This window comes from Mycobacterium sp. SMC-19 (assembly GCF_045310815.1).
Taxonomy (GTDB): domain Bacteria; phylum Actinomycetota; class Actinomycetes; order Mycobacteriales; family Mycobacteriaceae; genus Mycobacterium.
Map to the genome: position 1 here is coordinate 1 of NZ_JBJIAM010000003.1, position 55,994 is coordinate 55,994.

Genomic DNA, 55,994 nt, shown 5'->3' on the forward strand with positions numbered 1-55,994 from the left:
CAATCACCATCGGCAACACTCCGCGATCGGCAAGATTCCGCCCATCACCAGGTTGACCAACCTGCCTGGGCAGTACAGCTAGGTCAGGCGATGCCCTCACTTACGAGCTGCTCGACCTCATCTACGGACCTAGTCATTAGATGACTGAAAATCGTTGCATTCACTACGGATAATATGGCGCGGTCGCCGTTCGAACGGATTTCATAGCCGCGATCGACGCGGGTGACTTTGATCCCGGGAGCGTAACCCAGGCGATAGAGGTCTGTTCCCAAAGGCCCGGAGGCAAGGCTTGGGCGCGCTGCTGTTCCCCAATCCCAGATCAGGTACTTCTCCGCCAGATCGAGGCTCGAGAATCGAGCGTCGCCGTCCGTTCGCTTACCGCGATCGTCGACTATGTCCGTTACCCACCAGGGACTCTCGTTGCGGAGATGGACCGAATAGCCGTTGGACTTGAATGCGATATGACAGTCGTCGCAAGTAGTCGAAATCGATACGTCTCCGCCGCTGAACATCGGAGCCCAGCGTTGCCAGTGTTGGATCAGACGCGAGAAATCCATGACTACTTTTGCCTCCTGAGGAATCCCGACCGGATCAGCTCTTCGACGCTGCCGGTATCTCCGAACTCATCGATTATTCGAAATTGTGTCCCACCGCCGGGTTGGTGGAACCATGGTGCGGTTTGCGACTGCTCGATATGCCAACCGGGTGGCAGGGCGGTGGGATCGTTGACGACATATCGCAGGTAGGGCATCGTCGCGCTTTCCGGCGGGAGTGACAACTCGGCAAAGGGCGTACCTTCCGGAGCCATGTAACCGCCGTATTCAGATCCGAATCGCCCGAGCTCGGTTCCCGCGGTCAAGTCGGCGTCGGGGATGACGGTGCCCGGTATTGCGTACGGCTTGCTGGCCAGGCTGTCGTCAGGGTAGATCAAGCGGCCGGCGGAGTCGGTGAATTGTGGTCCCGGTTCGATGGGGTGGTAGCCCTCGAACAAGGGTGAATCAGTTGGTAATGGATGTACCTCGGTTGCTGGGGCCGGCACGTGTGGCCCGCTGTGTGGGACGTGTTCGTGCGTAAGCACCGCTGGGCCTTGATCGGCAGTCGTCAGCGGCGGCGGAATGTGGTCGCCACCGGTGGTAACCGGAGCGTGCGCACCCGAGTGGTGGATGGCGAGATCGTCGGCGGCGGCCTGCGCGCGGATTTCGGCCTGGGTGATCGCGCGCGGCAGCACGTTGTCGGCGCTCAGTCCGACAGCGGTACCGCCGCTGGTTTCGAGGGCTTCGCGGGCGAACAGGGACCGCATGCCTTGCCAGCCGGCTTCTACGCCGGCCTTGCCGGCGGTGACCGCGGGCCCGGCGCCCACCGCGGTGAAGATGGCGTTCTGCAGCAGCGCGTCGTCGGGGGTGACGCGGCCCGGGTCGAGGAACCGGGAGCCGGCCAGCTTGCCGTCCTGATAGCTGAAGTAGGCGCCACTGCCGGCGTCGGCGCCTTGGTCGTAGACCTCGCCGGTGCCGTTTTTGAGGGTGCCGGTCACCACCATCTTTTGGCCCTCGAGGGTGTAGGCGAATGACACGGCGCCGCCGGGACCCAGGTGCACCGAGGCGGGATCGATGGTCGAGTAGTCGGGGATCTTGCCCAGGTCATCGAGGGCATCGGCGAGGTTCTTCTTCAATGCCGGCAGCTGCGTCATCGCCTCCTGGGCCGCGTCGCTGCCCGCACCCTGCTGGTACGCCTTGGCCGTGGCGTCGTCGAGGGCTTTTTGGGCGGCCCGGACCCGGGCCATTGCATCGAGCACCGCCTGGTCGTTGGCGCGCAACAGCTCCTCGAACGCGAACTGGTCGCCCGGCGTGCTCGGGGCGGGACTGAGGGGGCCACCCAGCGGTGCGCTGGCGTAGCCGTGGGAGAGCAGCTTGGTTGTCGAAACCTGAAGTATTCCGGCGTAGTCGTCGCGGAGCTTCTCGATCTGATGCAAGATGCCGGCGGTGTCGTCGATCGCGACCTGTTCCAACTCGGCGGTATCGAGGTGCGCCTGCTGGTACATGCCGATGCGGTTGTCGATGTCTTGCAGCTGGATCTCCAGCGCATGGATCTTCCCGGCCGCGGACTTCTGGGCCTCGGCCAGCGCGGCGGCGATCATTTCCAGGTCGGTGCCGATAGCCGTGAGCTGGGTTTGCTGCAGGTGCAAGGTGTCGGTGGCGCGTTGCACTTCCGCCGAGTCGTTGATCGGGTGCTCGCCGTTCTCCCGGTTCCAGGCCGCCTGGAAGCGTTGGCGGGCTTGGGCGAACGCCGCGCTGGACTCGGCGGTACACGCGCCGGCGTTGTGGAAGGCCTGCGCGAGTTCGTCGACAGCGGCCGGGTTACCGCTTCGCAGGGTGTTGTTGACCTGCCACGGGTCGCCGCCCGCGGCATCGATGAGCAGCGGCAGGCTTATGTAGCGGAGTTGCACCACACTGCACGAAGTTCGGCCGCGTTGTGCTGATCCATACCGATAAATGCCCGCCGGGCGTGATGTGCCTTGTCGGCGACATCGGCCAAGACGCGGCGTTGATCGTTGAGGGTTGTGACGTGGTCGCTATGGCGGGTCGAGATCGCCTGGTGGAAGGCGTCGGCGGCGCCGAAACTGCCGAAGATTCCCGCCGCCACCGCAGTCTGGTCCAACGACGCCGCGCCCGCCTGGGCGTGGTCCGCAGCGCTGTGAGAATGGGTTGCCCCGTCCTTCAGCATCGCCGGATCGACGAACATCGTGACTCCTTTACTGCGTCAGCTGGGAATCAACGTTGACAGCCGGTCGTGCGGGCGTCAATTCACCGAGGAGAATGGCCGAAGTTCGTGGATCAGCCCCGGCCGTGCTTGGACGGTTAGCTGCCGATCACCTGCGCGTCGCCGAAGGTCATCTCGACCCGGCCCACGGTCGACGACATCATCGGCCGCTTGGGCAGACCCAGCGCGGCCAGCTCGCGGGCGTAAGGGTGGGTGCCCAGCCGCAGCGTGGTACCGCCGAGCGACCCGCGCACTTTCGAAATTCGCATCTCCCAAGGCACTTGGCGGGTAACGCCGTCGAGGTGGCTGAATGCTTGCAGCACCCGGGGCTTGGACGTGAACAGCCCCGGAACCGGCAGCCCGCGACCGAATTCCATGGTAGCGATGTGCTGGCCGTCAGCGGCGACATCGAAACCCAACTGCCGTCCGTCGCGAACGGCGAAGTCCGCCATGATCTTCGGGAATCCCCAGATGGTGCGCCCGGCCTCGAGGGTGAACTCCTGGTCGACCGGCAGGTGGTGGATGAACGCGCCGGCCGAGCCCAATGCCCGCCAGCCGCTGGCCTCGGTCCCCGGCGGGTTGACCATCACCGCGGTCCCGAACTCCAGGTACTTGCCCAGGTCGCCGTCTATGTAGCGGGCCAGCATCAGATTGACCACGGCGCGTCCCGGCTGCTGCTGGAAGACCTGCAGGCCGCTGTAGTCGATCATCGCCTGCGCGGCGTCCGCAGGGACCGAAAACATTGCGGAATGTACATCCGCGTGACGGATGCGGACCGGCATGGTAAGCACAGTGCCAGCGATGGTGTGCTGTGAAAGAGCCATGGCTCCCACTGTAATCCGGGGAGGACGTCAATGACCGAGGTAATGGCCGATGCGAAGCCGGCCACCAAGCCGGACGTCGATCTGACCGACGGCACGTTTTACGCCGACGGGGGTGCTCGTGGCGCCTACGGTTGGATGCGGATCAACGAGCCGGTGTTCCGGGACCGCAACGGGCTGGCCGCGGCGGCCACCTACCAAGCGGTGATCGACGCCGAACGCACGCCCGAAGTGTTCTCCAACGCCGGCGGCATCCGTCCCGACCAACCGGGCTTCCCATACATGATCGACATGGACGACCCCGCGCACCTGTTGCGCCGCAAGCTGGTCAACGCCGGATTCACCCGCAAACGCGTGCATGCCCAGCTGCCGTCCATCGAGACGTTGTGCGACACCCTCATCGACGCGGTGTGCGAGCGCGGTGAATGCGACTTCGTCCGCGACATCGCCGCCCCGCTTCCGATGGCGGTGATCGGTGACATGCTCGGGGTGCTGCCCGAAGAACGATCGATGCTGCTGCGGTGGTCAGACGACCTGGTGGCCGGGCTGAGCTCACACCTGGATCCGGAATCGGCGACGGCTCAGGCGGTCATGGCGGCGTTCGCCGGCTGGACCGAATTCACCAGGAACACCATCACGAAACGTCGGGCCGAGCCCACCGACGACCTGTTCTCCGTGCTGGTCAACGCCGAGGTGGACGGCGCCGTGATGACCGACGACGAGATCATCTTCGAGACCCTGCTGATCCTGATCGGCGGCGACGAGACCACCCGTCACACGCTATCCGGTGGCACGGCGCAGCTACTGCGCCACCTCGATCAGTGGGAGTTGCTGCAGCGCGAACCCGATCGGTTGCCGGTGGCGATCGAGGAGATGCTGCGGTGGACCTCGCCGGTGAAGAACATGTGCCGCACCCTGACCCGCGACACCGAGTTCCACGGCACGCAGCTGCGCGAGGGCGAGAAGATGCTGCTGCTGTTCGAGTCGGCCAACTTCGACGAGTCGGTGTTCGACGAGCCGGAACGCTTCGATGTCACCCGCGACCCCAACAGCCATGTGGCATTCGGTTTCGGCACGCACTTCTGCCTGGGCAACCAGCTGGCCCGGCTGGAATTGCGGCTGATGACACAGCGGATCCTGCAGCGCCTGCCGGATCTGCGGCTGGCGTCCGGCGACGCGTTGCCGCTGCGCCCGGCGAACTTCGTCAGCGGCCTGGAATCGATGCCGGTGGTGTTCACCCCGAGCAAACCGGTGCTGGCGTAGTCATCTTCGCCGAGCGTGTAATCAGGCCGGATATTTCGCGGAAATCTCGGGCTCAGTACACGTTCGGCGCGCCCAGGCATCGCTGACTCGGCCGATGATCCCGGCTTCGGTGTCTTCGACAGTGATCCGGATATCGATCCAGCCGAGTTGGGTCATGGTTTCGTGGCGCCTGATGCCCTTGTTGAATGCCGCACGCGTGATCCGGTGGTGCTCGCCTTCGTAGTCGACACCGACTTTGATGTCCTCCCAACCCATGTCCGCTACCGCAGCAAGCTGGCCGTACTCGTCGTAGACCGGAATCTGGGTTTGCGGCTGGGGAAATCCGGCGCGGATCAGCAACAGCCGCAACCACGTTTCTCGCGGCGACTCGGCGCCGGCGTCAACGAGTGATAGCGCCATCCGTGCACGGCGGATCCCTCGGCGGCCCCGGTAGCGCTCGGCCAGTACCTCGACCTCGGCCATCGTGAGGCGGGTCGCGCGGGCCAGTGCGTCGATGGCCGCGACTGATTTCCCGACTGGGTAGCGGCAGGCCAGGTCCAACGCGGTGCGTGCGGGGGTGGTGACCGGCATACCGGCGATCAGCTGGACTTCATCGGCTTGGAATCGGTCGGACCAGGTCCTGACGCCCCCGGGCGGGCGCCGGCAGTCGAAGAGCAACTCGGCCGGAGCGCGGTCCTCGACCCACCTGGCACCGTGCAGCGCGGCAGCGGATTGGCCGGCGATCACCCCGCGCCGCCGGGACCACAGCCATGCGGCGCGTGCCCGCGACACGGCGGTGAGCTCCGGCCCGGTCGGGACGTAGACGTCCGGATGGATCGCGGTGAATCGGCTCCGCAAGGCGTACGGCGTCAGCCGCCCGGTCCGCACGGCTTCGCTGCCCAAGAACGGTGTCACCATGGCGGGAGTCTGCCAACGACCACCGACACGAACGCCGAACGTGCACTGGTTGCGAAAATCCGGCCGGATTCTCGCAGTGGTTACACGTTCGGCGAAAAGGGCGGGGAGGCGAGGCTGGCCCGCAGCGACTCGATGATCGCCTCGATCGGCGACCGCCACGCCAGACCCAGATCGGCCAGCGTGGCCGAGTCATCGGTCGGGGTGGCCGAGGTCAGCAGCCAGGCCGCCTCGTAGCTCAGTGACTCGGGCAGCGGCAGCAGCTTGCTGGCCAGGTCGCTGACCCGGCCGATGCCCTTGAAAACGCTGGGGGCCACCCGGATTCGGCGTACCGGCTTGCCCAGACCCTGTTCCACCGCGGCGATCATCTCGTCGAAGCTGACCATGATTCCGCCGCACAGATAGCGATGCGGACCGCGACCGGGCCGCATCAGCGCCTCGTGCACCCGGCCGATGTCGCGGACGTCGACCATCGCCATGCCGCCGCGCACCACCGGCGCCACCCGATACTTGACGATCGGCGCCCAGCCCCGTTCGGTGACGCCGGGCGCGGTGTGAAACGCCGGGCCGACCACGCTGGAGGGATAGGTGACCACGACCGGTGCGCCCTCGTCCTGCAGCCGGCGGGCCACCCGCTCGCCGTAGGCCTTGGTGCGCGCATACGCGCTGCGCCCCGGCACGGTCGGCGAATCCGGGCCGATGATCCCGTTCGGCGGCGGGAACAGCGCGCTGTAGGAACTGACCGACACCACCGGGTCCAGACCTGCGGCCACGGCGCGGGTCAGGATCGCTTCGGTGGCGTAGGCGTTGATGTCCCACATCAACTTTTCCTGGCGGTCGTTGGTGCCGACCACCCCGGCGGCATGCAGCACCGAGTCGCAGCCGTCCAACAGCGCAGCCACCACCGCGGTGTCGCGGATGTCGCCGTCGAGCACTTCGAGTGCGCCGAATTCGCGCAACCGGGGAATGACCGGCTCGTCACCGCAGCCCGGGGCGACCAGCAGCCGAACCGAATGCCCGGCTTCCAGCAGTGTCTTGACCGTGTGGGCGCCGAGGTAGCCGGTGCCGCCGGTGACTGCGACCCGCATCAGCGGTTCTTGAACTCCGGCTTGCGCTTCTCGGCGAACGCCCGCGGCCCTTCCTTGGCGTCCTCGCTCAAGAACACCTTGATGCCGATCTTGGTGTCGATCTGGAATGCGTCGTTCTCGTGCAGGCCCTCGGTCTCGTGGATGGTGCGCAGCATCGCCTGCACCGCCAGCGGACCGTTGTTGTTGATCTGCTCGGCGATCTCCAGCGCCTTGTCCAGCGCGGAACCGTCCGGCACCACGTGGCCGATCAGGCCCATCTCCAGCGCCTCGGCGGCGGTGATGTGCCGACCGGTGAACAGCAGGTCACAGGCCATGGTGTAGGGAATCTGGCGCACCAGCCGCACCGCGGAGCCGCCCATCGGGTACAGGCTCCACTTGGCCTCGGAGATGCCGAACTTGGCGCTTTCGCCGGCGATGCGGATGTCGGTGCCCTGCAGGATCTCGGTGCCCCCGGCGATGGCCGGGCCTTCCACCGCGGCGATCAACGGCTTGGTCAGCCGGCGGCCCTTGAGCAGGCCGTCGATACGCGACGGGTCGTAGCTGCCGTCTTTGAACGAGTCGCCCGGCGCCTTCTTGTTGGCTGCCTTGAGGTCCATTCCCGCGCAGAAATAACCACCGGCGCCGGTCAGGATGCACGAGCGGATCTCGTCGTCGTTGTCGACGCGGTCCCAGGCCTCGACCATGATCGCCAGCATTTCGCCGGAAAGAGCGTTGCGGGCCTCGGGACGGTTCAGCGTGACGATCAGCGTGTGTCCGCGCTGCTCAACGAGGGCGTGGGGCTGTTCTGACGACTCGCTCACCGGCGTCCGCCTTTCCGGGTTGGGACCTCGACTTGAAATCGAAATGTAACACGTTCTAGTTTGTGTGTTGTGGCTCTCAACATCGCCGACTTAGCCGAACACGCCATCGACGCCGTACCGGATCGGGTTGCCCTGATCTGTGGGCCTGACGAGCTGACCTACGGGCAGCTCGAGGAGAAGGCCAACCGGCTGGCCCATTACCTGATCAGTCAGGGCGTCAAGAAGGACGACAAGGTCGGCCTGTACTGCCGCAATCGCAACGAGATCGTCGTCGCGATGCTCGGCATCATCAAGGCCGGCGCCATCTTGGTCAACGTCAACTTCCGCTATGTCGAGGGGGAGCTGCGCTACCTGTTCGACAACTCGGACATGGTCGCGGTGGTGCACGAGCGCCAGTACGCCGACCGGGTGGCCAACGTGCTGCCCGACACCCCGCACGTCAAGACCATCCTGGTGGTCGAGGACGGCAGCGATCTGGACTACCAGCGCTACGGCGGCGTGGAGTTCGAGGCCGCACTGGCGCAGAGTTCGCCGGAGCGGGACTTCGGACCGCGCAGCGCCGACGACATCTACCTGCTCTACACCGGCGGCACCACCGGCTTCCCTAAGGGCGTGATGTGGCGCCACGAGGACATCTACCGGGTGCTGTTCGGCGGAACCGACTTCGCCACCGGCGAACCGATCGCCGACGAGTACGACCTGGCCAAGCTGGCCGTCGCCAACCCGCCGATGGTCCGGCACCCGATCCCGCCGATGATCCACGGCGCCACCCAGTCGGCCACCTGGATGTCGCTGTTCAGCGGCCAAACCGTGGTCCTGGCACCGGAATTCGATGCCGACGCGGTGTGGCGCACCATCCACGACCACAAGGTCAATCTGCTGTTCTTCACCGGGGACGCGATGGCGCGCCCGCTGCTGGATGCGCTGCTGGCCCATCAGGACGCCGGTAACGAGTACGACCTGTCGTCGCTGTTCCTGCTGGCATCCACCGCGGCGCTGTTCAGCCCGAGCATCAAGGAACGGCTGCTGGAGCTGCTGCCCAACCGGATCATCACCGACTCCATCGGGTCCAGCGAGACCGGTTTCGGCGGCACCAGCATCGTCGCCAAGGGCGAAGCGCACACCGGCGGCCCGCGGGTCACGATCGACAAGACCACCGTGGTGCTCGACGACGACGGCAACGAGGTCCAGCCCGGGTCGGGCGTGCGGGGCATCATCGCCAAGCGCGGTCACATCCCGGTCGGCTACTACAAGGACGAGAAGAAGACCGCCGAGACGTTCCGCACCATCAACGGGGTGCGCTACGCGATCCCCGGCGACTTCGCGCAGGTCGAGGCCGACGGCAGCGTGACCATGCTGGGCCGCGGGTCGGTGTCGATCAACTCCGGTGGCGAGAAGATCTACCCCGAAGAGGTCGAGGCGGCCCTCAAGACCCACCCCGACGTCTTCGACGCCCTGGTGGTCGGGGTGCCCGATGCCCGCTACGGCCAGCATGTGGCCGCGGTGGTTCAGGCGCGCGGCGACGCACGGCCTTCGCTGGAGGAGATCAACGCCTGCGCCCGTACCGAGATCGCCGGCTACAAGGTGCCCCGCAGCCTGTGGTTCGTCGACGAGGTCAAGCGCTCCCCGGCCGGCAAGCCCGACTACCGCTGGGCCAAAGAGCAGACCGAAGCCCGTCCCGCCGACGAGGTGCACGCCAAGCACGTGGCGGCAGAGAGCTAACTCACCGAATTTTTGGTGCAGAGCTGCCCTCGACGGAACGCTTTGCGGGCTAGTCTCTGTCGATGCAGCGACTTTCGGGCGTCGACGCGGCGTTCTGGTCTGCCGAAACGGCGGGCTGGCACATGCACATCGGTGGGTTGGCGATCTGCGACACCACCAATGCGCCGAACTACAGCTTTGAGCGGGTTCGCCAGCTGCTGATCGAGCGATTACCGCAACTGCCGCAGCTGCGCTGGCGGGTCAGCCCTTCGCCGATGGGCCTGGACCGGCCGTGGTTCGTCGAAGACGAGCATCTCGACATCGACTTCCACCTGCGGCGTATCGGCGTTCCCGCGCCGGGCGGGCGGCGCGAGGTCGAAGAGCTGGTGGGCCGCCTGATGTCCTACAAGCTGGACCGTTCCCGACCGTTGTGGGAGATGTGGGTCATCGAAGGCGTAAGCGGCGGCCGGGTCGCGACGCTGACCAAGATGCATCACGCGATCGTCGACGGTGTCTCTGGTGCAGGACTGTTCGAGATCATGCTGGACATCACGCCGGAGCCGCGGCCGCCGCTACCGGAGACGATCGGGTCGTCGAACGGATCCGTCATCCCCAGCTACGAGCGCCGGGTCGTCGAGGAATTGGTCAACGTCGCGGTCAAGACGCCGTACCGCATCGGCCGGCTGCTGCAGCAGACCGTCCGCCAGCAGATCGCCACTGTCGGATTGGGACTTCCCCGCAAACCACCGCGCTACTTCGACGCCCCGGTAACTCGTTTCAACGCCAGCGTGTCGCCGCACCGGCGGATCAGCGCCGCCCGGGTCGAGTTGGCCCGGATCAAGGCCGTCAAGGACGCCTACGGGGTCAAGCTCAACGATGTAGTGCTCGCCATGGTCGCCGGCGCAGTTCGGCAGTATCTCGGCGAGCGCGGCGAGCTGCCGGACAAGCCACTCGTCGCCCAGATCCCGGTGTCGACCCGCACCGAAGAGAGCCAGGGCGAGGTCGGCAACAAGGTCAGCTCGATGACGGTGTCGATGGCGACCGACATCGAGGGAGCAGCCCAGCGGCTCAAATCGATTCACGCCAGCACTCAGAGTGCCAAGCAGATGGCGAAGGCGTTGTCGGCGCACCAGATCATGGGCCTGACCGACACCACCCCGCCGGGGCTGCTGCAGCTGGCCGCCCGTGCCTACACCGCGACCGGGCTGTCGAACCGGCTGGCCCCGATCAACCTCGTCGTCTCCAACGTGCCGGGTCCGCCGATTCCGATCTACATGGCCGGAGCGGAACTGGAGTCACTGGTGCCGCTCGGCCCGCCGGTCATGGACGTGGCGCTGAACATCACCTGCTTCTCCTACCGCGACCACCTCGACTTCGGATTCGTGACCACCCCGGAAATCGCCGAGGACATCCACAAGATGGCCGACGGGATCGAGCCGGCGCTGGCCGAGTTGGAGCGCGACATCGACCGGGGGAAGAACCGCACCGGCCGACGCTGACCGCTAACGCCCGGGCAGTGCCTGCACCACGCGGATCATCGGGGTCAGCATCTTTTGCCACAGCGGGCCGGAAATCCCCAGCGGCGGGTCCAGATTCAGGATCCGGGCGGTGGAGACCGTCTGCGATTCGGTGTACTTGAGGATCCCGTCGGCACCGTGGCGGCGGCCAACCCCGGAGGCTTTCATGCCGCCCATCGGCGCGGCGACGCTCCCGAAGGCCAGGGCGTAACCCTCGTCGACATTGACCGTGCCGGACTTGATCCGTGCGGCGATGGCCTCACCCTGGGACTTGCTGGCGGCCCACACGCTGGCGTTCAGCCCGTATTCGGTGTCGTTGGCCTTGGCGATGGCCTCTTCGACGCTGTCGACGGGGTAGATGGAGACGACCGGGCCGAACGTCTCGTTGCGCCCGCACTCCATCTCGTCGGTGACATCGGTCAGCACGGTCGGCTCGTAGAACAGCGGCCCGATGTCGGGACGGGCATTTCCGCCGGCGATGACCTTGGCGCCCTTGGCCTTCGCGTCGTCGACGTGGTTGGAGATGGTCTTGATCTGGTCTTCGGAGATCAAGCTGCCCATGTCGGCGGTGAAGTCGTAGGTGGCCGAGAGCTGCATGGCGCGCACCTGCTCGGCGAACTTCGCGGCGAACTCGTCCGCGACGTCGCGCTCGACGTAGATCCGTTCGATCGAGATGCACAACTGCCCGGCGTTGGAGAAGCAGGCGCGGGTGGCGGCCTTGGCGACCTCCGACAGGTTGGCGCCCTTGGTGACGATCATCGGGTTCTTGCCGCCCAGTTCGGCGGAGAAGCCGATCAGCCGGGAACCGCACTGCTCGGCCAGGGTGCGACCGGTGGCGCTGGAGCCGGTGAACATCAGGTAGTCGCACTGCTGCACGATCGCGGTCCCGACCACCGACCCCGGGCCGGGCACCACCGCGAACAGGTCGCGCGGCAGGCCGGCCTGATACAGCAGTTCGGCGTTGGCCAGCGTGCAGTACGGGGTCTGGCTGTCCGGCTTGACCACCACCGCGTTGCCCGCCAGCAGTGCGGGGATGGCGTCGGAGATCGACAGCGTCATCGGGTAGTTCCACGGCGCGATCACGCCCACCACGCCCTTGGGGTGGTGGTTGACCACGGTCTTGACGACGGCGGGCAGTAGCCCCGGTACCCGCTTGGAGGCCAGCAACTTGGTGGCCTGGCGCGCGTAGTAGCGCGCGTTGAGCATGATGTCCAGGATCTCCTCCTGGGCAGCCGAACGTGCCTTGCCGGTCTCGGCCTGGCAGACGTCCATCAGGAAGTCCCGGTTGGCGATCACCAGATCGCGGTAGCGCTCGATGATCGCGCTGCGCTCCTTGACACCGCGCGCCGCCCAGATGCGCTGGGCCGCGCGGGCCTTGGCGAATGCCGCCGTCACGTCCTCGGCGTTGCCGACCGGGATGGTGGTCAGCGGCTTGCCGGTGAAGACCTCGTCGATGGTCTTCGACTGCCGCGCGTCGATGTCATCGATGGCGGACAGTTGGCGCAGCCGGTCGAAGTCTGCGGCGGATGGGGCGGGCATGGTGAACTCCTACTGGCGGGTAACACGTGGTTAGCGGCCAACCTACCCCGCGCAGCGGCCACCCGGTAGCTCGGCGGCATGGGCGCTGAGCCACTGGGTCATCTGGTTGAGCGCCGCGATCCCGGATCCGAAGCTGCCGTCTTTGGGCTCGGCGGCCAGCGCCACCGCAAGCGACCCGGCCGGCGTGCCGACGACGCCGAACTGGCGCACCAGATACCCGCCGCCCTGGCCGGGACCCCAGCCGCCCTTGGTCGGCGCGCCGATGCTGGCCAGCCCCCAGCGCTGGTCGGGCACGGTGTTACGCATCAAGCTGTAGACGGGCGCAGCGACGGCCATGCACGGCAGGTGGGCGGCGAACACCGCTTGGCGGGCCAGTGGCCACTGGGTCTGGCCGAAGGCGCTGAACTCTGGACGCAGCCGTCGGGATTCGACCGCGGTGCCCGCGTCGCCGCCGGCCCGCAGGACGGCCTGCACCTGCTGGGCGGCCTGGGGCGCCGGACCCAGCGCGGACCACAGCTGCTCGGCGGCGTCGTTGTCGGACGCCGTGACGGCCTTGGCGGCCAGGTCCTGGGCGTTCGGGCGGTTGGCGTGCAGCGCCGCGATCGCCAGCGGGACCTTGATGGTCGACCAGGCGACGCCGTTCTGCAGGGAACCGAGCGTGCCCACCTGGTTCTGGCCGACTGGGGCGTAGGCGATGCCCACGTTGCCCGGAATGGTGTTGGCCAGCTGCGCGAAGCTGGCCTGTAAGGGCTCGGCGGCGGCGGGGGAGGCCAGGGCCAGGGGGAGGGCCATGACGGCGGCCAGGACTGCGACGAGCAAGCGGCGGGCAGCAGGCATTGATTCAGTATTGCGCGCCACGTGGCCGGAACGGGGGCGGCGCGGCGGGCGGCCGCTGAGGTGAATCATCGGACGAAATCGCGTACTTCTTTCCCGCACGCGGCTATCGTCGCGGCATGCGACCTTCCGTCGGCGCCATCGCGGTAGCAACCGCGGCTCTGACCTTCGTGATTATCGGCGGTGCCCCTGCGGCCACCGCCCAGCCGGACATGCACTTCTTCGAGTCCCCCAGCGGAAACATCGCATGCCTGGCGGATTCGGACTCGGTTCGCTGCGACATTCAGGACCGTGATTGGTCGCCGCCGCCGCGACCGTCGGACTGTGCCAGCCAGACCGGATACGGACAGGGCGTCGTGCTCGAGGTCCACGGCAAACCCAAATTCGTCTGCGGCGGCGACACCACCTTCGGCGGTGACGCCCGAGTCCTGCAATACGGCGATCGTGACGCGACGACCGCCTACACCTGTGTCAGCGAGAAGTCCGGTATCCGCTGCGAAAACCGTGATGACCACGGATTCGCGATCAGTCGTGAGTCCTACGAACTGTTCTGATCGCGATGGGTTGCGGCGCTCGATGGCCGGCGCCAAACAGAGGGAGCGAACGATGCATCGGCTGCAGCGGATGGGCGGAGTCGGTCGGGTTTTTGCCGTGGTCGCCGCGGTGCTGTGCGTCGCGGTGGGGATCGCTGGAGTGGCGGCCGCCGACGACACCGTCCGACTGAACAGTCGGCTGGGCGATTTCTGTCTCGACGCTCCCGGAGCGGACTATTTCACCGCGGTGGTGATCAACCCCTGCGAGGACTCTGACTCCCAGCGCTGGTATCGCAACGGCCGGCAGCTGCAGAACGTCGCCTTTCCCGGCGGATGCCTGATCAATCCGGCGGTCAATGTGAATCCGTCGGGCGAAGGTATGTTCGCGCACCTCGGTCCATGTGTCGCAATGGCGCCCCAGAACTGGAACGTCGACCCGAACGGCCAGGTGAAAAACGACACGGGTTGGTACTGCCTCACAGTCCTCGGCGGGCCAGGGCCGGGAACGTGGGTCTCCGCCCGCTACTGCAACGGCGATCCGAACCAAGGCTGGGACGTCATCTCCTGACCCGGCTGGCAGGGGTGTCGGGCTGCCGCTACCGGGGGATCGGGAACACCGGATCGGCGCACTCGGTGCCCTCGGCGGTCAACACCCGCTTGAGCACCTTGAACGTCTCGGTGCGCGGCAATTCCTCGGCCACCCGCACATACGACGGCCACTGCTTGGGGCCCAGGTCGGGCTGCTCGGCCAGGAATGCGCGGAAGTCGCCGGCGTCGAACGAGGCCCCTCGGGCCAGGACCAGCGCGGCCATCACCTGATCACCCACCGCGGGGTCCGGGATGGGATACACCGCGACCTGCGCGACGGCATTGTGGCGCAGCAGGACCCGCTCGATCGGTGCGGTGCCCAAGTTCTCGCCGTCCACCCGCATCCAGTCGCCGAGCCGGCCGGCGAAGTAGGCGTAGCCGGCCTCGTCCCGATAGGCCAGATCGCCGGAGTGGTAGATCCCGCCGGCCATCCGCTGCGCCTCGGCCTCGGGATCGCGGTAGTAGCCGCGGAATTGGCCACGCCCACTGGCATTCACCAACTCGCCGACCACCCCGGGCGGGCACTGCACGCCGGTCTCGACGTCGATGATGGTGTTCCCGTCGATCAGCGGCCCCAGCGCGCCGGCCGGGGTGTCCGGGGTACGCCCGATCGCCACCCCGCCCTCGGTCGAACCGAAGGCGTCGATCACCGTGCACCCGAACCGAGCCGCGAAGCGCTCCAGGTCCCGGGGTGCACCCTCGTTGCCGTACAGCAGCCGCAGCGGGTTGTCGGCGTCGTCGGGCTGTGCCGGAGTGGCCAGCACGTACGACAGCGGTTTGCCCACGTAGTTGGCGTAGGTGGCGCCGAAACGGCGCACGTCGGGAATGAACCCCGAAGCGGAGAACTTGCGGCGCAACGCGATCGACGCGCCAGCGGCCACCGCCACCGACCAGCCCGCCATCACCGCGTTGGAGTGAAACAGCGGCATCGACAGATAGCAGACATCCGAGGTCCCCAGGCTGAACCGCTGCGAGAGCATCAGCCCCGGGAACGCCGCCTTCCACTGGGTGCAGCGCACCGCCTTCGGGTCACCGCTGGTGCCCGAGGTGAAGATCAGCATGAACAGCTCGTCGGGGCCGGCCTCCCGGAAGCTCACCGGTGTGCCGTCATAGCCCGCCAATTCCGATTGCCACGAGGGCGATTCGACATCGATCATGCCGGGAACCATGACGTCGGCGGTGTTGTCGGCCAGCACCAGCTGGCAATCCGCATGGGCTACGTCGCGCTCCAGGGCTGCGCCCCGGCGGGTGGGGTTCAAGCCCACCGGCACGATGCCGGTCAGTGCCGCCGCCACCAGCATCATCGAGAAGAACGGCGTATTGCCCAGCAACACACCGACATGCGGTGGTTTGTCCGGATCGAGCCGGGCCTGCAGCGCGGCACCGAGCCGGGCGCCCGCAGCGATGTGGTCTCGCCAGCTGACGAAGGTGTCCTCGTAGAACACACCGCGATCGTCCACCTCGGCTAGGGCGGCCAGCATCGCTGTGACGGTGGACTGTTCGTCAATTTGGGTGGGTGCTGACATAGTGATCAGATTAGTGTTGCAATAGAGCGGTGACCGACTTCGACGCCATTACAGCCCTGAAAACCATCGCCGACATCGACGCCATCAAGGGAGTCAAGTACCGCTACATGCGGGCATTGGACACCAAGCACTGGGACGACTTCGCGGCCACCCTGGCCGAGGACGTCACCGCCGCCTACGGCCAGTCGATGGGCAAAAAGCAGACCTTCGCCGACCGTGACTCGCTGGTGGAGTTCATGCGGAACTCGCTTCCCGGCAACATCATCACCGAGCACCGGGTGAACCACCCCGAGATCTCCCTCACCGGCTCGGACACCGCCACCGGTATCTGGTACCTGCAGGACCGGGTGATCGTGCCCGACGTCAACCTGATGCTGATCGGGGCAGGTTTCTATCACGACACCTACCGCCGCACCTCCGACGGCTGGAAGCTCAGCCACACCGGCTACCAGCGCACCTACGACGCCACCATCGCCCTGACAGACCTGCCCGGGTTCAACGTGACGTTCGGTGAAGCGCTGAACCGCTAGCCAACCAACTACGCCGGCGTTTCGGCCAGTTCGCGGCCGATCGCCAGCAGCTGTCCGGTGGCGCCGCCAAGTGCGAACTCAGTCTGCTTGGCGGCCAGGAAGTAGCGGTGGATCGGGTGGTCGATGTCGATGCCGACCCCGCCGTGAATGTGGACGATGCTGTGCGCCACCCGGTGACCGGCCTCGGCCGCCCAGAATGCGGCGGTGGCCACCTGGGTGGTGGCCGGCAGCCCCTCACTGATCCGCCACGCCGCCTGGGTCAGCGTCAGGCGCAACCCCTTGACGTCGATGTAGCCGTCGGCCAGCCGCTGCGACACCGCCTGGAAGCTGCCGATCGGCTTGTCGAACTGCTCGCGCTCGCGGGCGTATTCGGCGGTCAGGGCCAGGCCGCGCTCCAGTACGCCCAGCTGGTAGGCGCTGTGGCCCAAGGCCGCCACGCTGATCAGGTGGTCGAGTACGTCGGCGCCGCCGACCAGGCGACCGGCCTCTACCGTGACCCCGGACAGCTCCAGGTGGCCAACGCTGCCCCGTCCGGTGGTGGCCAGCGAGGTCACCGTCACGCCAGGGTCGGAGGCAGCGACCAGGAACACCGCTGCGCCGGAATCGGTTTCGGCTGCCACCAGGAAGGCGTCAGCGATCGAAGCGAAACCGACCTGGGTGCGGGTGCCGGTGAGGCGGTAGCCGCCGTCGGCCGTCGCCGCCCGGACCGGGCCCTCGCCCATGTCTCCGTCGAGGGCGACGGTGAGGACCTTCTCGCCGGCCACGGCCGGGACGCCCCAGGCCTGCTGCAGCTCGGCCGAACCGAACTTGGCCAGCGTCTCGGCGGCCAGCACCACCGACTCCAGGTAGGGCACCGCGGCCAGTTGGCGGCCGAGTGCGGTCAGGATCGCCGTCTGCTCGAGCACGCCGAAACCACCGCCGCCCAGCGACTCGCTCGCCGCACTGGACACGACGTCGGCGTCGATCAGCTTGCGCCACAGCTCGGTGTCGAAACGCTGCTCCAACGCGTCGAGCTCACGCTGGCGCTCCGGCGTGCACACCGCGTCCACGATGGTGCCGACCAGACCCGAGAGGTCGTCAGATGCTTCGGTAGTGGTGAAGTCCATGGGTACTTGCCTCCAAAGTCCTTGGGGTAATAGGTCAGCGGTTACGGGGCAGGCCCAGAGCGACCATGCCGATGATGTCGCGCTGCACCTCGTTGGTGCCGCCGCCGAAGGTCAGGATCAAGCAGGCCCGGTGCATCCGCTCCACCCGGCCGCGCAGCAGTGCGCCGGGGGAGTCCTGGCGCACGGTGGCGGCGGTGCCGAGCACCTCCATCAGCAGGCGGTAGGCCTCGGTGGCCAACTCGGTGCCGAACACCTTCGCCGCCGAGGCGTCCGCCGGGGACGGCGCGGCCTTGTCAGTCGAGGCCAGCTCCCAGTTGATCAGCTTGAGCACTTCGGCCTTGGCCAGCACCCGGGCCAGGTTGAGCTGGACCCACTGCGAGTCGATGATCCGGTTGCCGTGGGCGTCCTTGGTGTTCTGTGCCCATTCGCGGACCTCTTCGAGAGCCAGCAGGATCGGCTGCGCCGAGACCAGGGCAACGCGCTCGTGGTTGAGCTGGTTGGTCACCAGCTTCCAGCCCGCGTGCTCTTCGCCGACCAGGCTGGTCACCGGCACCCGCACGTCCTGGTAGTAGGTAGCGCTGGTGTCCGGGCCGGCCATGGTGTGGACCGGGGTCCAGGAGAAGCCTTCGGCAGTGGTGGGCACGATCAGCATCGAGATGCCGCGGTGCTTCTTGGCTTCCGGGTTGGTCCGGGCCGCCAGCCACACGTAGTCGGCGTAGGCGATCAGCGACGTCCACATCTTCTGGCCGTTGATCACGTAGTCGTCGCCGTCACGGACCGCGGTGGTGCGCAGCGAGGCCAGGTCGGTGCCGGCGCCCGGCTCGGAGTAGCCGATCGCGAAGTGCAGCTCGCCGGCGGCGATCTTGGGCAGGAAGAACTTCTTCTGCTCTTCGGTGCCGAACGCCATGATCGTCGGCGCGACGCTGTTGATGGTCAGGAACGGCACCGGGGCACCGGCGATCGCGGCCTCGTCGGTGAAGATCAGCTGCTCCATCGGCGAACGTGCCTGGCCGCCGTACTCCTTCGGCCAGCTCAGCGTCAGCCAACCGTCGTGCCCCATCTGAGCCACGGTCTCGCGGTAGACGTTGCCGGTGCCGTACTCGCCCTGGGTCGAGCTGAGGGCTTCACGACGCTCCGGCGTCATCAGCGTGGTGAAGTAGGACCTCAGTTCGCTGCGCAGCTCTTCTTGGGCCGGCGTGTAGCTGATCTGCATCGGGGGAGTCCTTCGCTGGTGATCGGTGTCACGATAAGATTCTGGTTCGACAGCCCGTTGTAACACGTTCTAGTCCCGGGGTCCAACGGCCCTAGCGGCTCGTGTGGGAACGCTGTCGGATCGTATGGTGACACTAGTGGATGACGGCGGCCGGAAACGCTCGGTCGGCGCAGGGCTTTTACAGGAGAATGTCATGCGAGTTGAGGTAGATCTGGATCGTTGCGAGGGCAACGCGATTTGCGTCGGAATCGACCCCGACCTGTTCGATCTGAACGATGACGAGCAGGCAGAGGTGAAACTCGCCCCGGTCCCCGCCGACCGCGAAGCCCACGCTGAGCAGGCCATCGCCGAGTGCCCGCGGGCCGCGCTGCGCCGCGTCGACGACTAGCCTCCCCCTAACAACGACTAGAGGTATTCATAACCGCCGGTGACGATGAGTGCGCCGGTGACGCAAAGGAGCGGCGTACATGACTGACAACGCGATCGATCTGACCGGCAAGGTCGCAGTGGTGACCGGCGCAGCCGCCGGCCTGGGCCGAGCTGAGGCGATCGGGTTGGCCCGCTCCGGGGCGACGGTGGTCGTGAACGACATCGCTCCGGCGCTGGAGTCCTCCGACGTCATCGAGGAGATCGCCGCGGCCGGCGGTAAGGGCGTGCCGGTGGCCGGTGACATCAGCCAGCGGTCCACCGCCGACGAGCTCGTCAGCACCGCCGACGGGCTGGGCGGGCTGAACATCGTCGTCAACAACGCCGGGATCACCCGCGACCGGATGTTGTTCAACATGTCCGACGACGACTTCGACGCCGTGATCGCGGTGCACCTTCGTGGACACTTCCTTTTGACCCGCAATGCGGCTGCCTACTGGCGTCAGAAGGCCAAGGATGCCGATGGAAGCGTGTACGGCCGCATCATCAACACCTCGTCAGAGGCCGGCCTGATGGGTCCGGTCGGCCAGGCCAACTATGGCGCGGCCAAGGCGGGGATCACCGCGCTGACGCTCTCGGCCAGCCGGGCGCTGAGCCGCTACGGCGTCTCTGCCAACGCGATCTGCCCGCGGGCCCGCACCGCGATGACGGCCGATGTGTTCGGTGAGGCCCCGGAAGGCGCTGCGGGAGATGTCGATCCTTTGTCGCCCGAGCACGTGGTGACCTTGGTCCGGTTCCTGGCATCCCCGGCCTCGGCCGCGGTCAACGGTCAGGTTTTCGTGGTCTACGGACCTGAGGTAACCCTGATGGCCGCGCCGACCGTGGAACGTAAGTTCAGCGCCGATGGGCAGGCGTGGGACCCGGCCGGACTGTCCGACACGCTGGCCAATTACTTCGCCGGCCGCGATCCGGCGCGGACTTTCTCGGCGTCCGAACTGATGTCCGGCGATTAGAACAAAATTAGAACGCGTTATAGCGAGGCGTGGGTCACAATATGCTGTGACCAGGGCGGATATCTCAGGAATCTCGCTGAAACGTGTCCTTTGACACTGAGAACGTGTTCTAGTTAGTATGATCCGGCTCACGTGAGGCGGCGTCTGAATTGCACGAATGACGCCGATCGCACGAGGTTGCCGGATACAGTTTTGCGACCACCGATGCCCCGGAAGCCCGACCTGAGGGAAGGACGTGTCTTGATCGAACAACTCACGGTTCCGGCTCGGGCCGTGGGCGGGTTCGTCGAGATGTCCCTGGAGACGTTCCGGGCCATGTTTCGCAGGCCTTTCCAGTACCGCGAATTCCTCGACCAGACCTGGATGATCGCCCGGGTGTCGCTGCTGCCGACGGTGCTGGTCGCGATCCCGTTCACCGTGCTGGTGGCGTTCACCCTCAATATTCTGCTGCGCGAGATCGGCGCTGCCGACCTGTCCGGCGCCGGTACCGCGTTCGGCACCATCACCCAGCTGGGCCCGGTGGTGACCGTGCTTGTGGTGGCCGGCGCGGGTGCGACCGCCATCTGCGCGGACCTGGGTGCCCGCACCATCCGCGAAGAGATCGACGCGATGCGGGTGCTCGGTATTGACCCGATACAACGGCTGGTGGTACCCAGGGCCCTCGCGTCGACGTTCGTCGCATTGCTGCTCAACGGGCTGGTGTGTGCGATCGGCCTGGTCGGCGGCTATGTGTTCTCGGTCTTTCTGCAGGGCGTCAACCCCGGCGCCTTCATCAACGGGTTGACCGTGCTCACCGGGCTCGGCGAGCTGGTGATGGCTGAGATCAAGGCGCTGCTGTTCGGCACGGCAGCCGGCCTGATCGGCTGTTACCGCGGACTGACCGCCAAGGGCGGCCCTCAGGGCGTAGGCAACGCGGTCAATGAGACCGTCGTCTATGCCTTTATTTGTCTGTTCGTCATCAACGTCGTCATGACCGCGATCAGCGTCCGGGTGTTGGTGAAATGAGTTACGACGCCACGTTGCGGTTCCGGCGGATGTTTCGCGGCCTGCCCAAGGCCGTCGACAACTTCGGCGAGCAGGCGTTGTTCTACGCCGAATCGATCCGATACGTCCCCAACGCGCTGACCCGGTACCGCAAGGAAACCGTCCGGCTGATCGCCGAGATCACCATGGGAACCGGCGCGCTGGCCATCATCGGCGGCACGGTCGGGGTGGCCACCTTCCTCACCCTGGCCTCCGGTGGCGTGATCGCGGTGCAGGGCTTCTCCTCGCTGGGCAACATCGGCATCGAGGCGTTGACCGGCTTCTTGTCGGCGTTCCTCAACGTGCGGATTGTGGCGCCGGTGGTTGCCGGGATCGCACTGGCCGCCACTATCGGGGCCGGCACCACCGCCCAGCTCGGCGCCATGCGCGTCGCCGAAGAGATCGACGCCGTCGAATCGATGGCGGTACATGCGGTGTCCTATCTGGTGTCCACGCGTTTGGTGGCGGGTCTGATCGCGATCATCCCGCTCTATTCCCTGTCAGTGCTGGCCGCGTTCTTCGCCGCCCGGTCCACCACGGTGTTCATCAACTCGCAGTCACCGGGCCTCTACGACCACTACTTCGACACCTTCTTGATCCCCACAGACCTGCTGTGGTCCTTCCTGCAGGCGATCATCATGTCGATCGCGGTGATGCTGGTACACACCAACTACGGCTTCAACGCGGCCGGCGGCCCCGTCGGCGTGGGCATCGCGGTCGGTCAAGCCGTGCGGACCTCGCTGGTCGTCGTCGTCGTCATTACGCTGTTCGTTTCACTTGCCGTCTACGGCGGCTCCGGCAACTTCAACCTCTCGGGATAGCAGGGACCAAGCGTGGACACGGGATCGAGGCGTACCCAGGTACGGATTGCTGCGGCAGTCCTCGGTGCGATCTTGCTTGCCGCCACCGTGTTCACCTACCTGTCCTACGTGTCGGTCTTCAGCTCCACCGACAAGGTCACCGTCACCTCACCGCGCGCCGGCCTGGTGATGGAGCAGGATGCCAAGGTCAAGTACCGCGGGATCCAGGTCGGCAAGGTCAAGTCGATCAAGTACCAGGGCGACCAGGCCAAGCTCCTGCTGTCCATCGACAGCTCCGCGATGCATCAGATCCCGTCGAATGCAGCGGTTCACATTGCCGGCAATACCATCTTCGGGGCCAAGTCGGTGGAGTTCATTCCGCCGCCGGTGCCTTCGGGTGCGACGCTGCGCAACGGCGCGAACGTTCAGGCCTCCGCTGTCCAGCTGGAGGTCAACACGCTGTTCCAGAAGCTGACCGACGTGCTCGACAAGATCGACCCGGTCCAGCTCAACGGGTCGATCAGCGCGCTGGCCGAGGGCCTGCGGGGCAATGGCGACAACCTGGGCGGGCTGCTGTCCGGGTTGAACAACTATCTCGGAAAGCTCAATCCGAAACTGCCGCAGCTCCAGTCGGGCTTCGCCAAGACCGCCGTTGTCGGCAACATCTACGGAGATGCCGCCCCGGACCTGGTGACGACATTCGACAACGTCCCAACGATCAGCAAGACTCTGGTTGACCAGCGGGAGAACCTGAGCAAGGCGTTGCTGGCGACGACCGGGCTGGCCAACAACGGCTACGACACCTTCGCTCCAGCCGCAGACGACTTCATCGCCGGTGTCCAGCGCTTCCGGGCCATGTCCAGTTTGCTGGCGGAGTACTCGCCGGAGTTCGGCTGCCTGCTCAAGGGGATTCAGCGGGCGCTTGAGCGTTTCGGTCCGTCGCTGGGTGGCACCAAGCCTGCTCTCTACGTGCAGTCCAGCTTCATCCCGGGCGCGCCGGCCTACACCTACCCGGAGAGCCTGCCGGTGGCCAACGCGTCCGGTGGTCCGAACTGCCGCGGCTTGCCGGACATCCCCAGCAAGCAGTACGGGGGCTCCTGGTTCCGGTCGCCGTTCCTGGTGACCGACAGCGCCTACATCCCGTTCCAGCCCAACACCGAGGTGCAGTTCGACGCGCCCTCCACCGCGCAGTTCCTCTTCAACGGTGCGTTCGCGGAACGGGATGAATACTGATGAACTCGCGCAGCACGCTGATCAAGGTCACTATCTTCACCATCGCCATGCTGTTGGTATCTGCCGGCCTGGTGGTGGTGTTCGGCGAATTCCGGTTCGCCTCGAACCACACCTATCACGCTGATTTCTCCAATGCCTCCCGGCTCAAAGGCGGCGAGGACGTCCGGATCTCCGGTATTCCGGTGGGTACGGTGAAACGCGTCGAGTTGACGCCGGACAACAACGTCAGTGTCACGTTCGACGTGGACAAGCGCTACCAGCTCTACGACTCGACCCGCGCCTTGATCCGGTACGAGAATCTGGTCGGCGACCGGTACCTGGAGATCGCCTCGGGCGCAGGCGAATTGCGCAAGCTGCCGCCCGGCGGCACCATCGCGCGAGACCACACTCAGCCGGCCCTGGACTTGGACGCGCTGCTGGGCGGGATGCGTCCGCTGCTGAAGGGCCTGGACGGCGGCAAGATCAACGAGATCAGCAGCGCGCTCATCGAGCTGCTGCAGGGTCAGGGCGGTGCGTTGTCGCAGATGCTGGCCAGCACCACGTCTTTCACCACCACCCTGGCCTCTCGCGACCAGCTCATCGGGGACGTGATCAACAATCTCAACACTGTGCTGACCACCGTCGACGACAAGAGCGAGCAGTTCGACGCCACGGTCGACCGGCTGCAGCAGTTGATCACCGGGTTGGCGCAGGGCAAGGATGCGATCGCCGGGGCGATCGGACCGCTGTCCTCGGTGGAGAACGACCTCGCCGACACCCTGCGCCGCACCCGGCGACCGCTGCAAGGCGTGATCGAGAACGCACGGCCGTTGGCCACCGTGCTGGATAAGCGCAAGCAGGAGCTGAACGACGTCATCGACCCGTTGGAGGAGAACTACCTGCGGCTCAATGCGTTGGGCGCTTACGGCTCGTTCTTCAACATCAACTACTGCACGGTCGCGCTGAAATTCAATGGCCCCGCCGGCAGCGACATCACGCTGCCCATGGGCGGCCAGAATGACACGAGCAAGGGGAGGTGCTCTCCTGTCAAAAACTGACGGCGTAAACCCGGTTCGCACGGGTCTGTTGGGCATCGCGTTGGTGGCGTGCCTGGTGTTGGTGTCGTTCGGTTACACCAGCTTGCCGTTCTGGCCGCAGGGCAAGACGTATCACGGCTATTTCGCCGATGCCGGCGGCATCATCCCGGGCAACGACGTGACGGTGTCCGGGATCCGGGTGGGCAAGGTCAAGTCGGTGTCACTGGCGGGGGCCAGCGCGAAGGTGGACTTCACCGTCGACCGCAAGGTCCGGGTGGGGGATCAGTCGTTGGCCGCCATTCGCACCGACACCGTGCTGGGTGAGAAGGCCCTGTCGATCACTCCCGCCGGCGGCGGTTCGGTCACTTCGATCCCGCTCGAGCGCACGCGTGCCCCGTACACGCTCAATAACGCACTGCAAGACCTCGGCGGCAACGCCCGCGATCTGGACAAGCCACGATTCGAAGAGGCCCTGCAGGTGCTCACCGACTCGATGCGCGAGGCGACCCCGCAACTGCGGGGAGCGCTGGACGGGGTGACTTCCCTGTCGCGCAGCATCAACCGCCGCGACGAAGCGTTGGGTCAGTTGCTGACTCACGCCAAGTCGGTCACCGGTGTGCTCAATCAGCGTGCTGACCAGGTGAACCGGCTGGTGCTCGACGGCAATCAGTTGTTTGCGGCCCTCGATGAGCGTCGGCAGGCCCTTGGCGCGCTGATCAGCGGTATCGACGATGTGTCGCAACAGCTTTCCGGATTCGTGACCGATAATGAGAAAGAGATCGGTCCGACCCTGAACAAGCTCAACCTGGTGTTGGACAACATGATCGAGCGCAAGGACCGGATCGCCGGAGCGCTGGAGCGGCTGCCCGGATACGCCACCACACTCGGCGAGGTGGTGGCCTCGGGGCCGGGCTTCCAGATCAACCTGTACGGCCTACCGCCGCCCACCATGTCAGAGGTGATGGTCGACATGTTCTTCCAGCCCGGCAAGCTCCCCGACAGCCTGGCCGACTACCTGCGCGGGATGATTTCCGAGCGCACGATCATTAAGCCGAAGTCACCATGACGCGCCGAACTTCACGCCTTGTCCTCGCCGGGCTGCTGGCCGTACTGCTGGCGACCGCCGCATATGTCGTGCTGCCTGCGCAGCGCAGCTACCGCATCACCGGCTACTTCGCCTCGGCGGTGGGCCTTTACCCGGGCGACGACGTCCGAGTGGTCGGGGTTCCGGTCGGTCGCATCCAATCCATCGAGCCACGGGCCGAGAACGTCAAGATCACCATGACGGTGAACAAGGACGTGCCGCTGCCCGCCGACGTCCATGCGGTGCTCATGGCACCGAATATCGTCTCCGCCCGCGTCATCCAGCTGGCCCCGGCCTACACCGAAGGTGCGAAGCTGGCCGACGGGGCGGTGCTCGGCGAAGACCGCACTGCCGTGCCGGTCGAATGGGACGAGGTCAAGCAGGAACTGACCCAGCTCAGCGCGCAACTTGGTCCTGAGCAGGGCAAGCTCAACGGCGCACTCAGCGCCTTCGTCAACCAGGCCGCGGACACCTTCGACGGCAAGGGCGATTCGTTCCGCAACGCACTGCGTGAACTGTCGGCGACCTCTGGCCGGCTCGGGGACTCGCGCACCGACCTGTTCGGGACCGTCAAGAATCTGCAAGTGCTGGTCGACGCTCTGTCGGGCAGCAACGAGCAGATCGTGCAGTTCACCGACCACGTTGCGGCGGTGTCGGCGGTGCTGGCCGACAGCTCGGCCGACCTGGACGTCACGCTGGGAACCCTCAACCAGGCGCTGCGCGATGTGCGCGGCTTCCTGCACAACAACAACGACGCGTTGATCGCGCAGGTCAACAAGCTCTCGGAGTTCGCCCAGACGCTGTCGGATCAGAGCGAGAACTTCGAGCAGGTCCTGCACATCACCCCGCACGGCCTGGTCAACTTCTACAACATCTACAACCCCGCGCAGGGCACGCTCGCCGGCTTGCTCTCCCTGCCCGACTTCGCCAACCCGGTCCAGTTCATCTGCGGCGGTGTCTTCGACATCGGCTCGGTGCCGGACAACTTCAAGCGGGCGGAGATCTGCAAGGAGCGCATGGGGCCGGTCATGCGGCGCTGGTCGATGAACTTCCTGCCGTTCTTGTTCCACCCGATCAACTCGATCACCGCCTACAAGGGCCAGATCATCTACGACACGCCCGAGACCGAGGCAAAGGCGCAGACCCCGGTGCCCTACCTGAAGTGGCTGCCCGCACCGGGTGTCACGCCGCCGAGCACCGAAGATGTCGCCGCACTGTTCCTGCCGCCGCCGGCGCCGGGGCAGCTGGGCACGGCGCCCGGCCCGACGGGGCCGGCGCGACCCGGTGCCGGCGCACCACGGGAGGGCGGATGAAGGTGAAGTCGATGGCCGGAGCCGCGCGGCGGGTCGGCCGACGGGGAGCGGTACTGGGGGCCGGTGCCCTGGTGTTGTCGGGCTGCCAGTTCGGCGGGCTGAACTCGCTGAGCATGCCGGGAACCGCGGGCCACGGCCGCGGTTCGTACAGCATCACGGTGCAGCTGCCGGATGTGACCACGCTGCCGCAGAACTCGCCGGTGATGGTCGATGACGTGACGGTCGGCAGCATCTCGGGCATTCGGGCGGTGCAACAGCCGGACGGCAGTTTCTACGCTGCGGTCAAGCTGTCGCTGGACGGCAACGTCGCATTGCCGGCCAACGCCACCGCGAAAGTGGCCCAGACCTCGTTGCTGGGTTCCCAGCACATCGAGCTGTCGGCACCGTACGACCAGCCTGCGGTCGGCAAACTCGCCCCCGGCGATGAGATCCCGCTCAGCCGGACCGGGCGCTACCCCAGCACTGAAGAGGTGTTGTCGTCGCTGGGTGTGGTGGTGAACCAGGGCAATCTTGGTGCGCTGCAGGACATCACCGAGGAGACCTATGCCGCCGTCGCTGGGCGGGCCGGTACCTTTGCCACCCTGGTGCCCCGGCTAGCCGAACTCACCGCATCGCTGGACCGCCAAGCCCGCGAGATCGTCGCGGCCGCCGAGGGTCTGAATCGGGTTGGGGCAACCCTGGCCCGTAGCGCCCCCAGCCTGGCGCGGGCGCTGGACACCATGCCGGGCGCACTGGCGGTGCTCAACGACAACCGCGCCAACATCGTCGATGCGTTCGGGGCCCTGCAGCGATTGGCCGTGGTCGGATCACGGATCATGACCGAGACCAAGGAAGACTTCGCGGCCGACATCAAGGACCTCTACCCGATCGTCAAGGCCTTCGCCGACAACGCCAACGAGTTGGTAGCGGCGTTCCCGTTCATCCCGACGTTCCCGTTCCCGTCGATGTACCTGCGCAACGCGGTGCGCGGCGACTTCCTCAACGTCTATGTCACCTTCGACATGACACTGCGGCGATTCGGCGAAACCGTGTTCACCACGGGTGGTTTCGACCCGAACATGCCGCACATGCATGACGTCCTGAACCCGCCCGACTTCTTGATCGGTCAGATGGCGAACCTGTCCGGACAGGCGGCCGACCCGTTCAAGATTCCGCCAGGCACGGCTGTCCACTATGAGGAATGACCTGCGATGCTGACCCGCCTCGTCCGAATCCAGCTCGGGATCTTCGCCGTGGTCACCGTGCTGGCCGTCGGCGCGATCTCGATTCTGTACCTGCACGCGCCGAGCCGGATCGGCATCGGCACCTACAAGGTGACGGCCGACTTCATCGGCGGCGGTGGCATCTACAAGAGCGCCAACGTGACCTACCGCGGCGTGACGGTGGGCAGGGTCGGCGACATTCACCTCACCGACCATGGCCTCGACGCCGAAATGCGGCTCAACAGCAGCACCAAGATCCCGGGCAATGTCACCGCCACCGTGAAGAGCATGTCTGCGATCGGTGAGCAGTACATCGACCTGGTCCCGCCGGCAGGGGAGACGGCCTCCGGGGTGCTGCGCAACGGCGCGCGTATCGGCCAGGACCGCACCGCGATCGGCCAGGACATCGCCGGACTGCTCGATCAGGCGCAGTCGCTGGTCGACAGCGTCGCCAACAGCCGCCTTCGCGACCTGCTGCACAGTGCATTCGACGGCTTCAACGGCTCCGGGCAGGAACTGGCTCGGATGATCGCCTCGTCACGGCAGTTGGTCGATGAGGCCAATGACAACTTCGACGCGACTTCGAAGCTGATCGACCAGTTCGAACCGTTGCTGGACGCCCAGATCCGCAGCGGCGACGGCATCCGGAAGCTGGCTCAGTCGCTGGCCGTGGTCACCACCGAGGTCCGCAACGCCGACCCGCAGCTCCGCGAGGTGCTGCAGACGTTGCCCAGCGTCACCGACGAGGCCAACACCACCTTCGGCGGAATCCGTGCGTCGTTCCCGTCGCTGGCGGCCAGCATCGCCAACTTCGGGCGGGTCGGGGTCATCTATCGCAACTCCATCGAGCAGGCGCTGGTGGTCTTCCCCGCGCTGGCGGCCGCCCTGATGACCGTCGCCGGCGGCGTGCCGATGGAAGAGGGCGTGAAGCTGGACTTCAAGATCGACATGCATGACCCGCCGCCGTGCACCGTCGGTTTCTTGCCGTTCACCGAGATGCGCACACCGGCCGACGAAACCGTCCGCGAGTTGCCCAAGGATCTGTACTGCAAAGCCGCGCAGAACGACCCGTCTGCGGTCCGCGGTGCCCGCAACTACCCCTGCATGGAGTATCCGGGCAAGCGGGCGCCGACCATCCAGCTCTGCCGCGACCCGCGCGGCTACGTCCCGGTCGGCAGTAACACCTGGCGCGGCCCGCCCGTCCCGTATGACACCCCTATCACCGATCCGCGGATGCTGACTCCGATGAACAAGTTCCCCTACATCCCGCCGTCGTCGGATTACGACCCGGGCCCGCCGGTCGTGGCGTTGCCGCCGGGTGTCCCCGCCGGCCCCGGCCCGGCGCCCAACCCGCCGTACCCGCTGCCGTACCCGCCGAATCAGCTCGGCCCCAACCCGCCGGCGCCGTGGCCCTACTACGCGCCACCGGACCAGAACATGCCGACCAGCCCCGGGGGCAACGGTGGCCTGCCTGCCTACGGGCGTGACCCAGCGCCGGGTCCGGCTCCCGGTCCGGCTCCGGGACCGTTGCCCGCCGAGGCCAGCGGCGTCGCGTACAGCACCTACGACCGGTCCGGCAAGTTCGTGGATCCGGCCGGCAACAGCGGAGTGTTCGTCTCCGGCTCGGACAAGTGGCTGCCCGCGGAGAACTGGGCTGACCTGATGCTCGCGCCGAGGCAGACGTGACCGGACCCGACGACGCGAAGGTCCGGCGCCGGGCCTCGCGGGCTGCGGGTCCAGCGGGTGATGCCGCCGAACCAACGCCGGCCACCGTTCGGATTCCGGCACCCAGCCGAGCCGCGGTGCGGGCGGTTCGGCCGGCCGGACCGCCGCCGCGGCGGCGACCCAACGCCCGCAAGACCGCGCAACTGGCGGGCGCCGCCGGGCTCGCGGCATCCATCCTGCTGGGCGGGATGGTCGGCGCGCTGGCGGTGCAACACCGGCATGCCGACATGGCGCAGCAGCGGGACCAGCGATTCGTCGACGCCGCGATCCAGACCGTGCTGAACATGTACACCTATACGCCCGACACCATCAGCGACCAGGTGGACCTGTTCGTGGCGGGCACCAGCGGGCCGCTGCGCGACACGATGGCCGCGAACGCCGAGAACCTCAAGGCGTTGCTGCGGGAGACCAAGCACAGCTCCGAAGCCGTCATCAACGCCGCGGCTCTCGAAAGCGTCGATAATGTCTCTGCCAACGCGTCGGTGCTGGTGGCGATGCGGGCCACCGCCACCGATGTGGATGGCGTCAACAAGCCGTCGCAGCCCTACGCCTTGCGGGTGGTCGTGCACGAAGACGATGCGGGCAATATGTCCGCCTACGACCTCAAATGGCCGGACGGCAGCCGATGACGCGCCGGTGGATATGGCTCGCGGTCGTGGTCGGATTGATCGGCGCGTTCGTGGGGTTGGGTGCCGCGGCGGGATCACTGTACTGGAGCCGGGTCGAGGCGCGGGGTGAACAATTGGCCCGCACCGAGTTGGTCCAACTGGCGAAGGACGAGATCCCCAAAGTGCTCGGCTACGAGTACAAGACGGTGGAAGGCAGCCTGACCGAGACGTACCCGATGTTCACCGGGGACTACCGACGCGAGTTCGAAGCCCGGGTGGTCAACGACATCATTCCGCAGGCCCGCGCGCAGCAACTGGTGAACCAGGTCGACATCGTCGGCATCGCTGCCATGCCGTCGCATCGGACTTCCGGTTCGGTGCTGGTCTTCGTCAACCGCACTGTGACCGGCAAGTCCAAGGAGAAGTACTACGAGGGCAGTCGCCTGCGGGTCGACTTCCGCAAGATCGACCGCAAGTGGCTGATCAGCAATATCGTGCCGATCTAGCTGAAAGGATGAGCGCCATGGGGAAACTCGTTCGTGGTCTGGTCGCCTTTGTTGCGGCGATGACGGCGGCCACCGGGCTGGCGGGTCAAGCCGGCGCCGACGACGATGCAGCACCGGAAGGCACAGTCGAGGGCGTCTACACCTACAACGACGGTGCGAAGACCGCGACCTGGACGATCTATCCACTGTGCGTCCCGACCGTCGGCGACGGCCGAGTGCCGCTGCACCTGGCCGTGGGCTGCAAGCTACAGGTCGAAAGCAACGGACCGCCCGGACAGGCCGGGGCCTACCGGCTGTCGAACGGCCAGTGGACCTACAAGACACCGCTGCTGGCAGGCACCCGGTGCTCCGATGGCAGCACCGCCGGCAGTGACGAGATGTACCAGTTCGACACGTCGCTGCGCGGCACCTACACCACCGCGCACAATGCGGTGTGTGGGCTGCAGCCCGGGTTGAGCAAGCGCGCGTTCACGCTGACGTTCGTCTCGCCGTTGCCGAACCCGGTCATCCACTACCCGCTGAACTGCCAGGACAACCCGCAGCATCTGTGTAGCTAGCGTCGATCGCAAGCGCGGCGCCAGCCGGGCGTAGCGGGTCGGCGCCGTCGGCTGAGCTACTCCGCGGAGTCGGCCAGCGCGCCGAGGAATGACCGCGCCCAGCGGTCCACGTCGTGGGCCAGCACCTGACGGCGCAGCGCACGCATCCGTCGACGGCCTTCCTCGGGGGTCTGGTTGACCGCCGCCTCGATGACGTCCTTGACGCACTCCAGGTCGTGCGGGTTGACCAGGTAAGCCTGGCGCAATTCCGCTGCCGCACCGGTGAATTCGCTCAGGACCAAGGCGCCGCCCAGGTCGCTGCGGCAGGCCACGTATTCCTTGGCGACCAGATTCATCCCGTCGCGCAGCGGGGTGACCAGCATGACGTCGCTGGCCACGAAGAACGCGATCAGCTCGTCGCGGGGGACCGGCCGATGCAGGTAGTGCACCACCGGATGGCCGACCTCGCTGTACTCACCGTTGATATGGCCGACTTGACGTTCGATGTCGTCGCGCAGGATCTGGTAGCTCTCCACCCGTTCCCGGCTCGGAGTCGCCAGCTGCACCAGTACGGTGTCGTCCCGTTTGGCGCGTCCCTCGGCCAGCAGCTCGTTGAACGCCTTGAGTCGGACGTCGATGCCTTTGGTGTAGTCCAGTCGGTCCACGCCGAGCAGGACCTTGCGCGGATGGCCCAGTTCGGCACGAATCTCCTTGGCGCGCCGACGGATCCCGCGTTCCCGGGCCTTGCGGTCCAGTTCGCCTGAGTCGATGGAGATGGGGAAGGCGCCGACCCGCACGGTGCGATCGGTCAGCCGCACCTCGCCGAACCGGCTGCGCACCCCGACTGAGCCTCGCGACGTGACGGCGCCGGCCAGGTTGCGGGCCAAGAACAGGAAATTCTGGGCGCCGCCGGCCAGGTGAAAGCCGACCAGGTCGGCGCCGAGCAGGCCGTCGACGATCTCGGCGCGCCACGGCAGCTGCATGAACAGCTCCACCGGCGGGAACGGGATGTGCAGGAAGAAGCCGATGGTCAGATCGGGGCGCAGATCCCGCAGCATCTTTGGTACCAGCTGCAGCTGATAGTCCTGGACCCAAACCGTGGCACCCGGCGCGGCGGCCCGCGACGCGGCTTCGGCGAAGCGGCGGTTGACGTCGACGTAGCGGTCCCACCACTGCCGGTGGTAGATCGGTTTGACGATCACGTCGTGATACAGCGGCCACAGGGTGGCGTTGGAGAAACCCTCGTAGTACTCGGCGATATCAGTGGTGTCCAACGGAACCGGATGCAGCCGCAGATCGTCGATGTCGATCGGCCCGTCGGGCGCATCGAGGCTGCCGGGCCAGCCGACCCAGGCGCCGCGGCGCTTACGCAGCAGAGGCTCTAGTGCGGTGACCAATCCGCCGGGGCTGCGCTTCCACGCCGTCGTACCGTCCGGGAGCACCTCGATGTCGATCGGCAGCCGGTTGGCCACTACGACGAAATCGGACTCTCCCGGTTCATGCGGCGGTTCCAGTTTCGGCTCTCCTTCGTCGAGCCTCGCTGAACCGACGGCCTCCGGCATCTACGCCCCGTTCTTGTCGGGTGTCGCGGGCCCGATCCCCAGCATGGACAGGAACACCCGACATTCGTCGGCGTCCTCGGCATACGCGGCGACCACTCGCCGGGCCTGGCGCGCGGTGCTGTCGGCCAGCGGTTCCACGTCCTCGATGTCGGCGTGTTCGGATTTAGCAGGCATGCATTGACTCTAGCGAAGTGCGCGCTGTGTCACACCTGGCTCGGGCAGCTCAGGCCGGCCGCCGTAGCCTGTGATGCGAAGACGACGAGGGCGGAGGCAATGGTCACATCGGACACCGCATCGGAGCAGGCTGGCGATACTTCGGATCGCCTGGTCGACTACGAATTGCTCGACGACGGGCGCATCGCCCGGATCTGGCTGAACCGCCCCGACGTGCACAACGCGCAGAATCGCACCCTGCTGGTGCAGCTCGATGAAGCGTTCGGCCGCGCCGAGGCCGATGACACCGTCCGGGTGGTGATCCTGGCCGCGCGCGGCAAGAACTTCTCTGCCGGCCACGACCTGGGTTCGGAGGCCACGTTGCTCGAGCGGCGCCCCGGTCCGGCGCAGCACCCGACGTTCCAATCGCACGGCGCCACCCGCGAGCCGGTCGTGGAGAAGACGTATCTGCAGGAGTGGCACTTCTTCTTCCAGAACACTTGCCGGTGGCGGGACCTGCGCAAGATCACCATCGCGCAGGTGCAGGGCAACGCCATCTCTGCCGGGCTGATGTTGATCTGGGCCTGCGACCTGATCGTGGCCGCCGAGAATGCTCGGTTCTCCGACGTGGTCGGGGTGCGCCTCGGCATGCCGGGTGTGGAGTACTACGCCCACCCGTGGGAATTCGGCCCCCGCAAGGCCAAGGAGCTGCTGCTGACCGGGGACTCGCTGGACGCCGACGAGGCGCACCGGCTGGGCATGGTGTCGAAGGTGTTCCCCACCGATGAGCTGGCGGACAAGACGCTGGAGTTCGCCCGACGTATCGCGAAGCTGCCCACCATGGCCGCGCTGTTGATCAAGGACTCGGTGAACGGAGCCGCCGACGCGATGGGCTTCACCGAGGCGTTGCGGCACGGCTTCCACATCCATCAGCTGGGTCACGCGCACTGGTCGGCTCACAACGAGAACCGGGCCCCGTTGGGGTTGCCGCCCGATGTCGAGGACTGGCGCACCGCCCGGCCCACCGCCGTGGCCCGCCGCGATCAACCCTGACTGGGAGCCACCCGTCGTTCGTTGCTCTCGCCGAGCGTGAAGTTGGCTTCACACCCGACGCGTGAGCGTGAAGCCAACTTCACGTTCGGCGGGGGCGGCGGCCTGACGCGTGGTTCCATAGGTAGAACCTGTTTCAGTTTCGATGTGAGGGGTCGGTGTGCAGCTTTCCTTTGAAGACCGCAGCTACCTGGTCACCGGCGGTGGCAGCGGCATCGGCAAGGCCGTGGCGGCCGGGCTGGCGGCCGCGGGCGCCGATGTTCTGATCGTTGGGCGAGACGCCGATCGATTGGCGAAGGTGGCTGCCGAGCTGGGCGACACCGTCCGTCACCTGCCGACCGACGTCACCGACGAGGACAGTGTGATCGCCGCCGTCGATGCCGCCGTGGCCGAGACCGGCCGGCTGCAGGGGGTGGTGCACTGCGCCGGTGGATCGCAGACCATCGGGCCGATCACCCAGATCGACTCGGAGCTGTGGCGGCGCACCGTCGACCTCAACGTCAACGGCACCATGTACGTGCTCAAGCACGCCGGCCGGGCGCTGGTGCGCGGCGGCGGGGGTTCGTTCGTCGGGATCTCCTCGATCGCGGCCAGCAACACCCACCGCTGGTTCGGTGCCTACGGCCCGACCAAGTCGGCGCTGGACCACATGATGCAGCTGGCCGCCGACGAGCTGGGTGCCTCCTGGGTGCGGGTCAACAGCATCCGCCCGGGCCTGACCCGCACCGAGCTGGTCGCCCCGATTCTGGACTCGCCCGAGCTCAGTGAGGACTACCGCGTCTCGACCCCGCTGCCGCGGCCCGGCGAGGTCGAAGATGTCGCCAACCTGGCGCTGTTCTTGCTCAGCGACGCGGCCGGCTACATCACCGGTCAGGTCATCAACGTCGACGGCGGGCAGATGCTGCGCCGCGGCCCGGACTTCTCCTCGATGCTGGAGCCGGCGTTCGGGGCCGACGGGCTGCGCGGAGTGGTCGAAGGCTAGCGGTCCTAGAGCCCCGCGTCGCGTTCGGCCAGGGTGGTGATCGCCGACCAGTCCAACTGTCCGCCGCCGTTGGCGAGCAGCGCCAGGAAACGGTCGCGCAGCAGGCTGCCCAGCGGCAGCGGCACGGTCAGTTCCTCGGCGGCCTGCAACGCCAACCGGACGTCCTTGAGGCCGAGGGTGGCGGCGAAACCGGCCGGCTCGAAGCTCTTGCGGGCGATCAGGTCGCCGTAGGTGGCATACGCCGGGGCGTTGAACAGCGTCGAGGTGAGGATGTCGACGTAGTTCACCGGATCCACGCCGGCCTTCGCCACCAACGCGATGGCCTCACCGAGCGACTCGATGACGGTGGCGAGCAGAAAGTTGCCGGACAGCTTCACCAGATTGGCGGTGTACGGCTGCTCGGACACCACAAAGGTCCGCTGACCGATCGCCTCGAAAAGCGGCGTCACCAGATCCAGCACTGCGGGTGCCCCCGCTGCGATCACGAAGAGCTTTGCCGCCGCGGCGGCCTCCGGCCGGCCGAACACCGGTGCGGCCACATAGGACTGCCCCGCGTCGGCGTGCGCGGCGGTGAGCCGTCGGGCGAGCGCCACGCTGATGGTGCTCGACGAGATGTGGGTCCCGCCCGGTGGCAACGACGCCACAACGCCACCCGGGCCGAGCGCGACGTTCTCGACGGCGTCGTCGTCGGCCAGCATGGTCTGCACCACGTCGCCGCGGCAGGCGTCGGCCACCGTGCGCGCCGCCGTGGCGCCCTGCTGGGCCAGGGCATCCACCTTGGCCGGTGACCGGTTGTAGGCGGTGACGGCGTGGCCCGCCTTGAGCAGGTTGGCGGCCATCGCATTGCCCATGTTCCCGAGTCCGATGAATCCGACGTGCATGGTGTCCACCTTGCCCTGTATGTCTGTAGGACGGAACGCAAAGGCCAGAGGAGGACGTCTCGTGGGTGTTTACGCGGTGACCGGGTCGGCATCCGGCATGGGACGCCAGGCGGCGGAGAAACTGCGGGAGGCCGGTCACACCGTGATCGGGGTCGACCTGCGCGACGCCGACGTCGTTGCGGACCTGTCCGGCCCGACCGGACGATCCGCCGCCGCCGAACAGGTGCTGGCCCAGTGCGGCGGCCGCCTCGACGGCGCCGTCATGGCGGCCGGGCTGGGCCCGAAGCCGGGACCGAGCATGCCCCGGACCATCTTCGAGGTGAACTTCCGCGGGGTGGTGGAGCTGCTCGACGCGTGGCGGCCGGCGCTGGCCGCCGCTGCCCGAGCCAAGGTGGTAGTGATCGGCAGCAATTCGTCGACCACCATCCCCGCCGTTCCCCGTCGGGCCGTGCATGCCCTGCTCGCCGGCAAGACGGCACGAGCGGTGCGCACGGTGAAGCTGCTGGGCCCCGCGGCGCCGTCGATGGCCTACGGCGCATCGAAGATCGCGGTGACCCGCTGGGCGCGCCGGCACGCGGTGACTCCGGCGTGGGCCGGCGCCGGGATCCGGCTCAACGTGCTGGCGCCCGGGGCGATCCAGACCCCACTGCTCGACGAGTTGTTGGCGATACCCCAGCAGGCCAAGGCTGTTCAGTCGTTCCCGGTGCCGGTCGGCGGGTACGGCGATCCGGCACAGCTGGCCGACTGGATGATGTTCATGCTCTCGGATGCCGCGGAATTCCTGTGCGGCAGCGTCATCTTCGTCGACGGGGGCACCGACGCCTACTTCCGCGGCGACGATTGGCCGCGCAGTCTCGGATTGTCGGGAGTGCCGCGCTACCTGATGCGGTTGAGGTCGTTCACCAAGACGCGTCAGGTTTAGGTCGGTCGCTGCGCACTCGACCGTCCGCATCGAGTAGCCGACCCTGACGCTTCACCGGGTGCGTGACGGTGGCGCGGTCGCGGACCTGCCAGCCGGGAGCCAGGGCGGCCGCCGCGGACTCGAACTCCGCCAGATTGGCCAGCGACACGAATCGCGCCACCAGCACGAGGTTCGCCGGACCGACGACCGTGGCGCAGCGCAGCACCGGCGGCAGCGAAGCGATCGCCCGCCCGGCACCGTGCGGATCCTCGACCTCGACCTCGAGCAGAACGGCCCGACCCGCGCCCACCGCCGGCGCCACGACGTCACAGCCCAACCGGATCGACTGGGTCCGCAACGCCCGATCGAGTACTCGCCGGGCGGCGACTTCGGAGGTCCCCAAGCGTCCGCCGAGGTCAGCCAGACTCATCCGGGCATCTTCGCCGAGGGCGGCGGTCAGGTCGGCGACAACCTCGGGACGGGGTGGCCGCCCGCGGTCGACCGTGTTCGTGTGGGCTCTCCCGAGGTGGGCCTGCTGGGCCGGGGACAGCACCCGAAGCCGCCATTGGGCATCCTCGCGGTGCACGGCGCTGAGGAAGACCGTGCGCGCCCCGGTCACGTCGGGGTGTTCGGCGGCGAGCCGTTCGACCTCGTCGTGCAGCGGAGCAAGGCCACGGCCGAGCAGGATCGCGGCGACGGCGTCCGTTCCCGCCAGCACGTCGACGGCCAGGACGTCCTCGCGTTCGGCGATCCCGGTCGCCACCGCCGCCGCTGAGCCCGGGCGGCAGGCCAGGCGGACCAGCGTTGCGTCGCGATCGGGGGCCAACTGCTGCGCGCTCGGCCGGACGACGAGCCAGGCGAGCCGGTCGTCGACGAGTCGCTGCCATCGGCGCGCTGCGGTCGCGGGGTCGACGCCGAGGGCCGCCCCGATCGCACGCCAGGGAGCCCGCGGCCATACCTGGAGGGCGTGAATGAGGGCGAGGTCGATCTCGGCCAGGGGTTCGGGGGGCCGCCACGCCGCAGGCAAGGGCCCATTCACGAGCCCGAGAATAGCGAAATCCTGCGTGAGCGGTCAGTCTTATGTCGGAACAGCGCAGAGTTTCATGGGAAAGCGTCGGATCAACTTAAGGTCGCAAGGTGATCCGCACCGGCGAACTCGTAGCCACCATCGCCGACCTCGTCGACCTCGCCCCCCGCGCCACCGGCACCCCGGGCGGCTACGCGGCCGCCGCGTACGTGCGCGACCGGCTGACCGCCGCCGGCCTCGATGAAGTCTGGATCGAGCCGGACGACGCCTTCCGCTGGCAGGCGCCGCGCGTGGGCGTGCGCGTCGGTCACGAGCAGGTGCCCGCCTCACCCGTGCGGCACAGCCAGTTGCCGGCCCACGACGCCGTGGGGGCGTGGTCGACCGGACCCGACGGGCTCACCGCCGAGGTCGTCGACGCACGCTCCGACCGGATCGCACGTCACGACGTGCGGGGACGCCTCGTGCTGTTCGACCTGAGGTTCACGATGAGCCAGGCCAGCCTGCTGCCGCTCGCCGAGTACGTCCACGACCCCGGTCGGCGGATGCTGCGCCGCGAGGTGCTCACGTCGCGCAACCCATACCTGACGACGCTGACCCGGGTCATGACGGAGGCGAAGGCAGCTGGCGCCGTCGGCGTGATCGGCGTGCTGGCCGAGTATCCGGAGTCGTTGGCCTACCACAACGAGTACTACCGGCGCGCACTCATGGAACTGCCGGGTGTCTGGGTCACCCGCGGCGGCGGCGCGCGCCTGCGCACCCTGTTGCGCGAGGAACCGCGCGCGACGCTCACCCTCGATTCGACCCGCGAACGCGTCCGATCGTCGACGGTCGTCGGCGTCCTGCGGGGCCGCTCCGCCGAGACGATCATGGTGCAGTCCCACCACGACTCGGTCGGTCCCGGCGCCGTCGAGGATGCCAGCGGCACCGCCGAGGTCATCGCGATTGCCGAGGAGGAGGTCGCTCGTGCCCGCCTGGCCGGCCCCCGCGAGAAGACCTTGATGTTCGTCACTTTCGACACCCACTTCACCGGCTACCAGGCCCACCAACGCTTCGCCCGCCAGTACGCCCTGGACCCGCAGAGCCCCTTCCCGCTGGCCCTCAACCTCACGGTCGAGCACGTGGGCCTGCGGTCTCGCGTCGGCACCGGCGGCGGGTTCGAGACGCTGCGCGACACCGAGCCACGCGCCTTCTTCGAGAACGTCGGTCCCGCGTTGAAGTGGCAGTTGGTCCGCACGATTCGCCGCCGCGGACTGCACTCCACCTCGGTGCTCAACGCGACGGCCCTGGAGTTCCTCGTCGGCGGCATCCCCACGGACGCCTCGTTCACTCTGGCAGCGGGCGTGCCCACGATCAGCCTCGTCTCGGGCCCCTTGTACCTCTACGACGATGCCGACACCATCGAGCAGGTGGACGTCGACCAGCTCGAGGCCGTGGGCCGGGCCTTCGTCGACCTCATCGACGCCGCCGACAACCGGCCGGCAGGACGGATCGGCTTCGTCCCGCGGCGCCTACGTCGCCTGCTCCCGCGGGGCCGCTGGTGATCGTCGACTCCGTGGCGTTCGGGTCGACGTCGATCGATGGCGAACCGATGACGCAGACCGGACTGGTGTGGTTGCCGGACGGTCCGCCACCGGCATCGGGCTGGCCGGTCGTGACGTACGGCCACATGACGACCGGCGGTTCGGACCGGGCCGCGCCGAGCCTGGCCACGACTGGCCATCCCGAGTCGCGCCGCATCCACCAGGGTGACGCGTTCGTCTCGCGGCTGGCCGCCGCCGGCGCGGTGGTCCTCCAACCGGACTACGAGGGCCTTGGCAGCCCGGGCCCGCACCCGTACCTGCGCGGCGCCTCCCTCGGGCGCAGCGTGCGTGACCTGCTGGCGTGGGCCCGCGAGCAATGGCCGCTCGACGGTCGGTGGATCAGCGCCGGCCACTCCGCGGGGGCTCTCGCGGCGTTGCACGCCGTCGCTGCCGGACCCATCGAGGGGTTCGACCTGCGCGCCGTGGTCGCCTTCACACCCGTGACCCGGATGGGCCAGACGATCGGGGCAGCCCTGCGACTACCGGTCGTGCTGCCCGGATTCCAGGTGGTGACGGCGCTCATCGCCCTGATGATCGACGGCGCGGCGACGACGACGGAGCCGTTGCGGACGCTGTTGGCGGACGGCGGGCTGAGCCGCGAGGCGCTGGCCCTATGGCCGCACTTGGGCGAACGCTGCCTGAGCGAGCTGTGCGGAAGCGACTCCTTCGGCGCGCTCGCGCCCCGCGCCCTGCTGGGGCCGAGGGGGACCGAGGTGCGCCAGCACCTGCTCGACTCGTTTCGGGCCGATGAGGTGGCCGACCTGCGTCTGCCCGCCGGCGTTCCCCTACGCATCGACGCCGGCCGATTCGATGAGGTGGCACCCTGCTGGCTCACCCGCCGCCTGGCCCGGTTGCACCGCGCACGCGGCACCGACGTCGAGCTGCACTGGTGGAACGGTATGCACTCACGCACAGTCGATCTCGCCGCGGCCGCCGCTGCGGATTGGTGTCGGGGGAAGCTCTGGCAGTGACGTTCGAGGGTGGTCCGGTGACCTGGTGCGGTTGAGGTCGTTTACCAAGACACCGAAGTCCTAGTGGTGCACCCGCGACATCCGGCAGATCTCTGTGCAGACGAGACAGCTGGCAGCTGCCCTCCAAGCGGTCTCAGAGACGAACCAGTGCAAACGGGTAGGTAAGAACTCCCCCCGGCGTCCCACCACAGCCGGCCGCAAACGCTGAAGTCAGAGTCCCTTGCAGTGTGGTTGCGTCCCAGGAGTACTCGTCACGCGTTGGGATGACGGGTCCGTAGTAGATGTTGCCACAACGCAGTCCGTCAGGGATATCGAGGGTCAGGGTGTAACGACCGTCAGCAAGGTGGGCTTCGCCGGAGTATTCGAAAGCTTTGGCTACGGGCATCGGGATCGCCTGGATGTGCGCGCATCCAGGCGCCGCCGGCACACAGTGCGATACCGCCCACGTCCAGGTGTGAAAGTCCTGGCGGTCCGGCAGCACGAGTTGGTAGTTCGCGAAGAACGGCTCGGAATAGCTTGACGGGGCGGCGAATACTCCGGCCGCTCCCAACACCGAAAGGGCGCACAGCAGACCCGTGACCTTCATTCTGTCCTCCATCGATCGCAGCTGGCTGGCATCGCTGTCCCTACATGTGGGAGCCGCCATCGATCCGGACCTCGGTTCCGGTGATGAAGTACGCGTCATCGCTGCCCAGCATGGCCACCACGCCCGCCACCGCATCCGGGTTGGCGAAGATGGCTCCGCCGTCGAGTGGCAGCATCGGGGCGACTTTGGTGAACAGGCCGAAATCCACGTCGTCAGGCAGTCCGGGGCCGATGCTTTGCCGCGATGAACCCGACCCATCGGTCATGCCCGAGGCAATCGAGCCGGGTTGAACCGAATTGAACCTGATGCCGGCTCGCGAGAACTCCATGGCCCAGGCGTGGGTCATCGACAGCACGCCGCCCTTGGATGCCGCGTAGGCCGCCATGTACGGGTGGGCGAAGTGGGCGGAGGTCGAGCTGAAGTTCACCACCGACGGCCCCTTGCCTTCGTGCAGTGCCGCGATGGCCTCCCGCGTCACCAGGAAGGTGCCGACGAGGTTGATACGGATCACCTGCTCGAAGTCGGCCAGGGTGGTCTGGGCCAGATGGGAGGAGCGAAGGATTCCGGCGGCGTTGACCAGCGTGTCCAAGCCGCCCAGCAGCTCGAGCGCTTGGGACACGCCCGCGCGGACCGACAGCTCGTCACTGATGTCCATCTGCACCGTCGACAGGCGGCCTGCGAGTTCGCCGGCCTTGGCGACCGTGTCGCGCAAACCGTCGGCGCTGATGTCCGCGGCGACCACCTGGCCCCCCTCGGCGAGAATCCGAAGCACGCAGGCCTGACCGATGCCGGATCCTCCGCCGGTGATCAGTGCTCGCCGGTCGACGTAGCGCGAGAGACCGCGGGAGGGCTCGGTGGGCAGTGACACAGGGGTACTCCTGTCGCTGTGATGGTCGTGATGCGTCCGGACAGCAGGCTACGTTCCCGCCCGCCGCGCTCGGGCGCTGCGACGCCTCCCGATAGGTGGGACACGGTGTGTCGCCGGACACCTTCGGCTGTCACCGTGTCTTTGGCCGCCGAGCCGGCGAGTCGGTGACAGGGTTCGGTCGAACCACCAGCGAAGGGTTTGCGGTACATGGTGAACAGTGCCCACGACCGCTGGTCTTCAGGATTGCGGGCGCTCGGATCCGGCGGAACCGGAACCATGCAGGCGGTCGGCGGCCTGCTCGCGATGTCGGCCGACGCGGTCAAGTTCTTGTTCCGCAGGCCGTTCCAGGGCAGGGAACTGCTGGAGCAGGCCTGGTTCGTGGCCCGGGTGTCGCTGATGCCCACGGTGCTGGTCGCCATCCCGTTCACCGTCCTGGTCAGCTTCACACTGAACATCCTGCTGCGGGAGCTGGGCGCGGCGGATCTCTCCGGTGCCGGAGCGGCGTTCGGGGCGGTAACCCAGGTCGGGCCCATGGTGACGGTGCTGATCGTGGCCGGCGCCGGCGCCACCGCGATGTGCGCTGATCTGGGGTCGCGCACCATCCGTGAAGAGATCGATGCCATGGAGGTGCTCGGCATCAACCCCGTTCAGCGCTTGGTGGCGCCGCGGATGTTGGCATCGGGTGTGGTGGCCCTGCTGCTCAACAGCCTCGTCGTGATCATCGGAATCCTGGGGGGCTACACCTTCTCGATCTTCATCCAGGGCGTCAATCCCGGCGCATTCGCCGCAGGCATCACACTGCTCACCGGGGTTCCCGAAGTGATCATCTCGTGTGTGAAGGCGGCACTGTTCGGCCTGATCGCCGGGCTGGTGGCCTGTTACCGCGGTCTGACGATCAGCGGTGGCGGAGCCAAGGCGGTGGGTAACGCCGTCAACGAGACGGTTGTGTACGCCTTCATGGCGCTGTTCGTGGTCAACGTGGTGGTTACGGCCATCGGCATCCAGATGACATCGGACTAGCCGGGCGCATCGATGGTTGGCATACGTGCGCTTCACCCGCAATTGGCGCGGGAACTGAACAGACCGATCGAGACCATCGGCCGGATCGGCGATCACACCGCGTTTTACGGCCGCGCCCTGGGCGGCGTTCCGCACGCCGCCAGGAGCTATCGTCACGAGGTGATCCGGCTGATTGCCGAAATCAGCATGGGGGCTGGCACATTGGCGATGATTGGCGGCACTGTCGTCATCGTCGGATTCCTCACCCTGGCTGCGGGCGGCACATTGGCGGTACAGGGTTACAGCTCGCTCGGCGACATCGGCATTGAGGCCCTGACCGGGTTTCTGGCCGCCTTCATCAACGTGCGGATATCGGCGCCGGTGGTGGCCGGGATCGGCTTGGCGGCCACGTTCGGCGCGGGTGTCACTGCGCAGTTGGGCGCCATGCGGATCAACGAAGAGATCGACGCTTTGGAGACCATGGGTATCCGCGCCGTCGAATATCTGGTGAGCACCCGCATCGTGGCCGGAATGGTTGCGATCACGCCGCTGTACTCGATCGCGGTCATCCTGTCTTTTGCCGCCAGCAAGCTGACGACCGTGGTGATGTTTGGGCAGTCCGCCGGCCTGTACAACCACTACTTCAGCACGTTCCTCAATCCAATAGACCTGATGTGGTCGTTTCTGCAGGCGATCCTGATGGCTATCGCGGTCCTGCTCGTGCACACCTATTTCGGCTTCTTCGCCGCCGGCGGCCCTTCGGGTGTAGGCGTGGCCGTGGGGACGGCCGTTCGGACGTCATTGGTCGTCGTGATCTCGGTGACGCTGTTGGTATCGCTGGCCGTATATGGGGCCAACGGCAACTTCAACCTGTCGGGCTAGGCGGGCGTAGCACTGATGGCGATGACTACGAAGACACCACGCACGCTGCTGGGACTGGCCACCGTGTCGGTGGCCGTGGCCATTGTTGTGCTGGCCCTGGGATTCTTCCGGGGCAGCTTCACCGCTACCGTGCCCGTCACGGTGCTGTCACAGCGCGCCGGTCTGGTCATGGATGCCGGCGCAAAGGTGAAACTACATGGGGCGCAAGTTGGTTCGGTGAAGTCAATCGAGCAGCTTCCCGATGGACGCGCTGCTTTGCACCTCGCCATGAATCCGTCGTATATGGAAGTCATTCCGGCAAACGTCCATGTCGGCATCGCTTCATCGACAGTGTTCGGGTCGAAGTTCGTCGACTTGGTTCCGCCGGCCGATCCGTCGGCGCGCTCCTTGCAGACCGGTCAGGTGCTCGACACCGACCACGTCACGGTCGAGATCAACTCGGTCTTCGAGCGGCTGTCCACGGTGTTGCAGAAGATCGAACCCACCAAGCTCAACGAGACGCTGGGGGCGCTGGCCACCGCCTTGGACGGCCGGGGTGACCGGATCGGTCAGATGATGACCGACCTCGATCAGTTCCTGGCGCGCATCGATCCGAGCCTGCCCGCGATGGAGCGCGAGCTTTCCGTCGCGCCGGCCGTGGTCAATGCCTACGCCGACGCGGCACCAGAGTTGACCAACGCGGCGGCGGCCGCGACCCGGATCAGCGAGACGGTCGTCAGCGAACAGAACAATCTCGACACGCTGCTGATCAGCGTGATCGGCCTGTCCGGCACCGGCAATGACGTCGTGGGCACCAACCGTCAGGCGATCACCGACGTCATGCATCTGCTCGCTCCGACCACAGACCTGACCAACCAGTACCACGAGGCACTGACCTGCGGTTTGGGCGGAGCCGTCGAACTGGCCAAAGCGCCGGGCACACCGGTGCCCGGCGGGCTGCTCCTGCAGACGGTGGTGCTGGGGCAGGAGCGCTACCGGTACCCGCAGAACCTGCCCAAGGTCGCAGCTACCGGCGGGCCGCAGTGCACCGACCTGCCTAAGGTCGGATTCCAGAAACGGCCACCGTTTGTGATCACCGATGTCAACGCCAACCCGGCGCAGTACGGCAATGAGGGGATCCTGCTGAACTCCGACGGACTCAAGCAGGCGCTGTACGGGCCGATCGACGGTCCGCCCCGCAACAGTGCACAGATCGGCCAGCCAGGATGACCGGGCTCGGGAAGACAGTGGTCAAGCTCGGTGCGTTCGGTCTGACCATGGTGATGCTGACCGCGGTGCTGTTCGCGATCTTCAGCCAATACCGGACGGGCTCCACCAACACCTATTCGGCGGTGTTCCAGGACGCCTCCAGCCTCAAGGCCGGTAACTCGGTGCGCGTCGCGGGAATTCGCATCGGCACTGTCCGTAAGGTCGCATTGCAGCCCGACAACACCGTGCTGGTCGCCTTCGATGCCGACAACGGTGTCCGGCTGACCGAGAGCACCAAGGTCGCCGTGCGGTACCTCAACCTGGTCGGCGACCGCTACCTGGAGCTCATCGACAACCCGGGGTCCACCAGAATCCAGCCGCCGGGAACCCGCTTCGGAGTCGAACAGACCGAGCCGGCCCTGAATCTCGACCTGCTGCTCGGGGGTCTCAAGCCGGTCATCTCCGGCCTCAACCCGGATGACGTCAACGCGTTGACCAACTCCTTGATCCAGGTCTTTCAGGGGCAGGGCGGCGATCTGGAGTCGTTGTTCGCCAGAACGTCGTCGTTCACCAATGCGTTGGCCGACAACGGGTCCACCGTGGAGCAGCTGATCGAGAACCTCAACGACACGCTCGCAGTACTGAGCAGGGACGGAAAGAAGTTCTCTGGCGCGGTGGACGGCCTCGAGCGGCTGGTGAGCGGACTGGCCGAGGAACGCGATCCGATCGGCAGGGCGATCACCGCGCTCGACAACGGGACGGCCTCGTTGGCGGGCCTGTTGACCCAGGCACGCCCGCCGCTGTCGGGAACGGTGGATCAGCTGACCCGACTGGCGCCCCTGCTGGCGAACGAAACCGATATGGCCAGACTCGATTTGACGCTGCAGAAGACACCCCAGAACTACCGCAAGCTGGTGCGGCTCGGCTCCTACGGCAGCTGGCTGAACCTCTACATCTGCGGTGTCACAATCCGGGTGACCGATCTGCAGGGCCGCACTGCTCACTTCCCGTGGGTTATCCAGAACACCGGAAGGTGCGGCGAACCCTGATGCTGAAATACCGTGAATCGTCGCTTTTCCGTTTGGGATTCCTTGGTCTGGTGCTGATGGCGCTGATCATCATGGTCGGGCTGCAACCCAAGCAGCTTTTGGCAATGGCGACGTCGATCAGGTACCAGGCGTTGTTCGCCGAGGCGGGCGGGCTGTCCGCCGGGAACAATGTGAAAGTGTCGGGCGTCAATGTGGGCACGGTCTCCGGCGTTGCGCTCGATCACGGTAAAGCGTTGGTGACCTTCGCCGTCGAAAGCAAGGTACGCCTCGGCAGAGACACCACGGCGCACATCGGCATCGGGACCCTGCTCGGTGAGCGGGTTCTGGTCATCGAGCCGCGCGGCGCCGGCAGCATTGGGTCCCGCGGCCTCATCCCGGTGACCCGGACCACTTCGCCGTACTCGCTCACCGATGCGCTCGGTGAGTTCACGTCGAACACCGCTGCGACCGATACCGCCACCATCAATCAATCGCTGGACACCTTGTCGGCGACCATCGAACGGCTCGCACCCCAACTGGCGCCCACCTTCGACGGGATCAGCCGGCTGTCCAGGTCGCTGAATAACCGCAACGAATCGTTGAGCGGCCTGCTTGCGTCCGCCGCTGACGTCACCGGGATCCTTTCGGAACGCAGTCAACAGGTGAATCGGCTGATCCTCAATGCCAACGACCTGCTCGCAGTGTTGCAGGACCGCCGGCACGCGATCGTGGATCTGCTCGCCAACTCTTCGGCAGTGGCACAACAGTTGTCCGGACTTGTCGACGACAACGAGCAGGAATTGGCTCCCACGCTCACCCAGCTCAACACGGTCACGCAGGTGCTGCAACGCAACCGGGAGAATCTGGAGAAGTCCCTCACGGGCCTGGCCAAGTACCAGCTGACCCAGGGCGAGGCTGTCAACAACGGCTTCTACTACTACGGGTTTGCTTCCAACCTGCTGCCCGGCCCGGCGATTCAGCCATTCCTCGATTACGCACTCGGATTCCGGCGCGGTGTCAATGCCGGACAACCGCCCGACAACGCCGGGCCGCGCGCCGAGTTCCCCTTCCCCTACAACGGCATTCCCGGAGGATCGCGATGAGCCTCGGCATGCGCCTCGATCGCCGGGCGAAGAACCTCCTAGCCCTCGGCGTGGTGCTGTTGGTAGCCGGAGCCCTGGCGTTCGTCGGCTATCAGAAGTTCGTGGGCCCCAGGACGATCATCGCCTACTTCACATCGGCGACGGCCATCTATCCCGGCGACGAGGTCCGCGTGGTCGGCGTGCGCGTCGGCACCATCAAATCCATCGAGCCCTTGGGAACTCGCGCCCGGGTCATCCTGGCCGTGGATCGCGCCGTGCCCATTCCCGCAGATGCCAAGGCCATCATCGTGGCGCCCAGCCTGGTCTCCGCCCGGTACGTGCAGCTGACGCCCGCCTACGAGTCCAGCCCACAGGCCAGCGGCGCCACCATGCGTGACGGTGCTGAGATCAGCGAAGACCGAACGGCCGTGCCGGTCGAATGGGACGAGATCAAGGAACAGCTCACCCGCCTTGCCACCGACCTGGGTCCCTCCAGCGGAGTGTCGAACACCTCGCTGGGGCGCTTCATCGACACCACCGCCGACGCCATGTCGGGCAACGGCGAGAAGCTGCGCGAGACCATCACACAGTTGGCGGACGTCGGCAGGGTCCTCGGAAAGGGCAGCGGCGACATCGCCGGAGTCATCACGAATCTCCAGACATTCGTCGCCGCACTGCGCGACAGCAACACCCAGATCGTCCAATTTCAGGATCGCCTCGCCGACGTCACGAGCGTGATCGACGGCAGCCGATCCGACCTCGACTCCGCCATCAACGAACTCTCGGGTGTCGTCGGCAAGATCCAGCGGTTCATCGCCGGCTCCCGTGCACAGACCGCCGAACAGCTCGAACGACTGGCCGATGTGACGCAGGTGCTGGCCGACAACAGCATGGTCGTCAAGAACGTTCTACACGCCGCGCCCAATGCTCTGGTCAACGGCTACAACATCTACAACCCGGACACCGGCGGTCCCCGCGGATCCTTTGCCATGAACAATTTCGCGAACCCGGTCGCGACCATCTGCTCAGCCATCGCAGCGGTCGAGAACGTCACCGCCGAGGCGTCGGGCAAGGCATGCGCCCAGTATTTGGGACCTGCGCTGCGGCTGATGAACTTCAACTATCTCCCGCTGCCCTTCAACGCCTATCTGGGGCCCGCCCCCAAGAACGTGATCTACTCCGATCCCGCTCTGGCACCCGGAGGAGGGGGGACCACGCCGGCTCCGCAGGAGATCCCGCCGGCGGTGTCGGCCTATACCGGGGTCGGCGATGTGCCGCCGCCGCCCGGATGGACCGATCCATCACATCCGCCTGGGGCGTACTCGCCCGACGGCTTGCCCGCACATCGCCACCCGGCCCTGTACCCGGGCGCGCCCGTCCCTCCGGGAGTGGGGGTGCCACCGCCTCCGGCGCCGTCGGCGTCGGACGTCACCGAGCTGTTGCTGCCCGGCGGAGCCGGCCTGTCGAGCCCGGGAGGTACGCCGTGATGAGAACCAGGTCCATCCGGAGGCTGGCCGCACTCGCGTGCACCACGGTCCTGCTCACCTCGGGATGCACGTTCGAGGGACTCAACTCGCTGCCGTTGCCCGGCACGGTGGGAACCGGTTCCGGCGCCGTGACCTACCAGGTGCAGATCGCGAATGTCGGTACCTTGGAATCGAATTCACCGGTCATGGTCAACGATGTGGTGGTCGGTGCGATTCGCCGGATGACCGTCGACAACTGGCACGCGAACGTCGAGATCTCGGTTCGGCCCGACGTGGTGATTCCCGCCAACGCGGTAGCCGCCGTGGGGCAGACCAGCCTGCTGGGCTCGATGCATCTGGCCCTGGATCCTCCGCTGGGCGAAGCGCCCACCGGACGACTGCAGCCCGGCACCACCATTGCACTGTCGAAGTCCTCGACCTACCCCTCCACCGAGCAGACCCTGTCGTCGCTGTCGGTGGTCGTCAACGGCGGTGGTCTGACCCGCATCGGCGACATCGTCCACAACTTCAACGCCGCCCTTGACGGGCGCCAGGTTCAGATCCGCGATCTGCTGACCCGGATGAACACCGTGGTGACCATGCTGGACAACCAGCACGACAACATCATTGCCACGGTCTCGTCACTGAACCGGATGGCACAGACGTTCGCTGGGCAGCGAGAGGTCCTCACGGCCGCCCTGAACCGCATCCCCGGCGCCCTTGAAGTGCTGAACAGGCAGCGGCCACGACTGGTCACCGCGCTGGACAGACTGGGTGGGTTCAGTGCGACCGCGAACCAACTCCTCAACGACTCGCAGGCCGACATCGTCCGAAACCTCGAGAATCTCGAGCCGACCGTGCGGGCGTTGGCCGATGTGGGGCCGGATCTGATGACCGCGCTGTCTTACCTGCCCACCTACCCGTACACGCAGGATTTCATCGACCGCGGCATCCGCGGCGACTACATGAACCAGTTCATCGTGTTCGACTTCACGATTCCCCGCCTGAAGAGCGGAATACTGCTCGGAACCCGGTGGGGTGAGCCCGGTGCATCGTTCGTACCGGCGCCGGGGGATCCCTGGTACAACACCTACACTCGGGATCCGCTGAAGGCGCCGCTGGGCCCGCCTCCCACCGAGTTGGCGCCGCTGCCCCCGCTCTCCACTGCTGAGACGGACGGCGGCCAGGCCTCCCCACCACCGGCGCAAGGCGGCAACTGATGCTGACCCGTTTCGTTCGTAGCCAATTGATCATCTTTGCGATCGCTTCGGTGATCGGCGTCAGCACAATGGTCTTCGTCTACATGCAGGCTCCGGTGCTGCTCGGCATCGGGCGAATCGCGGTGAAGCTTGAGATGCCTTCGACCGGAGGCCTGTACAAGTTCTCCAACGTGACCTACCGGGGCGTGGAGGTGGGCAAGGTCACCGACATCCGGCCCACCCGAAGCGGCGCCGAAGTGTCGATGTCGTTGACGTCCTCGCCGAAGATCCCCGCCGACCTGCAGGCCAACGTGCGCAGCGTTTCCGCGGTCGGCGAACAGTACGTCGATCTGGTACCGCGTACCGATGCGGGTCCTTATCTCAAGAACGGCTCCACCATCGCCGCCGAGAACGTGTCGCTGCCGAAACCGGTCGGGCCGATGCTCGATCAGATGAGCGAGCTGGTGAGCAGCATCCCCACCGGCAAGCTGGGTCGCGTTCTCGACGAATCCTTCAAGGCGCTCAACGGAACCGGCAACGATCTGAGTGCCTTGTTCGAGAATTCCAGCGAGCTGGCCGCCCGGCTCAACACCGTCGCCGACAGCACGCGTAGCTTGATCGACGACAGTCGGCCGTTGTTGGACGGTCAAGCCGAGAGCGTGGATGCGATCCGGACGTGGGCCCGCAGCCTGGCGGGAATCACCGAACAGGTGGCTGCTCGTGATTCGGAGGTTCGAACCATACTCCGCACCGGCCCGGGCGCGGCCGACGAAGCGAGGCGCCTGCTCGACCAGGTCAAGCCGACACTGCCGGTGCTGCTGGCCAATCTGACCACGGTCGGCCAGATCGGCCTTGTCTACCATCGATCGATCGAGCAGCTGCTGGTGTTGTTGCCGCCCTATCTGGCCGCCACCCAGTCCTACGGGTCTTCGCTGAACAACCCTACGGGCATGGCACTTTCGGAGTTCAGCCTGACGCTCGGCGACCCGCCGGCCTGTTCGGTCGGCTTCCTGCCGCCGTCGTCGTGGCGTTCGCCGGCGGACCTGAGCGACGTGGACACGCCCGACGGCCTGTATTGCAAACTCCCACAGGACTCTGCGATCGGGGTGCGCGGTGCGCGGAACTTCCCGTGCATGGCCCAGCCCGGCAAGCGCGCGCCGACGGTGGAGATCTGCGAGAGCGACAAGCCCTTCGAGCCGCTGGCGATGCGCCAGCATGCCACCGGCCCGTACCCGATCGATCCTGCTTTGATCGCCCAGGGCGTACCTCCGGACGACCGGATCACCTTCGGGGATCAGATCTTCGGGCCCGCTGAGGCTCCGCAGGCGGCCGCCCCGAGCGCACCGGAGGTCAATCCGGTGCCGCCGCCGGCCGAGAGGCCCGGGCCACCGGCTGGGGGGCCGATCGAGGGTGCCGTGCCCGCCGCACCGAGTGCTTACGCCTCAAACGCCGCCGGACCCTCGGTGGGATTTGCCACGTACAACCCGGGTACCGGCCAGTACGCGGCGCCGGACGGCAAGGTGTACACCCAGGCCGATCTGGTGCGCCCGGGCGCCCTGCAATGGCAAGACATGCTGCCGAAGTAAGGCAGTCGGGTTACCTCAGCAGCTCAGGGGATCGGCCGGTTCAGCCGATCTTGACGAGCTTGAAGGGCATGTTGATGTAGACCGCTTTGCTCGCCCCACAGGCACCGCTGGGGCCGATGGTGGTGTCTTCGCCGACCAGGGTCGTCGAGGACGGGTCGGCGTTCGCGCCGTCCGGCGTCATCGCTTTGAATCGAAAGGTCTGTAGTCCCGGCGCGGTGCTGCCATCCGGGCAGGGGACCCAGTTGTCGATGGGGTGCTTGACGTACCAGATCCAACTCCTCGAATAGATCGGCGCCGTCCAGTTCTCGTCGCTGCTCACGGTCCCGGTGCACTCGCCCGGGTAACTGCACATGGTGTTGACCGTCCACGTGCTGCGCCGGCTGGCCTGTTCGTAGAAGAAGTCGTTCTTTCGCGCCCATTCGCCGTTGGAGGTGGCGGTGTAGGTGCCGTTGATGCCCCAGTCGGGATGATCGGCCTGGGCGGTCGCGCCGGAGGCGGCATCGGCCAGGGCCGCCGCAGCGACGACAGCCGCGGCTGCGGACCAACGTGGCATGACATGCTCCTCGGACTGGTCTTGGGCACGGAGACTGCGGCGTCCGAAGTAAACACCGGCCGGGACCGGCAGTAAGCCAATATGTCCGCTGAGTGGACCATCGGCAGCGTAGAACGCCGGCCGCCTGCCAGAGTCCCCAAGTATGCGGCGAAGAGCGTTACTGGCTGCGGTGCTATCGGCCGCGGCGTTGACGGCGGCGGTGCCCGCCGCGGCGGAGCCGGCGTCGTGCGACGACCCGTCCTGTGTCCCCGGCCTGACCACCGGCGTCGTCCTGGGGCAACCATGTCAAGACACCGCCTACTACGTCTTCGGGACTGCTGTCGCCGGGCCGTCCATCCAGCCGGACAGGCTGGTGTTCTGCGGATCGCCGCGGCGCTACGAGCCGCGATACTTCCGGTCGCCGTCGATGGCAGGAATCAAGGAACTGGGTTCAAGCTGTGCAGGTTACGAGAACTGGGTGGCGCAGGCCCCCGACGGGCTGTTCCTGAGCTGCCAGTCGAAGAACGGGGCCCCGCGCTGGAGTCGTGGTGATGGGTAGGGTGGTGCTCGCGGCGGCGGTCGCCGCTTATTGCCTGCTGGGCGTACCGGCGCACGCGGACAACCCCGGTCCGCACGAGATCGTGTACACCGTGACCACCGAATCCCCGGTGTCCGCTGACATCTACTACCGGGACACCGATCCGCCGACGTGGGCCGACTACAGCCACAACCCCTACGAGTTCAGCCCCAAGGTGCGGGTGGACGTGGGGCCCGGCAACCCGTGGGTGTTTCACGCCACGCTGGTCGATCCGCAGCGGTGGGCGATGGTGACGGCCACCAGTGGCCGTTCGCCGGGGGAGCCGAGGTTTCGGTGTGAGTTGAAGGTGGACGGAGCGGTGGTGGCCACCGCCGACGGGCCCAAGGGAGCCCTGTGCGCGTTGCGCCACTGGTGAGCGAACGCCACGGCTGACCGGACATTGTGCGCTACGGCCCACTGGGTGGGAAGCCGACGTCACAGCAACAACGGCCGGCCTTAGTGTGCCGAGGTCGGCCGCTATCGGCCCGGCGAAGGGAAACCGGTGGGATCTATGTCGAAAACCGAGGAAATCGTCGACCAGGTGAAGCCTTCCGCGCAGCACACGGCGGTCGAATCGCCTGAGTCGGCAGCCGAGGATGCCGGCACACTGGCCGAGCGAGCCGAAGCCGAGGCTGCCGAGGCCGAAGCGATGGCGGCCCAGGCCCGCGCTCGAGCCATCCGGCTCAAGCAGCAGGTTCAGGGCGCCGACGCCGACTTGGACGCCGACGTGACACCGAACGCTGTCGAGCTCGGCGGCGTCTCCGCGGTGGAGTCCGACACGTCCTGGCGCACGCGGGCCCGAAATCGGCTGTCCGGATTCCGGTGGCGGCACCTGGCCGCGATGGCCGTCGTGCTGTGCAGCATCGCCCTGCTGATGGCGAGTGGGCTGATGCTGAGACAGCAGCACAAGGTGCGGGCAGTCGAACGGGACCGCGCTGAGTTCGTGGCTGCCGCACGTCAGGCCGTGGTCACGTTGATGTCGATCGACTTCCACGACCCGCAGGGCAGTGTGCAGCGAATCGTCGACAACTCGACAGGTCCCTTCCGCGAAGAATTCCTCGGAGCTGCGGACGACTTCAGCAGGGTCGCCAAGGATGCGAAGGTGACCACCAAAGCGACAGCGAACGTCGCTGCCGTCCAGTCGATGACGGCGGACTCCGCCGTGGTCCTGGTGTCGGCGTCGTCCACCGTGACCAACGCGGCAGGGGCCGAAGAAGCCCCTCGAAGGTGGCGCCTGACCGTCGATCTGCAGCGTGAAGGAGACCAGATCAAAATGTCGAAAGTGGAGTTCGTACCGTGACGGTCGACGATGTTGCCGTTCCAGAAACCGTTGAGGACGAAGGCATTCGGGTCCAGACAGCCGACTCTCCCGGTGCGGACATCCGCGTCGCCGACACCGCGCCCGGGCCCGGTCTGGGCGACCGCATCAAGGCGGTGCTCACCGCACGTCGGAGGCCGCTGTTTCTCGGCGTGGTACTGACGGTGTCGGCCGTGTTGGCGACGGTGCTGTACCTGACCGCCTACCGTCCGTCCCGGCAGTCCGATACCGCAGCCGCCGACGAGGCGGTGCGTGCCGCGTCATCGGCGACGGTGGCCTTGCTGTCGTACGCGCCGGAGACCCTGGACCACGACATGGAACGGGCCCGGACGCTGATGGCCGGCGACTTCTTGACCTACTACAGCAAGTTCACCGACGAAGTCGTCGCGCCGGCCGTACGGACCAAGGGAATTCAGGCGGCTGCGCAGGTGGTGAACGCGGGGCTGATGGAGATCCGGCCGAACGACGCGAAGGTGCTGTTGTTCCTCAACCAGGAAACCGTGAGCCGGGAACGCCCAGAACCGGCGCTGACCGCCAGCAGCGTGGTGGTGAGTCTGGCCAAGGTGGACGCCCGTTGGCTGATCTCTGCGCTCGACCCGGTGTGAAGTCCCACCGGGTGGTCACGCGTGCCGCTTGGGCCTGATGAAGATTCCCTCGGCCTGGACGGTGATGCGTCCCTGCGCATCGAGGAGATGACCGGCGGCGAAGGTCTTTCCGCCGTCGTCGCGCTCCACCCAGGATTCCGCCCGCAACCTGCCCAGGGGAGTGGGTGCCACGTAGCGCACGGTCAGTGTCCCGGTGAAGGCCGGTTCATTGGGCCGGTGGGCGGTGGCGCCGAGCAGGTGGTCGAGGACCAGTGCGCACACGCCGCCGTGCACCTGCCCCGGCGGCCCCTCGTAGGCCGCGCCCAGCACCAGATCGACACTCGCTCGTCCGTCCGCCCCGTCGCGCACGACCTGCAGCGGAGGGGCTATCGCGTTGCGCATTCCGATCGCCACGTTTCCCCAGGCCAGTGCCTGCCCCTCGGTCGTAAAGCGCACACCGAACGGGTCGGGGTCCAGTCGGGACCCCAGAAGTTCGCACGCCTCTTCGATCAAAGCGTGCGCTTTGCGGGCGACGGTCTCGCTTACCCGGCTGCGAATCGTGGCATCGATGAGTTCGCGCAGCGATCGGGTCAACGGTTCGTAAACGGCCTCCCAGCGTTGCACGTCTACTGGTGTGATCTCACCGTTCAGCACCTGTCCTCCCGGGCAGCCATGTCCAGCGCGGCGAAATGGCTGAACAGCATGGAGGCGCCGATCGGGTTGCCCCCGCCGGGGTAGGTGGTCCCGCTGACCGCCGCCATCGTGTTTCCGGCCGCGTAGAGTCCGGGCAGGCGGGAACCGTCGGCGGTCAGCACCCTGGCGCGCGTGTCGGTGCGCAACCCGCCTTTGGTGCCCAGATCGGAAACACCGAACGCGGCCGCGTGGAACGGCGGCTTCTCGATGGGGACCAGCGGTGAGGCCCCTTCGGTGAAGACGCGATCATAGGCCTCATCGCCGCGCCCGAAATCCTTGTCCACCCCGACCGATGCCTGCTTGTTGAAACGCTCGATCGTTGCGGTCAGGTTCGCCGGCGGAACGCCGATGGCCGCGGCGAGTTCGTCGAGGGTCTCCGCGGTGTGCCATAGAGCCGCGTTGTGGTACTCGGCGGGGTCGACCATCGATACATTGGTGGCGCCGACTGGGGGAATGCCGTCGGTGCGGTCGTCGTAGACCATCCAGAACGGCACGGTGGTCTCGCCGAAATGTATCTGCGCCAACACGTCTCGGCCGAGCCGGTCGTAGGGGGCCGACTCGTTGACGAATCGGCGGCCGTCTTGGTTGACGAAGATGCCACCGGTGAACCAGAGTGCGAACGCGGCCCGTCCGTCCGGATGAATCATTCCCGGCGACCACCACGCCTGGTCCATCAGATCGACGTCCGCGCCGATCGCCATGGCGGCGCGGTGCGAGGCGCCCAGATTGCCCGGCGCGCCCATCGTGTCCTTTGCGTCGCCGGGAACGTGGTAGTGCGCCCGCATGGCCGCGTTCTGTTCGAAACCTCCTGAAGCGAGCAGGACTCCGCGCCTGGCCTGGACCCGAACGGGCTCGCCGTCGTGTTCGATCACCGCTCCGACCACCGTGCCGCCATCGACGATCAACTCGGACAGCGGGGCGTTGCGCCAGCAGCTGGCATTAGGCAACTTGTCGAGCGCGGCCAGGAATCGACCGACCAGCGCGCGACCGCCCATCAGCAGTTCGGGAGCGGGCGCTCCGAGGCGCTCGGCGTCAAGCGGTCCGCGCACCGAGCCGCGATACCTGCCGAGTTCCTGATCGGGGAGCGGCACCGGAACGGCGTGTCGGTAGCCGTCGTTGCGGGCCCCCGGCGCAGCACCGTAATAGTCCGGCCAGGGAAAGGCC

At 66.8% G+C, this 55,994-nt stretch carries 57 protein-coding genes (1 of these 57 running past the window's edge); 36 read left to right on the forward strand and 21 right to left on the reverse strand.

Features of this window, described 5'->3' with window-relative positions:
• Positions 1-83: 83 nt before the first annotated feature.
• The 4 genes from ACJH5R_RS07495 to ACJH5R_RS07510 all read right to left on the reverse strand — a co-directional run bounded on the left by ACJH5R_RS07495 (position 84) and on the right by ACJH5R_RS07510 (position 3,581).
• Positions 84-557 (reverse strand): hypothetical protein, encoded by a 474-nt coding sequence (locus tag ACJH5R_RS07495; protein ID WP_406759666.1) that lies wholly within the window; start codon positions 555-557, stop codon positions 84-86.
• A gap of 2 nt (positions 558-559) precedes the next feature.
• Complete coding sequence (locus ACJH5R_RS07500; protein ID WP_406781636.1) at positions 560-2,443, reverse strand: glycohydrolase toxin TNT-related protein; 1,884 nt, start codon at positions 2,441-2,443, stop codon at positions 560-562.
• A complete protein-coding gene (locus ACJH5R_RS07505; RefSeq protein WP_406759665.1) occupies positions 2,425-2,739 on the reverse strand; it encodes a DUF2563 family protein in 315 nt (104 codons plus the stop codon). The genes ACJH5R_RS07500 and ACJH5R_RS07505 overlap by 19 nt, the downstream gene beginning before the upstream one ends.
• Positions 2,740-2,855: 116 nt before the next feature.
• The gene (locus ACJH5R_RS07510) at positions 2,856-3,581 is read right to left on the reverse strand and encodes an acetoacetate decarboxylase family protein (RefSeq protein ID WP_406759664.1); all 726 of its coding nucleotides are present in this window, start codon (positions 3,579-3,581) and stop codon (positions 2,856-2,858) included.
• 42 nt (positions 3,582-3,623) lie between these two features.
• Here ACJH5R_RS07510 and ACJH5R_RS07515 point away from each other — a divergent pair, with 42 nt between their 5' ends.
• Positions 3,624-4,841: a cytochrome P450 gene (locus ACJH5R_RS07515; protein WP_406759674.1), complete on the forward strand. Its 1,218-nt coding sequence runs from the start codon at positions 3,624-3,626 to the stop codon at positions 4,839-4,841.
• A 21-nt stretch (positions 4,842-4,862) separates the two neighbouring features.
• Here the strand turns inward: ACJH5R_RS07515 and ACJH5R_RS07520 are convergent, their stop codons facing one another.
• The 3 genes from ACJH5R_RS07520 to ACJH5R_RS07530 form a co-directional block, all read right to left on the reverse strand.
• Positions 4,863-5,738, reverse strand: a complete 876-nt coding sequence (locus ACJH5R_RS07520; RefSeq protein WP_406759663.1) for a hypothetical protein — start codon at positions 5,736-5,738, stop codon at positions 4,863-4,865.
• Between the two features lie 80 nt (positions 5,739-5,818).
• Positions 5,819-6,823, reverse strand: a complete 1,005-nt coding sequence (locus ACJH5R_RS07525) for an NAD-dependent epimerase/dehydratase family protein (RefSeq protein WP_406781637.1) — start codon at positions 6,821-6,823, stop codon at positions 5,819-5,821.
• The gene (locus tag ACJH5R_RS07530) at positions 6,823-7,623 is read right to left on the reverse strand and encodes a crotonase/enoyl-CoA hydratase family protein (protein WP_406759661.1); all 801 of its coding nucleotides are present in this window, start codon (positions 7,621-7,623) and stop codon (positions 6,823-6,825) included. The genes ACJH5R_RS07525 and ACJH5R_RS07530 overlap by 1 nt, the downstream gene beginning before the upstream one ends.
• 69 nt (positions 7,624-7,692) lie before the next feature.
• On the opposite strand from ACJH5R_RS07530, the gene ACJH5R_RS07535 reads away from it, so the two are divergent.
• Together ACJH5R_RS07535 and ACJH5R_RS07540 are read left to right on the forward strand one after the other, a co-directional pair.
• Positions 7,693-9,345, forward strand: a complete 1,653-nt coding sequence (locus ACJH5R_RS07535) for an acyl-CoA synthetase (RefSeq protein WP_406759660.1) — start codon at positions 7,693-7,695, stop codon at positions 9,343-9,345.
• Positions 9,346-9,407: 62 nt separating this feature from the next.
• Complete coding sequence (locus ACJH5R_RS07540; RefSeq protein WP_406759659.1) at positions 9,408-10,823, forward strand: WS/DGAT/MGAT family O-acyltransferase; 1,416 nt, start codon at positions 9,408-9,410, stop codon at positions 10,821-10,823.
• Between the two features lie 3 nt (positions 10,824-10,826).
• On the opposite strand, the gene ACJH5R_RS07545 is transcribed toward ACJH5R_RS07540, so the two are convergent.
• The gene (locus ACJH5R_RS07545) at positions 10,827-12,380 is read right to left on the reverse strand and encodes a succinic semialdehyde dehydrogenase (RefSeq protein ID WP_406781638.1); all 1,554 of its coding nucleotides are present in this window, start codon (positions 12,378-12,380) and stop codon (positions 10,827-10,829) included.
• Between the two features lie 42 nt (positions 12,381-12,422).
• Complete coding sequence (locus tag ACJH5R_RS07550) at positions 12,423-13,172, reverse strand: hypothetical protein (protein WP_406759673.1); 750 nt, start codon at positions 13,170-13,172, stop codon at positions 12,423-12,425.
• A 161-nt stretch (positions 13,173-13,333) separates the two neighbouring features.
• Between ACJH5R_RS07550 and ACJH5R_RS07555 the strand changes: the two genes are divergently transcribed.
• Together ACJH5R_RS07555 and ACJH5R_RS07560 are read left to right on the forward strand one after the other, a co-directional pair.
• Complete coding sequence (locus ACJH5R_RS07555) at positions 13,334-13,768, forward strand: DUF6636 domain-containing protein (protein WP_406759657.1); 435 nt, start codon at positions 13,334-13,336, stop codon at positions 13,766-13,768.
• Positions 13,769-13,820: 52 nt separating this feature from the next.
• Positions 13,821-14,315: an RICIN domain-containing protein gene (locus ACJH5R_RS07560; RefSeq protein ID WP_406781639.1), complete on the forward strand. Its 495-nt coding sequence runs from the start codon at positions 13,821-13,823 to the stop codon at positions 14,313-14,315.
• Between the two features lie 28 nt (positions 14,316-14,343).
• On the opposite strand, the gene fadD17 is transcribed toward ACJH5R_RS07560, so the two are convergent.
• Positions 14,344-15,861 (reverse strand): long-chain-fatty-acid--CoA ligase FadD17, encoded by a 1,518-nt coding sequence (fadD17, locus tag ACJH5R_RS07565; protein ID WP_406781640.1) that lies wholly within the window; start codon positions 15,859-15,861, stop codon positions 14,344-14,346.
• A 29-nt stretch (positions 15,862-15,890) separates the two neighbouring features.
• Between fadD17 and ACJH5R_RS07570 the strand changes: the two genes are divergently transcribed.
• Positions 15,891-16,391, forward strand: coding sequence for a nuclear transport factor 2 family protein (locus ACJH5R_RS07570; protein ID WP_406781641.1), 501 nt, complete (start codon positions 15,891-15,893; stop codon positions 16,389-16,391).
• Between the two features lie 8 nt (positions 16,392-16,399).
• Here ACJH5R_RS07570 and ACJH5R_RS07575 read toward each other — a convergent pair whose 3' ends face one another.
• Entirely contained in the window at positions 16,400-17,497 is a 1,098-nt protein-coding gene (locus ACJH5R_RS07575) for an acyl-CoA dehydrogenase family protein (RefSeq protein ID WP_406781642.1), read from the reverse strand.
• Positions 17,498-17,531: 34 nt separating this feature from the next.
• Positions 17,532-18,710, reverse strand: a complete 1,179-nt coding sequence (locus ACJH5R_RS07580) for an acyl-CoA dehydrogenase family protein (protein ID WP_406759652.1) — start codon at positions 18,708-18,710, stop codon at positions 17,532-17,534.
• A gap of 193 nt (positions 18,711-18,903) precedes the next feature.
• Between ACJH5R_RS07580 and ACJH5R_RS07585 the strand changes: the two genes are divergently transcribed.
• From ACJH5R_RS07585 to ACJH5R_RS07645, 13 genes are all read left to right on the forward strand, one after another.
• Entirely contained in the window at positions 18,904-19,098 is a 195-nt protein-coding gene (locus ACJH5R_RS07585) for a ferredoxin (protein ID WP_024442226.1), read from the forward strand.
• A gap of 79 nt (positions 19,099-19,177) precedes the next feature.
• Complete coding sequence (locus ACJH5R_RS07590) at positions 19,178-20,089, forward strand: 3-oxoacyl-ACP reductase (protein WP_406759651.1); 912 nt, start codon at positions 19,178-19,180, stop codon at positions 20,087-20,089.
• Between the two features lie 240 nt (positions 20,090-20,329).
• On the forward strand, positions 20,330-21,094 hold the full coding sequence (locus tag ACJH5R_RS07595) for an ABC transporter permease (RefSeq protein WP_046286802.1): 765 nt from the start codon (positions 20,330-20,332) through the stop codon (positions 21,092-21,094).
• On the forward strand, positions 21,091-21,933 hold the full coding sequence (locus ACJH5R_RS07600) for an MlaE family ABC transporter permease (protein ID WP_406781643.1): 843 nt from the start codon (positions 21,091-21,093) through the stop codon (positions 21,931-21,933). Before ACJH5R_RS07595 ends, ACJH5R_RS07600 begins: the two co-directional genes overlap by 4 nt.
• A gap of 12 nt (positions 21,934-21,945) precedes the next feature.
• Entirely contained in the window at positions 21,946-23,145 is a 1,200-nt protein-coding gene (locus ACJH5R_RS07605) for an MCE family protein (protein WP_406781644.1), read from the forward strand.
• The gene (locus tag ACJH5R_RS07610) at positions 23,145-24,182 is read left to right on the forward strand and encodes an MCE family protein (protein WP_406781645.1); all 1,038 of its coding nucleotides are present in this window, start codon (positions 23,145-23,147) and stop codon (positions 24,180-24,182) included. The genes ACJH5R_RS07605 and ACJH5R_RS07610 overlap by 1 nt, the downstream gene beginning before the upstream one ends.
• Complete coding sequence (locus tag ACJH5R_RS07615) at positions 24,142-25,227, forward strand: virulence factor Mce family protein (protein WP_406781646.1); 1,086 nt, start codon at positions 24,142-24,144, stop codon at positions 25,225-25,227. Before ACJH5R_RS07610 ends, ACJH5R_RS07615 begins: the two co-directional genes overlap by 41 nt.
• Positions 25,224-26,558, forward strand: a complete 1,335-nt coding sequence (locus ACJH5R_RS07620) for an MCE family protein (protein ID WP_406781647.1) — start codon at positions 25,224-25,226, stop codon at positions 26,556-26,558. The genes ACJH5R_RS07615 and ACJH5R_RS07620 overlap by 4 nt, the downstream gene beginning before the upstream one ends.
• Before the next feature lie 11 nt (positions 26,559-26,569).
• Complete coding sequence (locus ACJH5R_RS07625) at positions 26,570-27,742, forward strand: MCE family protein (protein WP_406781648.1); 1,173 nt, start codon at positions 26,570-26,572, stop codon at positions 27,740-27,742.
• A gap of 6 nt (positions 27,743-27,748) precedes the next feature.
• Positions 27,749-29,446, forward strand: coding sequence for an MCE family protein (locus ACJH5R_RS07630; protein WP_406781649.1), 1,698 nt, complete (start codon positions 27,749-27,751; stop codon positions 29,444-29,446).
• Positions 29,443-30,114: a mammalian cell entry protein gene (locus ACJH5R_RS07635; protein WP_406781650.1), complete on the forward strand. Its 672-nt coding sequence runs from the start codon at positions 29,443-29,445 to the stop codon at positions 30,112-30,114. Before ACJH5R_RS07630 ends, ACJH5R_RS07635 begins: the two co-directional genes overlap by 4 nt.
• Positions 30,093-30,599: a mammalian cell entry protein gene (locus ACJH5R_RS07640; protein ID WP_406781651.1), complete on the forward strand. Its 507-nt coding sequence runs from the start codon at positions 30,093-30,095 to the stop codon at positions 30,597-30,599. The genes ACJH5R_RS07635 and ACJH5R_RS07640 overlap by 22 nt, the downstream gene beginning before the upstream one ends.
• A 17-nt stretch (positions 30,600-30,616) precedes the next feature.
• Positions 30,617-31,156: a hypothetical protein gene (locus ACJH5R_RS07645; RefSeq protein ID WP_406781652.1), complete on the forward strand. Its 540-nt coding sequence runs from the start codon at positions 30,617-30,619 to the stop codon at positions 31,154-31,156.
• Positions 31,157-31,212: 56 nt separating this feature from the next.
• Here the strand turns inward: ACJH5R_RS07645 and ACJH5R_RS07650 are convergent, their stop codons facing one another.
• Positions 31,213-32,697, reverse strand: coding sequence for a trehalose-6-phosphate synthase (locus tag ACJH5R_RS07650; RefSeq protein ID WP_406781653.1), 1,485 nt, complete (start codon positions 32,695-32,697; stop codon positions 31,213-31,215).
• Complete coding sequence (locus ACJH5R_RS07655; protein WP_109403096.1) at positions 32,698-32,871, reverse strand: hypothetical protein; 174 nt, start codon at positions 32,869-32,871, stop codon at positions 32,698-32,700.
• 99 nt (positions 32,872-32,970) lie between these two features.
• On the opposite strand from ACJH5R_RS07655, the gene ACJH5R_RS07660 reads away from it, so the two are divergent.
• Together ACJH5R_RS07660 and ACJH5R_RS07665 are read left to right on the forward strand one after the other, a co-directional pair.
• Positions 32,971-33,903, forward strand: a complete 933-nt coding sequence (locus tag ACJH5R_RS07660; protein ID WP_406759639.1) for an enoyl-CoA hydratase — start codon at positions 32,971-32,973, stop codon at positions 33,901-33,903.
• 157 nt (positions 33,904-34,060) lie between these two features.
• A complete protein-coding gene (locus tag ACJH5R_RS07665; RefSeq protein ID WP_406781654.1) occupies positions 34,061-34,882 on the forward strand; it encodes an SDR family oxidoreductase in 822 nt (273 codons plus the stop codon).
• Between the two features lie 5 nt (positions 34,883-34,887).
• Here the strand turns inward: ACJH5R_RS07665 and ACJH5R_RS07670 are convergent, their stop codons facing one another.
• A complete protein-coding gene (locus ACJH5R_RS07670; protein WP_406781655.1) occupies positions 34,888-35,763 on the reverse strand; it encodes an NAD(P)-dependent oxidoreductase in 876 nt (291 codons plus the stop codon).
• 61 nt (positions 35,764-35,824) lie between these two features.
• Between ACJH5R_RS07670 and ACJH5R_RS07675 the strand changes: the two genes are divergently transcribed.
• The gene (locus ACJH5R_RS07675) at positions 35,825-36,685 is read left to right on the forward strand and encodes an SDR family oxidoreductase (RefSeq protein WP_406781656.1); all 861 of its coding nucleotides are present in this window, start codon (positions 35,825-35,827) and stop codon (positions 36,683-36,685) included.
• Here ACJH5R_RS07675 and ACJH5R_RS07680 read toward each other — a convergent pair.
• Entirely contained in the window at positions 36,663-37,703 is a 1,041-nt protein-coding gene (locus tag ACJH5R_RS07680) for an Lrp/AsnC family transcriptional regulator (RefSeq protein ID WP_406781657.1), read from the reverse strand. The genes ACJH5R_RS07675 and ACJH5R_RS07680 overlap by 23 nt on opposite strands.
• A 98-nt stretch (positions 37,704-37,801) precedes the next feature.
• Here ACJH5R_RS07680 and ACJH5R_RS07685 point away from each other — a divergent pair, with 98 nt between their 5' ends.
• Complete coding sequence (locus tag ACJH5R_RS07685) at positions 37,802-39,232, forward strand: M28 family peptidase (RefSeq protein WP_406781658.1); 1,431 nt, start codon at positions 37,802-37,804, stop codon at positions 39,230-39,232.
• Complete coding sequence (locus tag ACJH5R_RS07690) at positions 39,229-40,242, forward strand: lipase (protein ID WP_406781659.1); 1,014 nt, start codon at positions 39,229-39,231, stop codon at positions 40,240-40,242. The genes ACJH5R_RS07685 and ACJH5R_RS07690 overlap by 4 nt, the downstream gene beginning before the upstream one ends.
• Before the next feature lie 133 nt (positions 40,243-40,375).
• Here the strand turns inward: ACJH5R_RS07690 and ACJH5R_RS07695 are convergent, their stop codons facing one another.
• Positions 40,376-40,828 (reverse strand): hypothetical protein, encoded by a 453-nt coding sequence (locus ACJH5R_RS07695; protein ID WP_406781660.1) that lies wholly within the window; start codon positions 40,826-40,828, stop codon positions 40,376-40,378.
• 40 nt (positions 40,829-40,868) lie between these two features.
• Complete coding sequence (locus ACJH5R_RS07700; protein ID WP_406781661.1) at positions 40,869-41,696, reverse strand: SDR family NAD(P)-dependent oxidoreductase; 828 nt, start codon at positions 41,694-41,696, stop codon at positions 40,869-40,871.
• A 207-nt stretch (positions 41,697-41,903) separates the two neighbouring features.
• Between ACJH5R_RS07700 and ACJH5R_RS07705 the strand changes: the two genes are divergently transcribed.
• Genes ACJH5R_RS07705 through ACJH5R_RS07740 form a run of 8 tightly spaced genes read left to right on the forward strand, consistent with a single transcriptional unit; the run spans position 41,904 to position 51,126 of the window.
• The gene (locus tag ACJH5R_RS07705) at positions 41,904-42,716 is read left to right on the forward strand and encodes an MlaE family ABC transporter permease (protein WP_406781662.1); all 813 of its coding nucleotides are present in this window, start codon (positions 41,904-41,906) and stop codon (positions 42,714-42,716) included.
• A gap of 12 nt (positions 42,717-42,728) precedes the next feature.
• Positions 42,729-43,577, forward strand: coding sequence for an MlaE family ABC transporter permease (locus ACJH5R_RS07710; RefSeq protein ID WP_406781663.1), 849 nt, complete (start codon positions 42,729-42,731; stop codon positions 43,575-43,577).
• A gap of 21 nt (positions 43,578-43,598) precedes the next feature.
• The gene (locus ACJH5R_RS07715) at positions 43,599-44,786 is read left to right on the forward strand and encodes an MCE family protein (RefSeq protein WP_406781664.1); all 1,188 of its coding nucleotides are present in this window, start codon (positions 43,599-43,601) and stop codon (positions 44,784-44,786) included.
• Entirely contained in the window at positions 44,783-45,814 is a 1,032-nt protein-coding gene (locus ACJH5R_RS07720; protein ID WP_406781665.1) for an MCE family protein, read from the forward strand. Before ACJH5R_RS07715 ends, ACJH5R_RS07720 begins: the two co-directional genes overlap by 4 nt.
• Positions 45,814-46,896, forward strand: a complete 1,083-nt coding sequence (locus ACJH5R_RS07725; protein ID WP_406781666.1) for an MCE family protein — start codon at positions 45,814-45,816, stop codon at positions 46,894-46,896. Before ACJH5R_RS07720 ends, ACJH5R_RS07725 begins: the two co-directional genes overlap by 1 nt.
• Complete coding sequence (locus ACJH5R_RS07730) at positions 46,893-48,362, forward strand: MCE family protein (RefSeq protein ID WP_406781667.1); 1,470 nt, start codon at positions 46,893-46,895, stop codon at positions 48,360-48,362. Before ACJH5R_RS07725 ends, ACJH5R_RS07730 begins: the two co-directional genes overlap by 4 nt.
• The gene (locus ACJH5R_RS07735) at positions 48,362-49,561 is read left to right on the forward strand and encodes an MCE family protein (protein ID WP_406781668.1); all 1,200 of its coding nucleotides are present in this window, start codon (positions 48,362-48,364) and stop codon (positions 49,559-49,561) included. The genes ACJH5R_RS07730 and ACJH5R_RS07735 overlap by 1 nt, the downstream gene beginning before the upstream one ends.
• Positions 49,561-51,126, forward strand: coding sequence for an MCE family protein (locus ACJH5R_RS07740; RefSeq protein ID WP_406781669.1), 1,566 nt, complete (start codon positions 49,561-49,563; stop codon positions 51,124-51,126). Before ACJH5R_RS07735 ends, ACJH5R_RS07740 begins: the two co-directional genes overlap by 1 nt.
• Positions 51,127-51,166: 40 nt before the next feature.
• On the opposite strand, the gene ACJH5R_RS07745 is transcribed toward ACJH5R_RS07740, so the two are convergent.
• Complete coding sequence (locus tag ACJH5R_RS07745) at positions 51,167-51,679, reverse strand: hypothetical protein (protein WP_406781670.1); 513 nt, start codon at positions 51,677-51,679, stop codon at positions 51,167-51,169.
• A 142-nt stretch (positions 51,680-51,821) separates the two neighbouring features.
• On the opposite strand from ACJH5R_RS07745, the gene ACJH5R_RS07750 reads away from it, so the two are divergent.
• The 4 genes from ACJH5R_RS07750 (at position 51,822) to ACJH5R_RS07765 (ending at position 54,158) form a co-directional block, all read left to right on the forward strand.
• Positions 51,822-52,217, forward strand: a complete 396-nt coding sequence (locus tag ACJH5R_RS07750) for a hypothetical protein (RefSeq protein ID WP_406781671.1) — start codon at positions 51,822-51,824, stop codon at positions 52,215-52,217.
• Positions 52,210-52,611: a hypothetical protein gene (locus ACJH5R_RS07755; protein ID WP_406781672.1), complete on the forward strand. Its 402-nt coding sequence runs from the start codon at positions 52,210-52,212 to the stop codon at positions 52,609-52,611. Before ACJH5R_RS07750 ends, ACJH5R_RS07755 begins: the two co-directional genes overlap by 8 nt.
• Positions 52,612-52,746: 135 nt before the next feature.
• A complete protein-coding gene (locus ACJH5R_RS07760) occupies positions 52,747-53,535 on the forward strand; it encodes a hypothetical protein (RefSeq protein WP_406781673.1) in 789 nt (262 codons plus the stop codon).
• Positions 53,532-54,158, forward strand: coding sequence for a hypothetical protein (locus tag ACJH5R_RS07765; protein ID WP_406781674.1), 627 nt, complete (start codon positions 53,532-53,534; stop codon positions 54,156-54,158). The genes ACJH5R_RS07760 and ACJH5R_RS07765 overlap by 4 nt, the downstream gene beginning before the upstream one ends.
• 15 nt (positions 54,159-54,173) lie before the next feature.
• On the opposite strand, the gene ACJH5R_RS07770 is transcribed toward ACJH5R_RS07765, so the two are convergent.
• A complete protein-coding gene (locus ACJH5R_RS07770; protein ID WP_406781842.1) occupies positions 54,174-54,788 on the reverse strand; it encodes a PaaI family thioesterase in 615 nt (204 codons plus the stop codon).
• Positions 54,785-55,994, reverse strand: the 3' portion of a protein-coding gene (locus ACJH5R_RS07775; protein ID WP_406781675.1) for an FAD-binding protein. 338 nt of this gene lie beyond the right edge of the window; 1,210 of the gene's 1,548 nt are visible here — the last part of the coding sequence; the start codon falls outside the window, past its right edge; its stop codon occupies positions 54,785-54,787. The genes ACJH5R_RS07770 and ACJH5R_RS07775 overlap by 4 nt, the downstream gene beginning before the upstream one ends.

What these genes read in the sequence shown, in the direction of transcription:
- ACJH5R_RS07495 (WP_406759666.1), bottom strand. Translation starts at nt 557, where the DNA reads ATGGATTTCTCGCGTCTGATCCAACACTGGCAACGCTGGGCTCCGATG.
- ACJH5R_RS07505 (WP_406759665.1), bottom strand. Translation starts at nt 2,739, where the DNA reads ATGTTCGTCGATCCGGCGATGCTGAAGGACGGGGCAACCCATTCTCAC.
- ACJH5R_RS07510 (WP_406759664.1), bottom strand. Translation starts at nt 3,581, where the DNA reads ATGGCTCTTTCACAGCACACCATCGCTGGCACTGTGCTTACCATGCCG.
- ACJH5R_RS07515 (WP_406759674.1), top strand. Translation starts at nt 3,624, where the DNA reads ATGGCCGATGCGAAGCCGGCCACCAAGCCGGACGTCGATCTGACCGAC.
- ACJH5R_RS07520 (WP_406759663.1), bottom strand. Translation starts at nt 5,738, where the DNA reads ATGGTGACACCGTTCTTGGGCAGCGAAGCCGTGCGGACCGGGCGGCTG.
- ACJH5R_RS07525 (WP_406781637.1), bottom strand. Translation starts at nt 6,823, where the DNA reads ATGCGGGTCGCAGTCACCGGCGGCACCGGCTACCTCGGCGCCCACACG.
- ACJH5R_RS07540 (WP_406759659.1), top strand. Translation starts at nt 9,408, where the DNA reads ATGCAGCGACTTTCGGGCGTCGACGCGGCGTTCTGGTCTGCCGAAACG.
- ACJH5R_RS07545 (WP_406781638.1), bottom strand. Translation starts at nt 12,380, where the DNA reads ATGCCCGCCCCATCCGCCGCAGACTTCGACCGGCTGCGCCAACTGTCC.
- ACJH5R_RS07550 (WP_406759673.1), bottom strand. Translation starts at nt 13,172, where the DNA reads ATGGCCCTCCCCCTGGCCCTGGCCTCCCCCGCCGCCGCCGAGCCCTTA.
- ACJH5R_RS07555 (WP_406759657.1), top strand. Translation starts at nt 13,334, where the DNA reads ATGCGACCTTCCGTCGGCGCCATCGCGGTAGCAACCGCGGCTCTGACC.
- ACJH5R_RS07560 (WP_406781639.1), top strand. Translation starts at nt 13,821, where the DNA reads ATGCATCGGCTGCAGCGGATGGGCGGAGTCGGTCGGGTTTTTGCCGTG.
- fadD17 (WP_406781640.1), bottom strand. Translation starts at nt 15,861, where the DNA reads ATGTCAGCACCCACCCAAATTGACGAACAGTCCACCGTCACAGCGATG.
- ACJH5R_RS07575 (WP_406781642.1), bottom strand. Translation starts at nt 17,497, where the DNA reads ATGGACTTCACCACTACCGAAGCATCTGACGACCTCTCGGGTCTGGTC.
- ACJH5R_RS07580 (WP_406759652.1), bottom strand. Translation starts at nt 18,710, where the DNA reads ATGCAGATCAGCTACACGCCGGCCCAAGAAGAGCTGCGCAGCGAACTG.
- ACJH5R_RS07585 (WP_024442226.1), top strand. Translation starts at nt 18,904, where the DNA reads ATGCGAGTTGAGGTAGATCTGGATCGTTGCGAGGGCAACGCGATTTGC.
- ACJH5R_RS07590 (WP_406759651.1), top strand. Translation starts at nt 19,178, where the DNA reads ATGACTGACAACGCGATCGATCTGACCGGCAAGGTCGCAGTGGTGACC.
- ACJH5R_RS07600 (WP_406781643.1), top strand. Translation starts at nt 21,091, where the DNA reads ATGAGTTACGACGCCACGTTGCGGTTCCGGCGGATGTTTCGCGGCCTG.
- ACJH5R_RS07610 (WP_406781645.1), top strand. Translation starts at nt 23,145, where the DNA reads ATGAACTCGCGCAGCACGCTGATCAAGGTCACTATCTTCACCATCGCC.
- ACJH5R_RS07615 (WP_406781646.1), top strand. Translation starts at nt 24,142, where the DNA reads ATGACACGAGCAAGGGGAGGTGCTCTCCTGTCAAAAACTGACGGCGTA.
- ACJH5R_RS07620 (WP_406781647.1), top strand. Translation starts at nt 25,224, where the DNA reads ATGACGCGCCGAACTTCACGCCTTGTCCTCGCCGGGCTGCTGGCCGTA.
- ACJH5R_RS07625 (WP_406781648.1), top strand. Translation starts at nt 26,570, where the DNA reads ATGGCCGGAGCCGCGCGGCGGGTCGGCCGACGGGGAGCGGTACTGGGG.
- ACJH5R_RS07630 (WP_406781649.1), top strand. Translation starts at nt 27,749, where the DNA reads ATGCTGACCCGCCTCGTCCGAATCCAGCTCGGGATCTTCGCCGTGGTC.
- ACJH5R_RS07640 (WP_406781651.1), top strand. Translation starts at nt 30,093, where the DNA reads ATGGCCGGACGGCAGCCGATGACGCGCCGGTGGATATGGCTCGCGGTC.
- ACJH5R_RS07645 (WP_406781652.1), top strand. Translation starts at nt 30,617, where the DNA reads ATGGGGAAACTCGTTCGTGGTCTGGTCGCCTTTGTTGCGGCGATGACG.
- ACJH5R_RS07650 (WP_406781653.1), bottom strand. Translation starts at nt 32,697, where the DNA reads ATGCCGGAGGCCGTCGGTTCAGCGAGGCTCGACGAAGGAGAGCCGAAA.
- ACJH5R_RS07655 (WP_109403096.1), bottom strand. Translation starts at nt 32,871, where the DNA reads ATGCCTGCTAAATCCGAACACGCCGACATCGAGGACGTGGAACCGCTG.
- ACJH5R_RS07660 (WP_406759639.1), top strand. Translation starts at nt 32,971, where the DNA reads ATGGTCACATCGGACACCGCATCGGAGCAGGCTGGCGATACTTCGGAT.
- ACJH5R_RS07670 (WP_406781655.1), bottom strand. Translation starts at nt 35,763, where the DNA reads ATGCACGTCGGATTCATCGGACTCGGGAACATGGGCAATGCGATGGCC.
- ACJH5R_RS07695 (WP_406781660.1), bottom strand. Translation starts at nt 40,828, where the DNA reads ATGAAGGTCACGGGTCTGCTGTGCGCCCTTTCGGTGTTGGGAGCGGCC.
- ACJH5R_RS07705 (WP_406781662.1), top strand. Translation starts at nt 41,904, where the DNA reads ATGGTGAACAGTGCCCACGACCGCTGGTCTTCAGGATTGCGGGCGCTC.
- ACJH5R_RS07710 (WP_406781663.1), top strand. Translation starts at nt 42,729, where the DNA reads ATGGTTGGCATACGTGCGCTTCACCCGCAATTGGCGCGGGAACTGAAC.
- ACJH5R_RS07715 (WP_406781664.1), top strand. Translation starts at nt 43,599, where the DNA reads ATGACTACGAAGACACCACGCACGCTGCTGGGACTGGCCACCGTGTCG.
- ACJH5R_RS07720 (WP_406781665.1), top strand. Translation starts at nt 44,783, where the DNA reads ATGACCGGGCTCGGGAAGACAGTGGTCAAGCTCGGTGCGTTCGGTCTG.
- ACJH5R_RS07725 (WP_406781666.1), top strand. Translation starts at nt 45,814, where the DNA reads ATGCTGAAATACCGTGAATCGTCGCTTTTCCGTTTGGGATTCCTTGGT.
- ACJH5R_RS07730 (WP_406781667.1), top strand. Translation starts at nt 46,893, where the DNA reads ATGAGCCTCGGCATGCGCCTCGATCGCCGGGCGAAGAACCTCCTAGCC.
- ACJH5R_RS07735 (WP_406781668.1), top strand. Translation starts at nt 48,362, where the DNA reads ATGAGAACCAGGTCCATCCGGAGGCTGGCCGCACTCGCGTGCACCACG.
- ACJH5R_RS07740 (WP_406781669.1), top strand. Translation starts at nt 49,561, where the DNA reads ATGCTGACCCGTTTCGTTCGTAGCCAATTGATCATCTTTGCGATCGCT.
- ACJH5R_RS07745 (WP_406781670.1), bottom strand. Translation starts at nt 51,679, where the DNA reads ATGCCACGTTGGTCCGCAGCCGCGGCTGTCGTCGCTGCGGCGGCCCTG.
- ACJH5R_RS07750 (WP_406781671.1), top strand. Translation starts at nt 51,822, where the DNA reads ATGCGGCGAAGAGCGTTACTGGCTGCGGTGCTATCGGCCGCGGCGTTG.
- ACJH5R_RS07755 (WP_406781672.1), top strand. Translation starts at nt 52,210, where the DNA reads ATGGGTAGGGTGGTGCTCGCGGCGGCGGTCGCCGCTTATTGCCTGCTG.
- ACJH5R_RS07760 (WP_406781673.1), top strand. Translation starts at nt 52,747, where the DNA reads ATGTCGAAAACCGAGGAAATCGTCGACCAGGTGAAGCCTTCCGCGCAG.